This is a genomic window from Leifsonia sp. PS1209 (assembly GCF_012317045.1).
GTDB lineage: Bacteria > Actinomycetota > Actinomycetes > Actinomycetales > Microbacteriaceae > Leifsonia.
Genome location: NZ_CP051154.1, coordinates 677,423 through 735,093, shown reverse-complemented (window position 1 = coordinate 735,093; position 57,671 = coordinate 677,423). Strand labels below are relative to the sequence as shown.

49 protein-coding genes and 1 tRNA gene (2 of these 50 running past the window's edge) are annotated in these 57,671 nt (G+C 69.3%); 25 read left to right on the top strand and 25 right to left on the bottom strand.

Annotation, left to right across the window (positions count from 1 at the left end; genetic code table 11):
• From HF024_RS03625 to HF024_RS03615, 3 genes are all read left to right on the top strand, one after another.
• A protein-coding gene (locus HF024_RS03625; RefSeq protein WP_085371193.1) for an ROK family transcriptional regulator crosses the window boundary here: on the top strand, positions 1–965 show its 3' portion. The gene continues 235 nt to the left of window position 1, outside the view; the window shows 965 of its 1,200 coding nt (coding positions 236–1,200); the start codon falls outside the window, past its left edge; it ends in the stop codon at positions 963–965.
• Positions 966–1,090: 125 nt separating this feature from the next.
• On the top strand, positions 1,091–2,221 hold the full coding sequence (locus HF024_RS03620) for a Gfo/Idh/MocA family oxidoreductase (protein WP_281727830.1): 1,131 nt from the start codon (positions 1,091–1,093) through the stop codon (positions 2,219–2,221).
• The gene (locus tag HF024_RS03615; RefSeq protein ID WP_168688671.1) at positions 2,218–2,967 is read left to right on the top strand and encodes a ThuA domain-containing protein; all 750 of its coding nucleotides are present in this window, start codon (positions 2,218–2,220) and stop codon (positions 2,965–2,967) included. Before HF024_RS03620 ends, HF024_RS03615 begins: the two co-directional genes overlap by 4 nt.
• 61 nt (positions 2,968–3,028) lie before the next feature.
• On the opposite strand, the gene HF024_RS03610 is transcribed toward HF024_RS03615, so the two are convergent.
• Both HF024_RS03610 and HF024_RS03605 read right to left on the bottom strand, forming a co-directional pair.
• Complete coding sequence (locus HF024_RS03610) at positions 3,029–4,048, bottom strand: cell wall-binding repeat-containing protein (protein WP_168688670.1); 1,020 nt, start codon at positions 4,046–4,048, stop codon at positions 3,029–3,031.
• A 40-nt stretch (positions 4,049–4,088) separates the two neighbouring features.
• Positions 4,089–5,999 (bottom strand): cell wall-binding repeat-containing protein, encoded by a 1,911-nt coding sequence (locus tag HF024_RS03605; RefSeq protein WP_168688669.1) that lies wholly within the window; start codon positions 5,997–5,999, stop codon positions 4,089–4,091.
• A 272-nt stretch (positions 6,000–6,271) separates the two neighbouring features.
• Between HF024_RS03605 and HF024_RS03600 the strand changes: the two genes are divergently transcribed.
• Positions 6,272–7,324: a Gfo/Idh/MocA family oxidoreductase gene (locus HF024_RS03600; RefSeq protein WP_168688668.1), complete on the top strand. Its 1,053-nt coding sequence runs from the start codon at positions 6,272–6,274 to the stop codon at positions 7,322–7,324.
• Between the two features lie 142 nt (positions 7,325–7,466).
• Positions 7,467–8,060: a YqaJ viral recombinase family protein gene (locus tag HF024_RS03595; RefSeq protein ID WP_168690753.1), complete on the top strand. Its 594-nt coding sequence runs from the start codon at positions 7,467–7,469 to the stop codon at positions 8,058–8,060.
• A gap of 13 nt (positions 8,061–8,073) precedes the next feature.
• Here the strand turns inward: HF024_RS03595 and HF024_RS03590 are convergent, their stop codons facing one another.
• Entirely contained in the window at positions 8,074–8,766 is a 693-nt protein-coding gene (locus tag HF024_RS03590; RefSeq protein ID WP_168688667.1) for a DUF998 domain-containing protein, read from the bottom strand.
• Between the two features lie 139 nt (positions 8,767–8,905).
• On the opposite strand from HF024_RS03590, the gene HF024_RS03585 reads away from it, so the two are divergent.
• Entirely contained in the window at positions 8,906–9,874 is a 969-nt protein-coding gene (locus tag HF024_RS03585; RefSeq protein WP_168690752.1) for an NADP-dependent oxidoreductase, read from the top strand.
• A 13-nt stretch (positions 9,875–9,887) separates the two neighbouring features.
• Here the strand turns inward: HF024_RS03585 and HF024_RS03580 are convergent, their stop codons facing one another.
• The 7 genes from HF024_RS03580 to HF024_RS03550 form a co-directional block, all read right to left on the bottom strand.
• Positions 9,888–10,433 carry a GNAT family N-acetyltransferase gene (locus HF024_RS03580; RefSeq protein ID WP_168688666.1) on the bottom strand — a complete coding sequence of 182 codons (546 nt, stop codon included), beginning with the start codon at positions 10,431–10,433 and terminating at the stop codon, positions 9,888–9,890.
• A gap of 69 nt (positions 10,434–10,502) precedes the next feature.
• Positions 10,503–12,500 (bottom strand): S53 family peptidase, encoded by a 1,998-nt coding sequence (locus tag HF024_RS03575; RefSeq protein WP_247597288.1) that lies wholly within the window; start codon positions 12,498–12,500, stop codon positions 10,503–10,505.
• A 198-nt stretch (positions 12,501–12,698) separates the two neighbouring features.
• Positions 12,699–13,388 carry a 50S ribosomal protein L1 gene (rplA, locus tag HF024_RS03570; RefSeq protein WP_085371201.1) on the bottom strand — a complete coding sequence of 230 codons (690 nt, stop codon included), beginning with the start codon at positions 13,386–13,388 and terminating at the stop codon, positions 12,699–12,701.
• A 74-nt stretch (positions 13,389–13,462) separates the two neighbouring features.
• On the bottom strand, positions 13,463–13,894 hold the full coding sequence (rplK, locus tag HF024_RS03565; protein WP_055890341.1) for a 50S ribosomal protein L11: 432 nt from the start codon (positions 13,892–13,894) through the stop codon (positions 13,463–13,465).
• Positions 13,895–14,014: 120 nt separating this feature from the next.
• Entirely contained in the window at positions 14,015–14,935 is a 921-nt protein-coding gene (gene nusG, locus HF024_RS03560) for a transcription termination/antitermination protein NusG (RefSeq protein ID WP_085371202.1), read from the bottom strand.
• A gap of 70 nt (positions 14,936–15,005) precedes the next feature.
• Positions 15,006–15,278 (bottom strand): preprotein translocase subunit SecE, encoded by a 273-nt coding sequence (gene secE, locus HF024_RS03555; RefSeq protein WP_085371203.1) that lies wholly within the window; start codon positions 15,276–15,278, stop codon positions 15,006–15,008.
• Between the two features lie 43 nt (positions 15,279–15,321).
• Positions 15,322–15,394: transfer RNA gene (locus tag HF024_RS03550), tRNA-Trp, on the bottom strand.
• A 195-nt stretch (positions 15,395–15,589) separates the two neighbouring features.
• Between HF024_RS03550 and HF024_RS03545 the strand changes: the two genes are divergently transcribed.
• Positions 15,590–16,801 carry a pyridoxal phosphate-dependent aminotransferase gene (locus HF024_RS03545; protein ID WP_168688665.1) on the top strand — a complete coding sequence of 404 codons (1,212 nt, stop codon included), beginning with the start codon at positions 15,590–15,592 and terminating at the stop codon, positions 16,799–16,801.
• Positions 16,802–16,868: 67 nt separating this feature from the next.
• Here HF024_RS03545 and HF024_RS03540 read toward each other — a convergent pair whose 3' ends face one another.
• Complete coding sequence (locus HF024_RS03540; RefSeq protein WP_168688664.1) at positions 16,869–17,558, bottom strand: response regulator transcription factor; 690 nt, start codon at positions 17,556–17,558, stop codon at positions 16,869–16,871.
• Entirely contained in the window at positions 17,555–18,796 is a 1,242-nt protein-coding gene (locus HF024_RS03535) for an ATP-binding protein (protein WP_168688663.1), read from the bottom strand. Before HF024_RS03535 ends, HF024_RS03540 begins: the two co-directional genes overlap by 4 nt.
• A gap of 87 nt (positions 18,797–18,883) precedes the next feature.
• Between HF024_RS03535 and HF024_RS03530 the strand changes: the two genes are divergently transcribed.
• From HF024_RS03530 to HF024_RS03505, 6 genes are all read left to right on the top strand, one after another.
• A complete protein-coding gene (locus HF024_RS03530; protein WP_168688662.1) occupies positions 18,884–20,635 on the top strand; it encodes a PspC domain-containing protein in 1,752 nt (583 codons plus the stop codon).
• Complete coding sequence (locus HF024_RS03525; RefSeq protein ID WP_168688661.1) at positions 20,632–20,976, top strand: hypothetical protein; 345 nt, start codon at positions 20,632–20,634, stop codon at positions 20,974–20,976. The genes HF024_RS03530 and HF024_RS03525 overlap by 4 nt, the downstream gene beginning before the upstream one ends.
• 7 nt (positions 20,977–20,983) lie before the next feature.
• The gene (locus HF024_RS03520) at positions 20,984–21,901 is read left to right on the top strand and encodes an ABC transporter ATP-binding protein (protein ID WP_168688660.1); all 918 of its coding nucleotides are present in this window, start codon (positions 20,984–20,986) and stop codon (positions 21,899–21,901) included.
• Positions 21,898–22,713: an ABC transporter permease gene (locus HF024_RS03515; protein ID WP_168688659.1), complete on the top strand. Its 816-nt coding sequence runs from the start codon at positions 21,898–21,900 to the stop codon at positions 22,711–22,713. Before HF024_RS03520 ends, HF024_RS03515 begins: the two co-directional genes overlap by 4 nt.
• A gap of 94 nt (positions 22,714–22,807) precedes the next feature.
• Positions 22,808–24,910: a RecQ family ATP-dependent DNA helicase gene (locus HF024_RS03510; protein ID WP_168688658.1), complete on the top strand. Its 2,103-nt coding sequence runs from the start codon at positions 22,808–22,810 to the stop codon at positions 24,908–24,910.
• Entirely contained in the window at positions 24,910–25,530 is a 621-nt protein-coding gene (locus HF024_RS03505; RefSeq protein WP_168690750.1) for a YdcF family protein, read from the top strand. The genes HF024_RS03510 and HF024_RS03505 overlap by 1 nt, the downstream gene beginning before the upstream one ends.
• Here HF024_RS03505 and HF024_RS03500 read toward each other — a convergent pair.
• From HF024_RS03500 to HF024_RS03470, 6 genes are all read right to left on the bottom strand, one after another.
• Entirely contained in the window at positions 25,487–26,641 is a 1,155-nt protein-coding gene (locus HF024_RS03500; RefSeq protein WP_168688657.1) for a UDP-N-acetylmuramate dehydrogenase, read from the bottom strand. The genes HF024_RS03505 and HF024_RS03500 overlap by 44 nt on opposite strands.
• Positions 26,641–27,060: a MaoC family dehydratase gene (locus HF024_RS03495; RefSeq protein ID WP_085368625.1), complete on the bottom strand. Its 420-nt coding sequence runs from the start codon at positions 27,058–27,060 to the stop codon at positions 26,641–26,643. Before HF024_RS03495 ends, HF024_RS03500 begins: the two co-directional genes overlap by 1 nt.
• Positions 27,060–27,506, bottom strand: coding sequence for a MaoC family dehydratase N-terminal domain-containing protein (locus HF024_RS03490; RefSeq protein ID WP_085368626.1), 447 nt, complete (start codon positions 27,504–27,506; stop codon positions 27,060–27,062). The genes HF024_RS03495 and HF024_RS03490 overlap by 1 nt, the downstream gene beginning before the upstream one ends.
• Before the next feature lie 346 nt (positions 27,507–27,852).
• Complete coding sequence (locus tag HF024_RS03480; protein WP_168688656.1) at positions 27,853–28,812, bottom strand: acetylxylan esterase; 960 nt, start codon at positions 28,810–28,812, stop codon at positions 27,853–27,855.
• Positions 28,813–28,885: 73 nt separating this feature from the next.
• Complete coding sequence (locus HF024_RS03475; protein ID WP_168688655.1) at positions 28,886–31,465, bottom strand: X2-like carbohydrate binding domain-containing protein; 2,580 nt, start codon at positions 31,463–31,465, stop codon at positions 28,886–28,888.
• A 97-nt stretch (positions 31,466–31,562) separates the two neighbouring features.
• Positions 31,563–33,767 carry an alpha-galactosidase gene (locus tag HF024_RS03470; protein WP_168688654.1) on the bottom strand — a complete coding sequence of 735 codons (2,205 nt, stop codon included), beginning with the start codon at positions 33,765–33,767 and terminating at the stop codon, positions 31,563–31,565.
• Between the two features lie 86 nt (positions 33,768–33,853).
• Between HF024_RS03470 and HF024_RS03465 the strand changes: the two genes are divergently transcribed.
• On the top strand, positions 33,854–36,295 hold the full coding sequence (locus HF024_RS03465; RefSeq protein WP_168688653.1) for a glycoside hydrolase N-terminal domain-containing protein: 2,442 nt from the start codon (positions 33,854–33,856) through the stop codon (positions 36,293–36,295).
• A 2-nt stretch (positions 36,296–36,297) separates the two neighbouring features.
• On the top strand, positions 36,298–37,476 hold the full coding sequence (locus HF024_RS03460) for an ROK family protein (protein WP_210724015.1): 1,179 nt from the start codon (positions 36,298–36,300) through the stop codon (positions 37,474–37,476).
• Between the two features lie 69 nt (positions 37,477–37,545).
• Here HF024_RS03460 and HF024_RS03455 read toward each other — a convergent pair whose 3' ends face one another.
• From HF024_RS03455 to HF024_RS03445, 3 genes are all read right to left on the bottom strand, one after another.
• Positions 37,546–39,228, bottom strand: coding sequence for an extracellular solute-binding protein (locus HF024_RS03455; protein ID WP_168688652.1), 1,683 nt, complete (start codon positions 39,226–39,228; stop codon positions 37,546–37,548).
• A gap of 86 nt (positions 39,229–39,314) precedes the next feature.
• Complete coding sequence (locus HF024_RS03450) at positions 39,315–40,247, bottom strand: carbohydrate ABC transporter permease (protein WP_247597286.1); 933 nt, start codon at positions 40,245–40,247, stop codon at positions 39,315–39,317.
• Positions 40,248–40,258: 11 nt separating this feature from the next.
• On the bottom strand, positions 40,259–41,272 hold the full coding sequence (locus HF024_RS03445) for an ABC transporter permease subunit (protein WP_247597285.1): 1,014 nt from the start codon (positions 41,270–41,272) through the stop codon (positions 40,259–40,261).
• Between the two features lie 290 nt (positions 41,273–41,562).
• Between HF024_RS03445 and HF024_RS03435 the strand changes: the two genes are divergently transcribed.
• The 8 genes from HF024_RS03435 (at position 41,563) to HF024_RS03400 (ending at position 51,824) form a co-directional block, all read left to right on the top strand.
• Positions 41,563–42,762, top strand: a complete 1,200-nt coding sequence (locus tag HF024_RS03435; protein ID WP_247597284.1) for an ROK family protein — start codon at positions 41,563–41,565, stop codon at positions 42,760–42,762.
• Positions 42,763–42,806: 44 nt separating this feature from the next.
• Positions 42,807–43,823, top strand: coding sequence for a LacI family DNA-binding transcriptional regulator (locus HF024_RS03430; protein ID WP_168688650.1), 1,017 nt, complete (start codon positions 42,807–42,809; stop codon positions 43,821–43,823).
• A 215-nt stretch (positions 43,824–44,038) separates the two neighbouring features.
• Entirely contained in the window at positions 44,039–45,067 is a 1,029-nt protein-coding gene (locus tag HF024_RS03425) for a LacI family DNA-binding transcriptional regulator (protein ID WP_348770478.1), read from the top strand.
• Positions 45,068–45,122: 55 nt separating this feature from the next.
• Entirely contained in the window at positions 45,123–46,373 is a 1,251-nt protein-coding gene (locus HF024_RS03420; RefSeq protein WP_085368636.1) for an extracellular solute-binding protein, read from the top strand.
• 31 nt (positions 46,374–46,404) lie between these two features.
• Positions 46,405–47,379 (top strand): sugar ABC transporter permease, encoded by a 975-nt coding sequence (locus HF024_RS03415; protein ID WP_085368637.1) that lies wholly within the window; start codon positions 46,405–46,407, stop codon positions 47,377–47,379.
• Complete coding sequence (locus HF024_RS03410; RefSeq protein WP_085368638.1) at positions 47,376–48,194, top strand: carbohydrate ABC transporter permease; 819 nt, start codon at positions 47,376–47,378, stop codon at positions 48,192–48,194. The genes HF024_RS03415 and HF024_RS03410 overlap by 4 nt, the downstream gene beginning before the upstream one ends.
• A gap of 4 nt (positions 48,195–48,198) precedes the next feature.
• Entirely contained in the window at positions 48,199–49,917 is a 1,719-nt protein-coding gene (locus HF024_RS03405; protein WP_168688649.1) for a glycogen debranching protein, read from the top strand.
• Positions 49,914–51,824, top strand: a complete 1,911-nt coding sequence (locus HF024_RS03400; RefSeq protein ID WP_168688648.1) for a beta-L-arabinofuranosidase domain-containing protein — start codon at positions 49,914–49,916, stop codon at positions 51,822–51,824. The genes HF024_RS03405 and HF024_RS03400 overlap by 4 nt, the downstream gene beginning before the upstream one ends.
• Positions 51,825–51,876: 52 nt before the next feature.
• Here the strand turns inward: HF024_RS03400 and HF024_RS03395 are convergent, their stop codons facing one another.
• The 4 genes from HF024_RS03395 to HF024_RS03380 all read right to left on the bottom strand — a co-directional run bounded on the left by HF024_RS03395 (position 51,877) and on the right by HF024_RS03380 (position 56,245).
• The gene (locus HF024_RS03395) at positions 51,877–53,052 is read right to left on the bottom strand and encodes an alcohol dehydrogenase catalytic domain-containing protein (RefSeq protein WP_168688647.1); all 1,176 of its coding nucleotides are present in this window, start codon (positions 53,050–53,052) and stop codon (positions 51,877–51,879) included.
• A gap of 94 nt (positions 53,053–53,146) precedes the next feature.
• Positions 53,147–54,142, bottom strand: coding sequence for a type I glyceraldehyde-3-phosphate dehydrogenase (gene gap / locus HF024_RS03390; protein ID WP_168688646.1), 996 nt, complete (start codon positions 54,140–54,142; stop codon positions 53,147–53,149).
• Positions 54,143–54,234: 92 nt separating this feature from the next.
• Entirely contained in the window at positions 54,235–55,182 is a 948-nt protein-coding gene (locus tag HF024_RS03385) for a DJ-1/PfpI family protein (protein WP_168688645.1), read from the bottom strand.
• A gap of 64 nt (positions 55,183–55,246) precedes the next feature.
• Entirely contained in the window at positions 55,247–56,245 is a 999-nt protein-coding gene (locus HF024_RS03380) for an alpha/beta hydrolase (RefSeq protein ID WP_168688644.1), read from the bottom strand.
• Between the two features lie 150 nt (positions 56,246–56,395).
• Here HF024_RS03380 and HF024_RS03375 point away from each other — a divergent pair, with 150 nt between their 5' ends.
• Both HF024_RS03375 and HF024_RS03370 read left to right on the top strand, forming a co-directional pair.
• Positions 56,396–56,827: a MarR family transcriptional regulator gene (locus HF024_RS03375; RefSeq protein ID WP_168688643.1), complete on the top strand. Its 432-nt coding sequence runs from the start codon at positions 56,396–56,398 to the stop codon at positions 56,825–56,827.
• 64 nt (positions 56,828–56,891) lie between these two features.
• Positions 56,892–57,671: the 5' portion of an MATE family efflux transporter gene (locus HF024_RS03370; protein ID WP_168688642.1), read on the top strand. 657 nt of this gene lie beyond the right edge of the window; 780 of the gene's 1,437 nt are visible here — the first part of the coding sequence; it begins with the start codon at positions 56,892–56,894; the stop codon falls past the right edge of the window.

Sequence of the window (57,671 nt, the reverse complement as noted above, 5' to 3'; positions counted from 1 at the left end):
AGTCGCGCATCGTCATCGCCATCGACCTCGGCGCCACCCACGGTGTGGTCGCGCTCGCCGACCTGGCAGGCAACATCCTGACCAGGGAGTCGAAGCGCATCCTGATCACCGACGGGCCGGAGCCGATCCTGGACTGGGCGCTCGGCGTCGCCCACGAGCTGTTCGCCGCCTCCGGCCGACCGCTCAGCGACCTCATCGGCATCGGGATCGGCGTCCCCGGCCCCGTCGAGCACTCGACCGGCCAGCCGGTGAACCCGCCCATCATGCCGGGCTGGGACCGCTTCGACATCCCCGGATACGTCGGCCGCACCTTCGACGTGCCGGTGCTCGTCGACAACGACGTGAACCTGCTCGCGCTCGGCGAGCACGCCCTCGTCTGGCCGGAGCAGTCCGACCTCCTCTTCGTCAAGGTGGCGACCGGCATCGGCGCCGGCATTATCAACGGCCGCCGGCTGCAGCGCGGTGCGCAGGGCTCCGCGGGAGACCTCGGCCACGTGCGCGTGCCGTTCGGCGCAGACACCCCCAGCCACGGCGCTCAGGATGCGGACCTCGAGGCCCTCGCATCCGGTCCGGCCATCGCGCGCACACTGACGGCGCTCGGCATCCCGGCGCGCACCAGCGACGACGTCGTCGAGCTCGCCCGCACGGGCAACGTGACGGTGCAGCAGACGATCCGCCAGGCCGGGCGCGACCTCGGCGAGGTCATCGCGACCTCCGTGAACCTCCTCAACCCGTCGCTCGTCATCGTGGGCGGCAGCCTCTCCCGGGTCGGCGAGCAGCTGCTCGCCGGGATCCGCGAGGTCGTCTATCAGCGGTCCACCCCGCTGGCGACGCAATACCTCACCATCACGCAGTCGCGCTCCGGGGAGACCGGCGGCGTGATCGGGGCGGCGATCATGGTCATCCAGCACGCGCTCGATCCCGTCGAGAACTACGACAGGTACGCGAGACCCCTGGGCCACTGAGCCCCGCGGCGTCCGACCGCCACCCGCATCCACCGTACGCATCCACCCCGGCGGGATCGAATCGTTTCGACCCACCCGCCGTCCACCACAAGACCACCCACAACACACGAATCGGAAGGACAGTCGTGAGCACTGCGACGAACACCGGCGCCACCACCGGCGGTACAGGCGCGACCATCAAGGCCGCGGTCATCGGACTCGGCTGGGCCGGCCAGCAGCACATGGAGGCGTACGCCACCCTCCCCGGCGTCGAGCTCGTCGCCATCGCCGGCATGGAGGACGGCCCGCGCGCCGAGCTGGGAGAGAAGTACGGCATCACCCGCCTCTACCGCGACTGGCACGAGCTGGTCGAGGACGGCGGCATCGACGTGGTCAGCGTTGCCGTGCCGACGTTCCTGCACGCGCCCATCGCGGTCGGGGCGCTCGAAGCGGGCATCCACGTTCTCAGCGAGAAGCCGATCGCCAGGACGGCCGACGAGGCGCAGGCGATGGTGGATGCCGCCCACGCCGCGAACCGCGTGCTGGAGGTCGCGTTCAACCACCGCCGCCGCGGCGACATCGAGGCGCTCAAGGCCGCGATCGACGCCGGACAGATCGGCCGCCCGTACCACGCACGCGCGATCTGGCTGCGCAGGGCGGGCATCCCCGCGCTCGGCAGCTGGTTCACCAACCGCGAGATGGCCGGAGGCGGACCGCTGATCGACATCGGCGTGCACGTGCTCGACTACGCGCTGCACCTGTTCGGCGAGCCGCGGGTCACGGCCGTGTCGGCCGTCACCCACTCCGAGCTCGGCACCCGCGGCCGCGGCGGTGCTGCGGGCAACAAGCAGGACGTCGGCTCGGCCTACGAGGTCGAGGACCTGGCCAGCCTGCTGCTGCGCCTCGAAGGCGGCGGTTCGATCGTGCTCGAGACGAGCTGGGCGGCATACCGTCCGGCGGGCGATGAGTTCGGCATCACCCTCTACGGCACGGAGGGCGGCGCCGACTTGCGCGTCGTCGACTACGCGCCGGCGGGCGAGCTGACCATCTTCACCGGCGAGGGAGAGGCGACCTCCGACGTGAGCGTCGCCGCCGACCCGGGCCGCGGCCACCTGGCCGTCGTCGAGACGTTCCTCGAGCACGTCGCGGACACCGCGAACTGGGCCGAGTACGACGGCTCGCGTGCCCTCGACCGCGCCCGCGTCATCGACGCGGCGTACGAGTCGGCCCGCCGCAACGCAGAGGTCGTGCTCGAGCCGGCCACGAAGGGAGCATGACCATGTCGGCACTGCGCGTCACCGTCTGGAACGAGGGGGTCCACGAGGCCACCCAGCCGGACATCGCCGCCATCTACCCCACGGGCATCCACGGCGCCATCGCCGACGGCCTGAGCGACCTGCTCGGCAGCGACGTCAGCGTCCGCACCGCGACGCTCGCCGACGAGGAGCACGGCCTCACCGAGGAGGTGCTGGCCGACACCGACGTGCTGCTCTGGTGGGGCCACATCGCCCACGACCAGGTCTCGGACGAGGTCGTGGAGCGCGTCCGCAGCCACGTCCTCGGCGGCATGGGCCTGATCGTGCTGCACTCCGGCCACTTCTCGAAGATCTTCATCCGGATGCTCGGCACGACGTGTTCGCTCGCCTGGCGCAACCCGGAGGGCGGAGAGCGCGAGCTGGTCTGGAACGTCAACCCGACGCATCCCATCGCCGAGGGCGTCGAGCAGCCGATCGTGATCGAGGCGCAGGAGATGTACGGCGAGTTCTTCGACATCCCCACCCCGGACGACCTGGTGTTCATCAGCTCGTTCACCGGCGGAGAGGTCTTCCGCTCCGGCGTCACCTTCACGCGCGGCCGCGGCAAGATCTTCTACTTCAGCCCCGGCGACCAGGAGTACCCGGTGTACTTCCACCCGCAGGTGCGGAAGGTGCTCGCGAACGGCGTGCGCTGGGCCGCCCCTGTGGCGGGCGCGCGGCGCGCGCCCGAGGTGTCCAACCCGGATGCGGGGGTCTGGCCGCGCTAGGTCGCCGATGTGGGGAGCCCGCGGTCATCGTACGATGACCGCGGGCTCCCTGCGTCCCTTTTCAGGGGGTCGGAGGTCCTGGTACGGGGCAGTAGCCGTTGGGCGTCATCACACTGTCAGCGAGTGATTGAGAGCCGCCGATGATCGTCATCGAGGTCACGCCGAGTTCCCTCGCGCTATGGGTGATCTCGATCGGCTGACAGCGCGGCATGGTGACGTAGAGCGGTTCACCGCTTTTCCCTGCGAGGGCGGCCCCGACGAGAGCGTCCGGGAAGTCCCAGCCGGAGGCGAGGTACGCGTGCGCGGCGTTGCCGAATGTATCGGCGATCGCAGCCGACGTTGTGAACCGGTCCCGCCCTGCAACACGCGAGGAGGCAGGAACGATGGACTTGGCGTGAGCGAGAATGCCGTCTGAGACAGCAGCAGGGCCGCCCGCGATGAGGAGTTTGCCCGGCGCGAGCTTCTTCACCGTCGCGACCGTGGCTGCATCGAGCCGATCCGCCTCTCCGTACACAAGCAGAACAGGGCCGCCCGTTGCGGCCGCAGCTGCTCCCGCAGAGAGCGCATCCGGGTAGTCCTTTCCTGTGGCCAGGTACATCGTCGAGACCGGGCCAGTGAAGGTCGCCTCCGCCAGTTGCCGCGAAGTGTCGTAGCGGTCGGCCCCGGCCACCCGGACCACCCGAGCCGCGAGCGACATCATCTGCTTCTCGACGCTGGGCGCGAGTGCAGCCGGGCCGCCGACGAGAACGATCTTCTCGGGCGCGAGCCGCTTGATCTCGGCCGTCGTAACAGCGGGCACCTGGTCCCACTTCGTCAGCAGCACAGGGCCGCCCTGGGTGGCGGCGACCGGTCCCGCCGACAGTGCGTCCGGGAAGTTCACCCCGCTGGTGAGGTAGACGACCGGCGCCGACTTCGGGTAAGCGCTCGTCGAGACGGCGACGGCAGTGGCGAAACGGTCGTCCCCGGCCAAGCGTTCCTTGACGGTCGGCAGAGCTGGGATCTCCGCGTTCGCGGCAGGTGCCGTGAACGCGAGGACAACAGCCCCCGCGATCATCGCGACGGCGATGGGAGTCTTGCGCATTTATCGTTTCCTTTCCATTGTGTTTCTGGGTCTCGCAGGTTCAGCAGATTCGCCCGGCAGCGACATCGGCGTTGAGCGAAGTGGTGCCGCCGATGAGGGTGAGCTGGTTCGCGCCGAGGCGGTCCATCTGCGTCAGCACCTCACGGTTGATGCAATAGCCCGGCGAGAGGAACACCGGAGCCTGCTTCACCGCGGCAAGCGGCGCGGCCACCAGCCCATCCGGGAAGTTCATCCCGTTCACCACGAACACCTGGGGCGTCGCGGTCGGGAAGTAGTTCTTCGCCACCGCCACCGACGTCAGGAACCGGTCGGCGCCCGCCACCCGCTGCGTGTCAGCAACCGACGCCTTCAGCGTCTTCACCGTGCTGTCCGCCACCACAGCCGTGCCGCCCACGACACGAACAGCGGTCGCCTTCAGCGACTTCGCCAGGGCACCGGTCGCCGCGTCCGCCGCGGTCGGACCAGAACTCACCAAAAGCAACGGTGCGCCCCGTCCCGCAGCGCCTGCCCCGCCGGAGAGCGCGTCCGGGAAGGCGTCTCCGGATGCAACGAACGCCACCGACGCGTTCGCGAATGCATAGGACGCCAGCTTCCGCGACGTCTCGTAGCGGTCGACGCCCGATACCCGGACGACCGTCGCGGCCAGCTTCTTCAGTTCCGTGACCACGCCGTCCTTGATCGAAGCCGTCCCTCCGGCAACGATGATCTTGGACGGCTTGAGGCGACTGATCTCCGTCTTCGTCGGCCCCGTCAACGCGGCCCCCTGCGTCAACAGCAACGGACCACCCAGCTTCGCCGCCACCGGCCCGGCCGCCAGGGCATCCGGGAACGACTCCCCGCTTGCCACCACGACAACCGGAGCCGTCGACGGGAACGCTGTGCGCGACACCGCGGCAGAGGACTCATAACGGTCGCCGCCCTGAATGCGCTTCGACGTCAACGCCCCCTTCGACGTGATGGTCTGACACGAACCAGCGGGCGTGAATGTGTCCCGCGGGAAGTTCAACACCGTCATGCAGACCACATGAGAGCCCGCCGAGACATCGAACGTCACGTCGAAGCCGCGGTATGCGTAGTTCGGCAGCTTGTATGCCGTGTTGACATCCGCGCGGTACACGTTGGTGTCGAACTGCTTGACGGTTGTGCCGTCCACCGAGATCCTGACCGTCGCCGCTCTCCACTGATCGGGATCGAACGCCCATCCCGTCGCACGGATTTTGCCCGCGGCTGGAAACTTCAGCGGCTCCAGGACCCCGATCGGCCGCTCGTCCCGTCCCAGGTGGGCGAGACCCGCACGATCCCCATTCTGGAATGTCGCCGAGTCGTAGTTTGAGGAATGCATCACCTGATTCACGCCCTGGAACGGAGTGTCATAGTGCTTCAGCCCGAGCGCGTGACCGATCTCATGGGCCACCACGTGATGCTTGTCTCCGGGTGAGTAACCGTCGACTTCGGGATACATCCATGACTTCGCTGCGGCCACGAGCGCGTCACCGTCCTTGCCACTCGCCCTGACCTGCGGATAGGCGATGGCGCACCCAGCAAAGCCCGCGCCGCAGGGGCTGGAGGGCAAGGTGAAGAAATGGATCTCGTGCTGAGGTGGTACCTCGCTCGACTCGGGGCTCAGCGAGAACTGCCCGGGGGCAATCGTCAGATCGGCGACCCCTGCTGCCCGCAGCTCGTTGGCGATCGCCTGCAGAACCGGACGATATTGCTCCGCCCGTGACGCCGATGCGATCTTCACGGTGAAGCGGTAGGCATTGTCGGCCACATTGGTCAGGAAGCCGCCATTGCCGGTAGCGCCCTCGTACGGAGAGTCCGGAATTCGTTCTCCTGTGTCGAAGTCGTACATCATGAAGTCGTTGGACGCGCCAGCCGACAGAGGCGCGACCCTCTGGCCGGGAACGTCCATCGGCTCACCCTCGGATGGCGCCTCGGTGGAAATCGGCATGGCCGGCGTCTCCTCAGCCCAGGCGGGTGTCACTCCGACACACACCGACGCCATCAGGGTTGCCGCCGTGGCGGCAGCGCCCGCTCTCCACCACCGTCGTCGTTCGGGCTTTCGCATCCCAATCCTTTCTTGGAACCGGCGCGATCTCCGCGCCCGCTCGGTTGTACGGAAACCCACGCTAACGAGTTTGGAATGTTATGTTCTAGTGCTAATATGTTTTGATAACGACTGGCTGATCAGTGGGCCGCGAGCGCGTGCGGCAGACTGTTCCCATGACCACCCGACTCCGCTCGCTTCCCGACCCGCGCCATCCGGACCCGGCAGACGCACCTCCGCTTCGCTGGGGCGTGCTCGCGCCGGGCGGGATCGCCGCCGACTTCACGGATGCGCTGCACGCGCACACACGGCAGCGCGTGGTGGCGGCAGGGTCGCGGTCGGCGGAGCGCGCCGCCGCGTTCGCCGCCGCCCACGGGGTGGAGCGAGCGTACGGCTCGTACGCCGAGCTGGTCGCAGACCCCGACGTGGATGTGGTCTACGTCGCGTCGCCGCACACCCAGCACGCCGAGCACGCCCTGCTGGCCATCGCGGCGGGCAAGAGCGTCCTGGTGGAGAAGCCGCTCGCGGCCGACGCGGAGGACGCCCGGCGCATCGAGCGGGCGGCGAAGGCGGCGGGCGTGTTCGCGATGGAGGCGATGTGGACGCGCTACCTGCCGCAGACCGACATCATCCGGCAGCTGCTCGACGACGGCTCGCTCGGTGACGTGCGCGTGGTGACCGCCGACTTCGGCGGCAGCGCGCGCTTCGACCCGGCCAGCAGGCTCTTCGACCCCGCCCTCGGCGGCGGCGCGCTCCTCGACCTCGGCGTGTACGTGGTCTCCTGGGCGTCGTTCGCGATCGGCCGCCCGGCCGGGATCATCGCGGCCGGCACGCTCGCGTCCACCGGCGTCGACGAGCAGGCGTCGCTCATCCTGTCGTCGGTGACCGGCGCGCAGGCGCTCCTCAGCACCGGCCTGCGCGCGGCGACCCCGTCGCTCGCGACGATCTGCGGGTCGGAGGCGCGCGTCGAGACCGGCAGCCCGTTCTGGTCGGCGAGCGGCCTGCGCTTCGTGCAGGGCGGCGACGTGCTCAGCTGGGACGACCCCTACGGGCGGCCGGGCAGGCAGGGCATGTCGTACGAGGCCGCTGCGCTCGCCCGCTACGTGACGGAGGGGCTGACCGACTCTCCCCTGCATCCACTGGTCGAGGCGGTACAGACCGTGGAGACCATCGACGAGGCGCGCCGCCAGCTCGGCGTCGCTGGCGTGGGGTCGAGCGCGGGGGCGTGATGCGAGAGAGAATGGACGGGTGCTCGATCCTGTCCTGACCCGTCCAGCCTCTCTCGTCGACCTGCGGCCGGCCGAGGTCGTTCAGGCGGAGGCAGTGCAGGCGGAGCTCGAGTTCCAGCTCGAAGCACCGGATGCCGACCGCGTGTACCGCGGGCACCTCAGCAGGGTCGTCGCCCACTCCAGCGACAGGGTCGCCTGGCTGCGCGCCCGCAGCCGCGGGATCACCGCGACCGACGTGGCGAAGCTGTCCACGCCGCGCTCGGTGCAGTCCGCGGCGTACGACAAGCTGCACGGCACCGGATTCTCGGGCAACATCTACACGCAGCACGGCCGCACCCGCGAGCCCGAGATCGCCGCCTGGGTTGCGGCCACCCACGGCATTCACCCCTCGGATGCTCTCTACCACTCCGAGCGAGAGCCCCGCTTCCTGGCGACACCGGATGGGCTGACCGTGCGGGCCAGCGGCACCATCGAGCTCGCGGAGATCAAGACGACGAACAAGCCGTTCCGCAGCATCCCGCGCAACTACCTGCGGCAGATCTGGTGGCAGCAGTTCGTGCTCGGCGCGGAGCGCACCCTCTTCGTCTGGGAGCAGCACTCCGGGTTCGTCCCGCTGCACGAAGAACCGGAATGCCGGTGGGTGGACCGCGACGACGCCGAGATCAGGAAGCTCGTCGCACTCGCGGGCGACCTCATCGACGCCCTGCGCCGCGCGACCAGCCCGCAGCCGTCCTGAGCTGCCAGCCCGCCTACTCCGCCAGCACCGGAACGCGCACCAGCGTCAGCGAGTAGATCGCCAGCCACGCGATGGCCACCGTCGTCCCGATCAGCTCCAGCCACGCTCCGACATCCGTGGCGACGTGCACGATCGCGAGCAGTCCGCCCACGATGGTGATGCCCGCCACCGCGAAACAGCTCACCAGCGAGAACCGCGCCACCCTGGGCACCGTGGAGGCGAACGCCACCTGCAGCATCGCGTAGCAGGCGGCCCCGAAGCCCAGCACCGCCGTCACCGTGTGCACGAGGTCCTGCACCGTCGACCGCGGATCGGCGAGCGGCACGGGGCACGCAGCCGTGCAGGTGATCTGCGACGCCACGACGAAGCAGATCGCGGCGAACCCGAGCGTCACGGCGGGCGCCCACCGGTTCAGCAGCCGCACCGACGACCGGATGTGCCCGCTCGCCAGTGCGATCGAGAAGCCGCCTGCCGCGATGCACAGCAGCGCGACGGCGAACGGCTGAGCGGTCGGCGCGCCCTGAGCGCCGAGCTCGCTGACGTAGACCGGGTACGGCACGGTGAGCCGCGCCGCCCAGATGATGGTGAGCCCGCCGAGCACCGAGATGGTGCCGAGCGCGAGCAGCACGGGCACCGCTCGCTGCCAGCCGCGCGCGAGCAGCGGTGCCGCGAACGGTTGGCGCACGACACGCAGCAGTCTGCTCACGAGGAGCATCCTAACCAGACGCCGCCTGGAAACGTCCTGGGGGTATCCGAAACGCACTGTTCATACGTGGTGACGCCGCCGAAACACCCGCGAATCATTGACGGGCTTGACTGAAGAGCAGCCGATGAGGGGACGACGAATGCAGAAGACGATGCGGGCCGCACTGCTCGCCAGGCCCGGCGACGCCGACGAGCTGCGGATCGGCGAGACCGCGACGCCCGACAGGGTGAACGCGGAGTTCCTGGTCAAGGTCGTCGCCGCGAGCGTGAACCCGATCGACGCCAAGACCAGGGCCGGGCGCGGCGTGTTCGGCGCCATCCGGGACCTGCCCGCCGTGCTCGGACACGACTTCAGCGGTGTGGTCGTCGAGTCGCCGTATCGCGCACATCCCATCAAGCCCGGCGACGAGGTGTTCGGGATGGTGATGGTCCCCCGGTTCGGTGGGACATACGCGGAGTACGTCTCGGTGCCGAGCCTCAGCGTCGTCCGGAAGCCGTCGACCCTGTCGCACATCGAGGCGGCCGGCGCCCCGCTGGCCGCACTCACGGCGTGGGGCATGGTGGTCGAGGTGGCGAAGGCGCACGAGGGCCAGCGGATGCTCATCCACGCGGGCAGCGGCGGCGTCGGTCACTTCGCCGTGCAGTTCGCCTCGTACTTCGGCGCGCAGGTCACGGCCACCGCATCCGGTGCGAACGTGTCGTGGCTGCGCTCGCTCGGCGCGTCCTCCGTCATCGACTATGAGACCACCCGGTTCGAGGATGTCGCCGGCGAGATGGATGTGGTCATCGACCTGGTCGGGAACGTGCACGACGACACCGGCAGCCGCTCGCTGGCGGTCCTGCGCCGTGGCGGCCTCATCGTCAACGCGCCCACCGGCAGCTGGCCGACCTTCGAAGAGGATGCGGCGGCGGCCGGGGTGAGGGGCACCGACTACAAGGTCGCACCGGACGGCAACACCCTCGCCGTCATCGCCAGGCTGCTCGAATCGGGAAACGTCCGCGTGCACGTCGACAAGATCTTCGCGCTCGACCAGATCGCCGACGCCCACCGAGCGATCGAATCCGGCCACACCCGCGGCAAGATCGTGGTCAAGGTGGCCGAGGGCTGACGAACCCCGCTCGCTAGAGCGGCCGCTCCATCACCCAGTCGTCCTCCAGCCGGTCGCCCACCAGGAACTGCTTGGAGCCGACCCGCTCGAACCCGTGCTTGGCGTAGAACTTCTGCGCTCGCGCGTTCTCCTCGTTGACGCCCAGCCACATCCCGGATGCACCGGCCTGCGCCGCCGCCGCGAGGCTCGCCTCCATGAGCCCACCGGCCACCCCTGCGCCGTGGTGGCCAGGCAGCACGTAGCACTTGCTCAGCTCACTGGACGGCCGGATGCGGATGGCCGCGCTCACGTCGGAGTCCGTCGGCTCCCCCAAGTTCACCATCGTGTATCCGATGGCCTCGACGACGCCGTCCGCGTCCTCCTCCTCGGCCACCAGCAGCACGCGGGCGTCGTCGGCGAGGTACTCCGTGAACTTCTCCTCGGAGAGCATGGTGGCGACGAACGCCGCCTTCGCCTCCTCGGTGGTGTGCGGAGGGCAGGCGAGCGGGAAGGTCACGGCGGCGACGGAGGCGAGGCCCCGCGCATCCCGTGCCTCTGCGGAGCGGATGGTGACGGTCACCCGCCCCACTCTACTGAAACGGCCGGCCACCCCAGAAGGGGCGACCGGCCGTTCCGTGCGGTGCAGGCGCTAGTGGCGCCCCGCCGCGACGAGGGACAGCAGGTTGAACGTCACACCGCCGAGGCCGGTGACGTCGTCGTAGCCCTTCGCGGTCTTCAGCGTGGTGTCCTGATCGAAGGACACCAGGTAGCTGTTGCCGCTGGTGGCGCTGGTGTACGCAACGGCCTGCGTCGGGTTCTGCGGCACGACGTCGCGGAACGCGTTCGGCAGGATGCGCTTGATGCCGTACAGCGTCGGGTTCGCGAACCCGATCGACGTGTGCGTCGCCTGCTGGACGATCGCGATCTGAGCCGCCACGATCGGAGACGCCAGCGAGGTTCCGCCGTATGTCTCGTTCACGTAGTCGCCCGTCTCGAGGGTCGTGTCGTCGATGATCGGACGGATGCCGATCGAGAACCCGGTGTACGGGTCGGCGAGGGCAGCGACATCCGGTGAGACGCGGTGCCCGTTCGCCAGGGCGGCGGGCACGGCGTTCTTCTGGTAGTCGGGCTGCGCGAACACGGCGCTCACGCCACCGCCGGCACCGCCGACGAACCGCGTGCCCGGGAGGGGCTGCGCGTATGCAAGCGAACCGTCCGCGTTCTTGACGATCTGGTCGACGGTGTCACCCCAGCCGGTCTCGTACGCGATCTTGCCGTTCTTGTCGATGCCGAGGCTCGTGCCGCCCACCGACGTCACCCACGGGGAGGATGCGGGGAAGTCGGGCGACGCGTATCCGAGGTTCGCGACCTCGTCGCCGTTGTCACCGCTCGAGAAGTACAGGCCGATGCCCTCGCCCGCCGCCTGCAGCTGCAGGTTGACCTCGCCCTGGATCACGTCGGCGGGGACAGCCTCACCCACGTTGCCGTAGCTGTTGCTCACGATCGTGGCGAGCTTGTTGTCGAGGATCTTCGACATGGCGACGTCGAGGCCACCGCTGCAGTCCGTGCCACCCACGTACAGGATGCGCGCGCCCGGTGCGATGCCGTGGACGGACTCGACGTCGAGCGTCTGCTCGCCCTGCCATCCGCTCGGCTGCTGGCACAGCTCCTGGTCGGTGAACTCGCTCGGCTTCGGCACCAACTGCTGGTAGTTCGAGTTGGTGAGGCCGGGCTCGCCGTACTGCTGCGAGTACGAGTTGACGTCCTTCACGATGGACGGGCTCGCGTACGCGTCGATGATGGCGACGGTCTGTCCCGAGCCGTTCACGCCGCGCTTGCTCAGCGAGTCGAGGCCGTATGCCGAACGGAGCTGCGCCGGCGTGTATCCGCAGTTGTACGTGCCGTACTGCGTCTGGCCGTTGTAGCTCGGCGGAACGGTCACGACGTGCTCACCGGTGTAGTGCGAGCACGGGGTCACCACGACGGGGGCGGCTGCCGCCTTGCGGCTCAGCTGCGGAGTGCCGGATGCGCCGAGGTCGCCCTGCTTGATCGAGTCCGGCTTGGTCAGCGTGCGCGACTGCTCGATGCTGATGCCGGACACCTTGGTGCCGACCGCGGCGGGCAGCGACGGTGCACTGGTCGGCGCGACGAGCTTCTTGCCCGCGTAGTCGAACGAGTGCAGCGACGTGCCGAAGATCGAACCGAGCTGGTCCGGCGTGCCGCGGAAGACCACGTACTGGCGGCTGGCGGGAACGGCCGTGATCGACAGGCCGGCCGTCTTCAGGAAGCTGACGACAGCATCCGTGTCCGCCTGGGTCGGCGAGAACCGGTTGATCCACTGGCTCGGGCTGAGCGCCTTGCGGAAGCCCAGGTTGACCGGATTCGAGACGGCCTTCGCGAGCGCCTCGGCGCCTCGCTGGTCGCGCAGGGGGAGGTAGATCTCGCCCTGCACTGTCTGGTCCGTCGGGGCGGCTCCTGCATCGTTGGCTGCAGTCGCCCAGCTCGGTACGGAGTCGGCGAAAGTGACCCTGTCGGCCGCATTCGCTGCTCCGGTCCCCGCCATCGACAACGCCACCGCGGCGGCCGCGGTGGCGATGATTCCGACGGTCCTTTTGTGGAGGACTCGTCTGGTGGTGCGAGTTGTCATGAAGTTGATCCTTACTCGACAGTGAGCGGCGCGCGGCGCGCGCCAATCGCGAGAGTAGACCCATGAGTTCTACCGCCACAAGAGGGGTAGACAGTTCTGTTGCAAAGTTTTACACGGATGAAAGATGATCACGCGTAAACGACGAAAAGGCCGCCTCCGGAAACCGGAGACGGCCTGATCGAACGATTCGGTCGCTGCCTAGATGGCGTTGACGTCCAGCGGGATGCCCGGGCCGAACGTGGTCGACACAGCGCCCTTCTGAACGTAACGGCCCTTCGAGGAGGACGGCTTGAGACGCATGACCTCTTCGAGAGCGGCCTTGATGTTCTCGTCGAGCTGCTCGGCGGTGAAGGCCGCCTTGCCGACGACGAAGTGCACGTTGGCGTGCTTGTCGACGCGGAACTCGATCTTTCCACCCTTGATGTCGGAGACGGCCTTGGCCACATCCGGCGTCACGGTGCCGGTCTTCGGGTTCGGCATCAGACCACGCGGGCCGAGCACCTTGCCGAGACGGCCGACCTGGCCCATGAGCTCCGGGGTGGAGACAGCCGAGTCGAAGTCGGTGTATCCACCGGCGACCTTCTCGATGAGCTCGGCGCCGCCGACCTCGTCTGCGCCTGCTGCGATGGCGGCCTCAGCGGCCGGGCCCGTCGCGAACACGACGACGCGAGCCGTCTTGCCGGTGCCGTGAGGAAGAATGACGGTACCGCGGACCATCTGGTCCGCCTTGCGGGGGTCGACGCCGAGCTTCAGCGCGACCTCGACGGTCGAGTTGAAGTTGCTGGAACCGGTCTCGCGAGCGAGCGAGACAGCCTCAGTGGGGGTGTAGAACTTTCCGGCCTCGATCTTCTCGGCCGCGGCCCGGTAGGCCTTTGACTTGTGTGCCATGTGGTTTCTCCTGTCGAGAATGTGGTGCGAGCCTGGCCGGCTCTGCCACGGATGTGTCTGTGGAGGACGAGGGCTTACGCCTCGACCGTGATGCCCATCGAACGGGCGGTGCCTGCGATGATCTTCGACGCTGCGTCGATGTCGTTCGCGTTCAGGTCGACCATCTTCTGCTCGGCGATCGCGCGCACCTGCTCCTGGGTCAGCTTGCCGACCTTGGTGGTGTGCGGGACGCCGGAGCCCTTGGGGACGCCTGCGGCCTTCTTGATGAGCTCGGCAGCCGGCGGCGTCTTGAGGACGAACGTGAACGAACGGTCCTCGTAGACGGTGATCTCCACCGGGATGACGTTGCCGCGCTGCGACTCGGTCGCCGCGTTGTACGCCTTGCAGAACTCCATGATGTTGACGCCGTGCTGACCCAGCGCCGGACCGATCGGCGGGGCGGGGTTGGCGGCGCCGGCGTTGATCTGAAGCTTGATCAGACCAGTGACCTTTTTCTTCGGTGCCATGTTTCTTCCTTCTTTGTGTATTCGAGCATCCGGGATCTCATCCCGAACGGCTCTCCCGGTTTCTCGGCCTGTCCGAGATCCGGTGATTGAGAAAACTGAGGGTGGGTCGCTCTTATTCCGTTAGAGCTTGGTGACCTGGTCGAAGCTGAGCTCGACCGGGGTCTCACGCTCGAACAGGGAGACGAGGACAGTGAGCTTGCCGCTCTCCGGCTTGATCTCGCTGATCGAACCCGGCAGGCCCGCGAACGAGCCTTCCTTGATCGTGATGGTCTCGCCGATCTCGAAGTCGACCTCGGCGGGGATGACGCGCTGCGCGGCCTTCTGGCCCTTCGCAGCACCCTTGGCCGGAGCCGCTTCGACCTGCACGAGGCTCTTCAGCATCGAGAAGGCCTCTTCGAAGCGCAGCGGGGTGGGGTTGTGCGCGTTGCCGACGAAGCCGGTGACGCCCGGCGTGTGCCGGACGACGGACCAGCTGTCCTCGTTGAGGTCCATGCGCACGAGCACGTAGCCCGGGATGCGCACGCGGTTGACCATCTTGCGCTGGCCGTTCTTGATCTCGACGACGTCTTCCATCGGAACCTGGACCTCGAAGATGAAGTCCTCCATGTTCATGGAGACCATGCGGTTCTCGATGTTCGACTTCACGCGGCGCTCGAACCCGGCGTACGAGTGGATGACGTACCACTTGCCGATCTTGCTGCGCAGCTCGGCGCGGAACTCCTCGTAGGGGTCGGTCGCTGCCTCGTCCTCGTCTTCGACGGCTTCGAGAGCGGCTTCCGCCTCCTGCTCGTCGTCGACCTCGAGGGCCTCGTCGACGGCGCGGTCGGCCTCGGGGTCGACGGCTTCCGCCATCGCGTCGAGGACGGCGTCCAGGTCGATCTCGGTTCCGTCTTCTGCGACCACGTGCAGAGCTTCGTGCTCTGCGGCGTCGACGGATTCCTCGTCGCGGGCCAGAACGTTGCCGGTCTGCGCCTCATCGTCTTCGGAGGACTGCTCGGCTGCGGTCGCCCAGTCCACGTCGTCGCGATTTGTCTCAGACACTGAATTCATTCCATTTCTGTCGGTAGCCGGTCGATCCGCCCTCTGCTGGGGCCGTGACACGGGCGTTGGGTCAGGACGGGTTTCCGAAGACCCAGACGACGCCGAGCCCGAAGACCCAGTCGAGCAGGGACACGAGCGCCATCATGATCACCACGAAGACGAGAACAACTCCGGTGTAGCTGAACAGTTCTTTGCGCGTCGGGGTGACGACCTTCTTCAGTTCGCCGATGACCTGGCGGATGAACAGAGCGATCCGTGCGAAGGGTCCACGCTTTGCGGCGCGGTCCTTCTTCGCGTTGGCGACGATTTCCTCGCTCGGCTCGTCGATAACTTTTCGGGCCACCTTGTTACACCTTTCGTGGGTCGTCACCTGAAGTGACGACTTGCAGGGCGGACAGGACTCGAACCTGCAACCTGCGGTTTTGGAGACCGCTGCTCTACCAATTGAGCCACCGCCCTATGAAAGCGAAATCGCTGAGCGTTCCCGCGCACACCTTCCCGACCAGGCTAGCCGATCACACTCGGAGATTTCTCTGCGAGCGAGGCAGTTCCGCCGGCGGACCTCAATCGAAAAAGGGCGCAAAAAAGCTTGGCAGATTTCAACTACCGCGACCAAGTGTATGTGACCCGGAGCGGACTGTAAAGTTGGGCCCCGTGACCGCACAGCAGCGCATTTCGACACGCATCGCATCCATCGCCGAGTCAGCCACCCTCAAAGTGGATGCGAAGGCCAAGGCCCTCAAAGCGCAGGGTAGGCCTGTGATCAGCTATGCGGCGGGCGAGCCGGACTTCGTGACCCCGCAGAACATCGTGGACGCCGCCATCTCGGCCGTCGAGGACCCGCGCAACTACCGGTACACCCCGGCCGCCGGGCTCCCCGAGCTGCGCGAGGCGATCGCGGAGAAGACGCGCAGGGACTCCGGGTTGGATGTGCCCGCATCCGGTGTCGTGGTCACCAACGGAGGCAAGCAGGCGGTCTACCAGGCGTTCGCGACCCTGCTCGATCCGGGAGACGAGGTGCTCGTCCCCACCCCGTACTGGACCACGTACCCCGAGGCGATCAAGCTGGCCGGCGGAGTGCAGGTGGACGTGTTCGCCGGGGCGGACCAGGGCTACCTGGTGACGGTCGACCAGCTCGAAGCCGCACGCACCGAGCGCACCAAGGTGCTGCTGTTCGTCTCTCCGTCGAACCCGACCGGCGCGGTGTACCCGCCGGAGCAGGTCGAGGAGATCGGCCGCTGGGCCGACGAGCACGGCCTCTACGTGATCGCAGACGAGATCTACCAGAACCTCACGTACGACGGCGTGAAGGCCGTCTCGATCGTGGACGCCGTCCCCGCTCTGGCCGACCGCACCATCCTGGTCAACGGCGTCGCCAAGACGTACGCGATGACCGGCTGGCGGGTGGGCTGGATGGTCGGCCCCTCCGACATCATCGCCGCGGCGGCCAACCTGCAGTCGCACCTGTCGTCCAACGTGTCCAACATCTCGCAGCGCGCGGCGCTCGAAGCCCTCACCGGAACGCAGGAGCCCGAGGAGCAGATGCGGCTCGCGTTCGACAGGCGTCGGCGCACGATCGTGTCCGAGCTGAACGCCATCGACGGCATCCTCACCCCGACGCCGCAGGGTGCGTTCTACGTCTATCCGGATGTGTCCGGCCTGCTCGGCAGGACCTGGGGCGGCGTGACGCCGACAACGTCGCTGGAGCTGGCCGACCTCATCCTGGACCAGGCGGAGGTCGCGACGGTTCCCGGAGAGGCGTTCGGGCCGTCCGGCTACCTGCGGCTCTCGTACGCGCTCGGCGACGACGAACTACTCGAAGGCGTGCGTCGCCTCCAGCGCCTGTTCGCCGCACCGGATGCGTGAGATGCCGCTAACTGTCGCGGATCCCGGGCGATTCGCAACAGATAGTGGAGTCTCGCGCTAGAGGAGGCTAGAGGAGCTTGCGCTCCAGCGCCCAGGCCGTGAGCTCGTGGCGGGACGACAGCTGCAGCTTGCGCAGCACGGCGGAGACGTGCGTCTCGACGGTTTTGATCGAGATGAACAGGTCGGCCGCGACCTCCTTATAGGAGTAGCCGCGGGCGATCAGCCGCATCACCTCGCGCTCGCGGGCGGAGAGCCTGTCGAGCTCCTCCGTCGACTCCGCCTGCTCCCCCGCCGCCGCGCCGAACGCGTCGAGGACGAAACCGGCCAGTCTGGGAGAGAACACCGCGTCCCCGCCGGCGACGCCGACCACCGCGTCGCTCACCTGGCCGCCCGAGCTTCCCTTGGTGAGATAGCCGCGCGCACCGGCCCTGATGACGCCGACCACGTCCTCCGCGGCGTCGGACACGCTCAGCGCGAGGAACCGGGTGTCCGGGCACTCCGCGATGGTCTTGCGCACCACCTCGGCTCCCCCGCCACCCGCTCCGCCGGGCAGGTGCACGTCGAGGAGGACGACGGCAGGGCGTGTGGCCAGGATCGTGGCGACCGCCGCTTCCACGTCGGCCGCCTCGCCGACCACGGAGAGGCGGTCGTCGAGGTCGGCGCGCAGGCCGGAGCGGAAGATCGAGTGGTCGTCGACGATCACCACGGTGATCGGGTTCGGGGCGGCGGGTGCCGGCTGGTCGGTGTGGTCTGTCATGGTGCCTCGTTCGCGTACTCGATGCTCAGCTGGACTTCGGTGCCGGTTGGCCGGGAGGTGACGGTCGCATGCCCGCCCGCCCTGCGCATCCGGCCGATGATGGACTCGCGGACGCCGAGCCTGCCCTCCGGCAGCGCATCCACGTCGAACCCGGGGCCGCGGTCCCTGATGAACACGTCCACTCCGCCCGCCCGGCTCTCCACGTAGACGGACACGTCGCCGCCCGCGTGCCTGGCCGCGTTGAGCATGGCCTCCCTGGCAGCGGCGGCGAGCTCGTTCGGTGCGTGCTCGACGGGCTCGCCGACGGCGACGACATCGATGTGCACCGGATGGTCGACCTCCAGGGCGGCAGCGGTGGCCCGCAGCTCGGAGGCGAGGTCGCGCACCTGCGCATCCCGGTCGTCCGCGGCGTCCGCATAGAGCCACTCGCGCAGTTCGCGCTCCTGGGCGCGGGCGATCCTGGCGACCTCGCTCGACGCTCCCGCCCTGTTCTGGATGAGCGCGAGAGTCTGCAGCACGGAGTCGTGCAGGTGCGCGGCGATCTCCGCACGCTGCTCCTGCTTGATGCGCGCTGTGCGCTCGGCGATCAGCTCGCGCCACAGCCGCAGCGCCCACGGGCCGACGAGCACGGCGGCGCCCGCGAACGTGGAGGCGATGATCCCGAGCCACAGCCAGCCCGTGCCCGCCTGGTCGACCAGCGAACTCAGCGCGATGGCGATGACCACGAGGAAGGCGCCGGCGGCGATGCGCAGCGTGCGGGAAGTGGCCGGCGTGCGGGCGACGTCGCCGACATCGACCAGCTGATCCCAGGCCACACAGGCGACCGCCAGCAGGATGCTCGCGCCGATCGCCGCGAGCAGGCCGAACGGGGAGGACCCCGCCGCGGCCAGGGCGACGGCCGAGATGCCGGCGACCCCGGACACCCCGAGCAGCAGCCACGCGACGGGGATGCGGCGCACGACGCGTTCCTGCGGGTCGGCCACGGTCGCCGGGCGCAGCGGCGTGAGCGCCCACAGCCACAGATAGAGGAGGACGCCTGCGCCGCCGATCAGCGCGAGGGCGACGAACAGCCAGCGCACCATCGTGACCGACCAGCCGAGGTGATCGGCGAGCGCGACGCTCACCCCGCTCAGCTCGCAGGTCCGCGGGCGCGCCAACGGAACCCGCGGAGGGCGTGCTGGCGCGCTTCGAGGCGCGAACGTGTCGGTCACGGTGAAATCCAAGCAGACTCGGCCCATCCCCGACACCCCGGCCGCGACGAATCAGGGATGACTCAGGGTGATACCCGATACCGGCGAACCCGCCGCCGACGCCAGGATCGAAGCATGTCACAGCATGACTCGACCACACCTCCCCCACCCGGCACGCCCGGTGCGCCCTACGGCGGACCGACCAGCGGCCTCTCCGGGCGCGGGACCACGTTCTTCACCTGGATGCGCGGCCTCGGCATCGTGCGCACAGAAGGCTGGCTCGGCGGCGTCTGCGCCGGTGTCGCCAACCGCATCGGCATCGACCCGCTGATCGTGCGCGGCATCGTCGTCGTCGCCGCGATCCTCGGCGCGCCGATGCTGCTGATCTACGCAGCGGCGTGGGCGCTCCTGCCGGACAGGGAGAACCGCATCCACCTGCAGCGGCTGTTCGACGGCGACTTCCAGCCGGCCATCGTCGGCATCGGGGTGCTCGCGCTGCTTTCCCTGCTGCCATGGGCGCCGGGGATCTGGTGGGCGGACGGCGGGTTCTGGGGGTCGCCGTCGGTCGGCGACGTGATCGGGCGAGTGGTCTGGACGCTGATCGTGCTCGCGCTGATCGCCGGGCTGATCGTCTGGGCCGTGCGCGGCAACTGGGGGCGGAATGCGTGGAGCGCCAACCACGGGACCGGCACGGGGGCCGGGAGTGGTGCAGGCGCGGGGGCGTCATCGTCGGGGGCTGCCGCTGCTGGTGGCGTGGCCGGTGGCGTGGCCGGTGCGGCGGGGGCGCCAGGGCCGGGCGTGTGGACCGCCGATGCTGCTGGCACGGCGACGGGACCGGAGACCTCGGCGGACGCGTCCGGGGCCGCTTCCACCACCACGTCGGCACCGGATGCGGCGGGCGCACCGGATGCGCCGGGTGCACCGGATGCGGCGGACACCGTTCCGCTCGACTCCGCGGCCGACGCCACAGAGGCCGACGCCTCGGCGACCAAGCCGCTGCTCGACGTCACCGCCGAGCCGACCGAGCCGCCTGCACCGACCGTCGGCGCCTCGCAGGAGGACGTGGACGGCTGGCGCACCAGGCACGCCAGCTGGCAGGCCGAGCACGCGCAGTGGAAGGCCAGGCTCGACGAGGACATGCGCGCCGTCAAGCGGCAGCGCGCCGCGGAGATGCGCGCTCAGGCGTCCGTCGCGACCGCGGAGGCGGCCGCGCAGCGCAGGGCGTACCGGGCGGCGAACCCGCGGATCGGTGCCGCGTTCGGCTGGGCGACGATCGGGCTCGCCCTGGTGGCCGCCGCCATCGTGTCCGCCATCTGGGAGCCGACCACCGGCTTGACCGGTTACGGCGTGACCGCCGCTCTCGCCGCTGCCACCCTGGTCTTCGGCGTCGCGACGCTGATCGCCGGGTTGGCCAGGAGGCGCAGCGGGTTCCTGATCTTCCTCGGCATCCTGCTCGCCGTGGTCACACTGGTGACGGCGTGGGTGCCGCGCAGCGGTCAGATCGTCTTCGACGGAGCCTGGCTGAGACCGACGGGGAACGCTCAGTACGCTCAGCCGTTCGGTGACACGACGATCGTCTTCGAGGATGCTCTCGAATCCCACCGCGGGACTCCGGTGGTCGACTTCGCCAAAGGCGGGGGCACCACCACCCTCATCCTCGGTGCGGACACGACGGTCTCCATCGTCGCGACCACCCGCGGCCAGGGGATCTCGGTGGGCGACGCCGACGGAGGCAGCACCGAGCACACCTGCACGACGTCCGACGACGACCGGCTCTGCACCGTGGACCTGATGGTCGAGCCGTCGAAGAAGGCGGACGCGATCGTCCGCGTCCAGCAGTTCGACCAGGTGGTCGTCCAGCAGAACACCGAGGAGGTCGCACGATGAGCGAGACCGGCAACACAGCAGGCACCAACGCCGACAGCACCCCGACGGTCGTGTTCGGCCAGGGGCCGGGGTGGGGCGCGCAGCCGCAGCCCAGCGCATCCCGTGGCCCGGCGCAGATCCGCTGGGGCGGGGTGGTCTGGGGGGTCATACTCATCGCCTTCGCCGGCGGCACCCTCGCCGTGCTCTCCGCCCGCGACCGACTGATCGCCGCGCAGGTGTGGTTCGCGTCCCTCACGCCAGCGAGCGCGTGGGCTCTCGGCCTCGCGGTCGCCGGCGGGATCATCGTGGTGCTCGCCGTTCTCGGCGGAGTGAGGAGCGCTCAGCGCCGCCGCCGGGCATGATGGGTGGATGAGCGCTCGTCCCCTCGGAGGTCCAGCCGTCGTCGTCCGTGACCTGCGGAAGTCGTACGGTCCGTTCGAGGCCGTTCGAGGGGTCAGCTTCGACATCGAGCAGGGCGAGACCTTCGCCCTGCTCGGTCCCAATGGGGCGGGCAAGAGCACCACCATCGAGATCCTCGAGGGCTACCGGGATCGCAGCTCGGGCGAGGTGAGCGTGCTCGGCGTCGACCCACACCGCGGAGGGTCGGAGTGGAAGGCGCGACTCGGGATCGTCCTGCAGTCCGGCGGGGAGGCCGCCGATGTGACGGTGCGCGAGCAGGTGGCGCACTTCTCGCGCTTCTACCCGGCCAGGCGGGATGTTGACGAGCTGATCGCGGCCGTCGGGCTCGCGGAGAAGGCGAAGGTGCGCATCCGGAACCTGTCGGGTGGTCAGCGACGACGACTGGATGTGGCGCTCGGCGTGATCGGGCGGCCGGAGCTGCTGTTCCTGGACGAGCCGACCACCGGGTTCGACCCCGAGGCGCGGCGCGAGTTCTGGCAGCTGATCCGCGACCTCAAACGCGAAGGGACGACGATCCTGCTCACCACCCACTACCTCGACGAGGCCGCGCAGCTGAGCGACAGGGTCGCGGTGATCGCACGCGGCGAACTGATCGACATCGGAGCGGTCGACACCATCGGAGACCGAGCGGCGCGTATCCCGATCGTGCGGTGGCGGGATGCGGACGGGCGGCTGCGCGAAGAGCGCACGGACGCGCCGGCGGCGGTGGTCGCCCGGCTGACCGCCGAGGTGGGCGGCGAGCCGCGGGACCTCGAGGTGATCCGGCCGAGCCTGGAGGACGTGTATCTGGGGTTGGTGCAGGCGGCGGAGTCGTCGGCGTCCAGTGCTGCTGGGTCGGCGTCTGCCGGGTCGGAGTCCGCAGCATGAGGACGCTTCCGCTCGGCGTCGTCCGCATCCGGTACGAGGTGCTCACCTACTTCCGCCAGGCCGACACCATCTTCTTCACCTTCCTCTTCCCCGTTGTCATGCTCGGGATCTTCTCCGTCGCGTTCCAGGGCCTCGGCAAGGTGGGCGCGGCCCCGGACGGCTCTGGCGGCATCAGCCAGGCCGCCTACTACCTGCCCGGCATGATCGCGGCGGGCATCCTGCTGAGCGGCGTGCAGAACCTCGCCGTCGACATCGCCGTGGAGAAGAGCGACGGCACCCTGAAACGCCTCGGCGGCACCCCGCTGCCCGTCGTCTCGTACTTCATCGGGAAGATGGGGCAGGTGATCGTCACGAGCATCCTGCAGATCGCGCTGCTGCTGGTGATGGCGAGGGTGTTGTTCGGCGTCGAACTTCCGACCGAGCCGGAGCTGTGGCTGCGGTTCGCGTGGATCTACGCGCTGGGCATCGTGACGTCGGCCGTGCTCGGGATCGCGCTGTCCGCCGTGCCGCGCACCGGAAAGAGCGCGACGGCCGTGATCATCCCGATCGTGCTCGTGCTGCAGTTCATCTCCGGCGTGTACCTGGCGTTCAACCTGCTGCCGGAGTGGCTGCGCAACATCGCGAGCATCTTCCCGCTGAAGTGGATCGCGCAAGGGATGCGCAGTGTGTTCCTGCCCGCATCGTTCGAGTCGCAGGAGCCGAGCGGCAGCTGGCAGCTGGGGTGGATGGCCGTCGTTCTGCTGGTCTGGCTGGTCGCCGGGCTGCTGGCGTGCCGGCTGACGTTCCGTTGGATCAGGAAGGACGGCGCCTGACGGGCGCGACGCGCGCGTTGTCCACACCCGCGAGTTCTCCACCGATCTTCGCCCCCTGGGCCTCGGCGTCGGTGCTCTCTGGAACGATGAGTCCATGAGCACCACCAGCACCACACGAGACCAGGCCGTCGACACCCTCCGCGCCTTGGTCGGCGATTCACAGGCCGACTTCCACGACGGGCAGTTCGAGGCGATCTCCGCGCTCGTCGACGACCGTCGGCGCGCCCTGGTGGTGCAACGGACGGGCTGGGGCAAGTCGGCGGTGTACTTCGTCGCCACGATGGTGCTGCGCTCCCGGGGCGCCGGCCCCACCATCCTGGTGTCCCCGCTGCTCGCGCTCATGCGCGATCAGGTGGCGGCGGCCGAACGCGCGGGGGTGAGGGCTGTCACCCTCAACTCCGCAAACCGCCACGAGTGGGACGACGTCTCTCAGCGCCTCCGCGACGACACAGTGGATGCGCTGCTCGTCTCCCCCGAGCGGCTCAACAACCCGCAGTTCCGCGACGAGTTCCTGCCAGACCTCATCGCCCGCAGCGGCCTGCTGGTGATCGACGAGGCCCACTGCATCTCCGACTGGGGCCACGACTTCCGGCCGGACTACCGGCGGCTGCGCGACCTCATCGCCACGATGCCGGACGGCGTGCCCGTGCTCGCCACCACGGCCACCGCCAACGAACGCGTGGTGGCCGACGTGGCGGAGCAGATGGGAACGGGCAGTCACGAAGACGTGCTCACCATCCGCGGGCCGCTGGCCAGGCGCTCGCTGCGCCTCGGCGTGCTCACGCTGCCGGATGCCGGCGCCCGGCTCGCCTGGCTGGTCAGCAACCTGGAACGGCTGCCGGGCAGCGGCATCGTCTACGCCCTCACGGTGTCCGCTGCGGAGGACACCGCTCGCCTGCTGCGGCAGGCCGGGCACGAGACATACGCGTACACCGGCCAGACCGATACGGCGGAGCGCGAAGACCTGGAAGGGCGGCTGAAGCGCAACGAGGTGAAGGCGCTGGTCGCCACGAGCGCACTCGGCATGGGGTTCGACAAACCCGACCTCGGCTTCGTCGTGCACCTCGGCGCCCCGTCCTCGCCCGTCGCCTACTACCAGCAGGTCGGCCGCGCCGGGCGTGCCACGGAGAACGCCGACGTGCTGCTCCTGCCCGGGCAGGAGGACAGGGCGATCTGGGACTACTTCGCCACCGCATCCATGCCGTCGGAGGCGAAGGCGGACGCCGTGCTCGGCGCGCTGCACTCCGAGCCGCAGTCGACCCGCGCACTGGAGAGCCAGGTCGACCTCAGGCCGTCCACGCTCGAACTGCTCCTGAAGGTGCTCGACGTGGATGGGGCCGTCAAGCGCGTCGCGAAGGGCTGGATCAGCACGGGCACGCCGTGGACATACGACCGGGAGCGGTACGAGCGGATCGCCGCCGCGCGCACCGCGGAGCAGCAGTCGATGCTCGATTACGAGTCCACCGGCGAGTGCCGCATGATGTTCCTCCAGCGCGCGCTCGACGACCCGGATGCTCAGCCATGCGGTCGCTGCGACAACTGCGCGGGCGCCTGGTATCCGGCCGCGATCAACGACTCGGCGAGCTCGTCGGTGGCGTCCGCTCTCGACAGGGTCGGGGTCGAGATCGAACCGCGCAAGCTGTGGCCGACGGGTGCTGACCGGCTGGGCGTGCCGGTGAAGGGCAAGATCGGACAGGACGAGCAGCTGGAGCCGGGGAGGGCGCTCGCCCGGCTCACCGACCTCGGCTGGGGCGGCCCGTTGCGCGAACTGCTCGGGCCGGGAGCCGTCGACCAGCCGTGCCCTCCCGCGCTGCTGGCCGCGTGCATCCGGGTGCTGGCCGACTGGAACTGGGCGGAGCGCCCGGCCGCGGTGGTGGCGATGCCGTCTCGCCGCCGTCCGCAATTCGTGCAGTCGCTGGCGCGTGGCTTCGCCGACGCCGGGCGGCTCCCGTTCGCCGGCACGCTCGACCTGGTCGACGGCGGTCCGTCCGGCGAGGCCGGAGGAAACAGCGCGTTCCGTCTGTCGTCGGTGTGGAACCGCTTCTCCGCCGACGCGTTGGACCTGCCCCAGGGCGTGCCGGTGCTGCTCGTGGACGACCTGGTCGACAGCCGCTGGACGATCACGGTGGCCGGGCGCACGCTGCGGCAGGCTGGCGCGTCTGCCGTGCTGCCGTTCGCGGCCGCGCTGCGGGCGTGATGCGCGCGGGCCGGGTGGTCGCGGGTGCCCTGGCCGTCGGCGTGGCGGGCGCGGCCGCTGTCCTCGCGTGGGCGGAGCTGCTGCACTGGCGGGCGTCGCGGCGCGGGGTCGACCGTCCGGGCGTTCGGGTTCCGCGGTTGCAGGCGGTCGTCGTCCTCGGCTTCCGGAACCGGGGGCGCCGCGCCAACGCCGTGAATCGCTACCGGGTGCGTGCGGGGTTGCGGTCGCTCGATCCGCGGGCGCAGCGGAGCGTGCTCGTGCTGTGCGGCGGTGCCGTGGGCGGCGAGGTCCCCGAGGCCGTGCTGATGGCGCGTTACGCCCGCGAGAGCCGCCGATACACGGGCGCGATCCTGCTCGACACGGAGAGTACGACCACCTGGGAGAACCTCCGCAACGCCATCCCTCTGATCGAGGACGCGGACTCCATCGCCATCGTGTCCAACTCTCTGCACGCCGAGAAGGGGCGCAACTACCTGCGCGCGCTGCGTCCCGACCTAGGCGCGAGGCTGCGCCGGGCGGAGGACTACCGGTTCGGCGAGATCGCCCTGGTGAAGCCGGTCGCCGCCGTCGCCGGGATCAGAGCGAGACGCCGAGCAGCACGGGCTCCGGATGCAGGATGACGCCGAACTCGGACTGCACGCGGGCCTGGACGTACGACGCCAGCTGGGTCACGTCGGCGGCCGTCGCTCCCCCGCGGTTGGTGATCGCCAGGGTGTGCTTGTCGGAGATAGCCGCCCGGGAGCCGGGGAGCGAGAAGCCGCGGCGGATGCCGGACTGCTCGATCAGCCACGCGGCGCTCAGCTTCACCACGTACGGGCCGCCTGCCAGGCCCGGGATGTCGCCGGGCCACACGCCGCCGCCCTCCTGGTCGGGCGCTGCGAGGCCGAGCACGCGGTCGGGCTCCGGAGGCGTCACCGGCCAGCGCGGTGCCGTGGCCGGAAGCGAGCGGGCGAAGTTCTCGGAGACGATCGGGTTGGTGAAGAACGAGCCGGCGCTGACCGAGTCCTGGTCGCCCGGGTCGAGCACCATGCCCTTGGATGCGCGCAGGGCGAGCACGGCGCGGCGCAGCTCGGCGACCGGCACCCGGGAGCCGAGGGCGACGCCGAGAGTATCCGCCAGCTGCGCGTACGCGATCGGGGCGCTCATCGGCGCTCCGAAGCCGCCGGGCTGGTTGCCGTCCTCCAGCTCGAGGTCCACGGACAGCACCACCCCGCGCATCCCCTGCTTCAGCACGGAGGTGCGGTAGCCGAGGCGCAGGTCGGAGCTGGTCATGGTGCGCAGCTCGCCGGTGCTCGCGTCGAGGAACTCGATGCCGGCGAGCGCAGACTCCAGCTCCTGGCCGTACGCGCCGATGTTCTGCACGGGCGCTGCTCCCGTCGAGCCGGGGATGCCGGAGAGGGCTTCGATGCCCGACCAGCCGTTCCTGACCGTGTGGGCGACCAGCGCATCCCATGGCTCCCCAGCCTGCACCCGCAACCGGATGCGTCCGGCCGGGGCGTCGAGGCGGTCGATGCCGCGGGTGACGACGTGGATGATCGTCCCGTCGAACCCGTCGTCGCTCGCGACCGTGTTGGAGCCGCCGCCGAGGAGCGCCCACTCGTCGCCGTCACGCCACACGTCGAGCGCGGTCGCGACCAGCTCGTCGCGGGTGGACGGTTCGAGCAGGCGTTCCGGCACGCCTCCCACCTGCAGGGTGGTGAGCGTGGAGAGGGCGGGGGTCTGGTCTGACATCAGGCGAACGAGACGCGGACCTGCGCCTTGCCGAGCACGGTGCTGCCGTCGAAGGTCACGGTGAGGTCGATGCGGGCGGCCCGCGACTCCGCATCCAGCTGGCCCACCTTGGCCACGACGGAGACGTCGGCGCCGTCGGCAGGGTCGACGACCACGGGCCGGGTGAACCGCACCTGGTAGTCGGCGACGCTGGCGGGGTCGCCCGCCCAGTCGACGACGGGCTGCACCGCGAGCCCCATGGTGAGCATCCCGTGCGCGATGACGCCAGGAAGGCCCACCGAGGTGGCGATGTCGTCGCGGTAGTGGATGGGGTTGAAGTCGCCGGATGCGCCCGCGTAGCGCACGAGGTTGTCGCGCGTCAGGTGGTAGCTCTGCTCGGCGACGACGTCACCGACGGAGAGGGTGTCGAACTCGGGCATCACTCGTCTCCTCGAACGACCAGGGTGGATACGGCGGTGACGACGTGCTCGCCGGACGCGTCGACGATGACGGACTCCGCCGTGACCATCGAGTGCGCGCCGAGCGACTTGACGCTCGTGACCGTCAGCGTCGCGGTGAGCTCGTCACCGGCGACGACCGCGCGCGTGTAGCTGAACCGCTGGTCGCCGTGGACGACCCTGCTGAAGTCGATGCCGGCATCCGGCTCGGCCAGCAGCTGGGCGAGGGTCTGCTCCTGCACGACCACCGGGAACGTCGGCGGCGCGACCAGGTCGGCGTGACCGGCGGCGCGCGCGGCCTCCACGTCGACGTTGATCGGGTTGGTGGCGAGGACGGCCCGCGCGAACTCGCGGATCTTCTCGCGCCCGACAAGATAAGGACTAGTCGGGGCGAACGTCCGCCCCTGCAACTCTGGGTTCACTGCCACCCGCCTATTCTACGGAAGCGGCGCGCGGCCCCCGCCGCGCAGACAAACGCCCCCCGCCGCGCACGTACCGCCGCGCAGACAAAGAAGAACCCCGGCGGCCGAAGCCGTCGGGGTTCTCGTGCTGGTGCTGCTGCCTACTGGCAGCTGTCGCACTGCAGCAGATCCATGGGGTCGACGGGAACCGAGTAGCCGCCAACACTGTCGCTTTCGTAGTCCATGATGGCCTCCCCTAGAAGTCTCGTTGTGCTCCGCATCTTGCGGTGTTCACCCACTATATAACCCGAATGACACGATTGTCATTCCACTACATGTAGTGTTTTCGAACTTTTTTGGCTCTTCCTTGAATTTACGCGGAACCACCGACATTTCCGTGTCGCAGACCGAGGCCGAACCACTCGCGCAACACGCCGATGGCGCCCTGGCGGTCAGCCACCCCGCCGGCTTCGTGCCCTGCTCCCGGCCACTCGCGGAAGATCACGGGGGCGGCGTACGCGGCCGCCGCCGCGCGGGCGGTCTCCGGCGGGCAGATGTCGTCGGCCAGGCCGTCGCTGATCCAGCCGGGGGCGACGGCGTGTCTGGCGGAGGTGACGCCGTCCACGTAGGCGAGCGTTCGCGCGACCGCGGTGGTGCGGTCGGGATGCGCGGTCAGGTAGTCGCGGAGCTCCAGCCACGGGCCGTTCGCCGCCAGCCGGATGCCGTCCGGCGCGTCGGTCAGGAAGGGAGCCTGGGCGAGTACCGCCACGAGGTCGGGGACGAGCGCGCCGACGCCCAGGGCGATGCCGCCGCCCTGGCTGTTGCCGATCGCCGCGACCCTGGTCGCGTCCACCTCATCGAGGGAGCGCAGCGCATCCACGGCACGCGCCGCGTCGACGAAGACGCCGCGGTAATAGGAGCGCCGCGGGTCGTCGATGCCCTGCAGGAGGTGGCCGGTGCTCCCTCCTTCCTGCCCGTGGGTGCCGACGAGCAGCTGGGCGAACCCGGCGGCCGCCCAGGTGAGGTCGTCGATCGGCGACAGCCGCCCCGCGCCGTAGCCGTTGGCGTGCACCACGGCGGGCACCGCACCGCTGCGGTGGTGCGGGATGCGCAGCCAGCCGTGCACCCGCCTCCCCTCCCACCCGGCGAACGACACGTCGAAGACGTCGATCGCGGACAGGCCGGTGTCGACGCGATCGCGCCGGAGGTCGAGAGGGTGCCTGCGGGCCTCGTCCAGGGCCTCCGCCCAGAAGTCCTCGTAGTCGTCCGGTGTCGGCAGCGGCTCGCGGCCGAGGAGCGCGGGGAGCTCGGTGCCGGGGTGGGTGATCGTCATCGCATCGCTCCTGAGGAATTACGAAACAAAGGGATGGGGTGGGCCGGGCGGCGCGCCCGGCCCGCCCCGCGGATCAGCGAACGGTGTATCGCACGGCGTCGGTGCGCATCAGATCGCCCGACTCCTTGACCAGCATGATGGTGTGCTTACCGTTCCGGAGGCCGGACGTGCTGAACACCTTCTGCTGGGTGCGGCGGGTGTCGCTGTGCGTGTCGACGCGCTTGACCAGCTTGCCGTCGATGTACACGTCGACCATGCCCTGGTCGGGGCCGGTGGGGGCCAGCCAGTCGACGCCCGTGCCCGAGAAGGCGTACGAGACCGAGGCGCCCGTGTCCTTCGTCGAGTGGACATCGTCCAGGTAGTCCCCCCGGAAGCCGACGTTCAGCGTTGCGGCGCCGACCGGCAGCGTCGCGAGGTACGCGGTGCTGAGCGTGACGGTCGAGCCGGACACGGTGTAGTCGGAGCGCTGTGCGAGCGTCTTCCCGTTCGCCGTGATGCCGGTGAACTCGCCGGGGTCGCGAAGCACGGAGAACGAGGCGGCGGCCGGGGCCTTGGTGTCGAACGACACCGATGACGGGTCGATCAGGTTCGGCTGCAGCACGTCGAGCCGGTCGATGAGCATGAACTGGCCGGACTTCATCACCACGCGCAGGGTGTGCTGCCCGTTGGTGAGGTCGGTCGCCGTGAACACCGTCTGCTGCGGCACATGCGGAGCGGACGGGGCGCTGGATGCGCTGATCGTCTTCACCAGCGACCCGTCGATGTACACGTCCGCGTCGCCCTCCGACGAGTCCAGCTCGGTCAGGTAGGAGATGCCGGTGCCTGTGAACGTGTACGAGAACGAGTCAGTGCCCGGATGCTCGGCGTAGTGCACATCGTCCTGGTAGTCGCCGAAGTTGCGGCCGGAGCTGTACCCCCACTGACCCGAATACGCGATGCCGGGGTCGGTGTCGTTGATGCTCGTGGTGCGCGTCGGCCCGGTGGACGTGGACGGCGCAGGGGTGCCCGTGTCCGTCACGTTCACCGTCAGCGCCTGGGTGGTCGAGGCGACCTCCGCCCCGCCGTTGCGGGTCCAGGTTCCGCCGTACTTCATCCCGAGCGCGTCGTCGTTGACCGTCACCGTCGCATCCCTGTCCGGCGTCACCCTGAGCAGCCGCACACCGTGGATGGGGACGTCGGAGGCCACGAACGCGTCTTTCACGCGGCCCAGGTTCTTGTGCGACCACAGGTCACGGACGGTGGCAGGGCCCTTCAGCCCGATGTCGGACCAGTTCGCTGTCACGTCCGACTCGGCACGCCCGAGGTTGAACAGCGCGACCGTGTAGCTGCCATCGGCGTTCAGGGCGTACCAGACGTGCTGCTTCGCGGTCGTGGACACCGGACGGGCGGGGACGCCGGCCTGGTCGACGGCGATGATTTCCTTGTTGGTGAGCAGCTCGAGGCCGAGCGTGTCGAGCTTCGTGAGGTCGTTGCCGGTGTACATCGGCACCGCAGAGATCGCCCACAGCGTGGCCGCCGTGCGCCGCTCATCCGGGGTCAGGCCGTCCATCTTCCCGTTTCCGACGTCGAGGGAGTCGAAGTCGTTCCATCCGCCCGGACCGGCGTGCCTCCACCAGTCAGCGGCCCGGGGGAAGAGCCTGTTGATGTTGTCCCACTGCGTGAGGGCTTCGCCGCCGCAGTAGCACTCGACGTCCCAGTCGACGCGCCAGCCGTTCGCGTACTGCTTCCAGTAGTCGGCGTAGTTGATGTCGAGCGCCCAGGAGAGCTCGAACCAGATGCCGTGCTTCTTGAGGGCAGACGACCACGCGGCGACATCGTCGCGCGCATCCACCGATCCGTCGCTGATGCCCGAACCGGGGGTGACACTGTCGAACTTGACGAGGTTGACGCCGAGGTCGGCCAGTTCGTCCGCGATCGAGTCGACGTACTTCTGCGCGCACGGGTTCGAGAAGTCGATGCGGTAGCCGATCTTCCAGTAGTCGGCCTGCTGCGGAGGCTGCTTCATGATGTCGTGCGTGGTGCAGCCCGGTGCGTTCGCGATCGGGTACGCCTTGTCTGCGACCTCCGACGAGATGCCGGGGATCAGGTAGACGCCGAACTTCTGACCGTTGGCGTGCACGTGGTCGATGACCTTCTTGAGCCCCTGCGGGTACAGGGCGGCACTGGGGGTCGGCCTGCCGTTGGCGTCGACGCCGTCGCTCCAGCCGGCGTCGACGTTGATGCGGTCGTAGCCGGCCTTGCCGAGCTTGGCCTTCATCGCGTCGGACTGGGCGATCAGCTGGTCTGCGGTGATCCACTTCCCGTTCCCGCTGTAGACCTGCATGCTGTAACTGCTCCAGCCCAGATACGGCTTGAGCGCCCACGGGTCGGCGGTGGATGCGGCCGGCGGGATGGGCGACGGCACGGCAGCAGCGGATGCTTTCGGCGTGGCCTTGGGCGTCGCCGTAGCCGTGGGCTGCGGCGTGGCCGTGGCTTGCGGCGTCGCCGTGGCTTGAGGCGTGGCCGTGGCCGTCGCGCTCGGCGTCGGCGTCGGCGTCGTGGTCGGATCCGGCGTCGCGGAAGCCGGGACGGCGGCAGCCGCCACCAGTCCCAGCGCCGCGACCGCGGCGACGAGAGCCGGCAGGCCCCGTCGCATGCGTGTCCTGCGAGTCATGCGTTCTTCCTCTCTGAAGAGCCCCTGACGCGTCGGTGCGGGAGGAGCGGTCGGTGCGGTGGGCCGTCTGGGTGGCGTGCCTGGCCTGCGTCCGGCGTCAGGGGATCCTGACGAGGTCGAAGAACATCGCCTGCTGGGGGTTGAGGGTGGGGAGCGGGACGCCGGCGACGGCGAGCACCGATCCGGGGAGCATGGTGCCCGCCTGGTCGAGAGCGGCGGTGATCCAGGACGGGTCGGCGCTCTGGTGGCGGCTGGCCGGACCGAACTCGTCGCGGATGCGCACGCTGTACCGTGCGTCCGGGTCGAGTCCGGGGAAGCGCACGCGGCCGGACTGCCCGGGGGCCGAGGTGGCGAGCCGCGCCCAGGTGTACACGGCGCGGGAGCCGTCGTCGGCGACGATCCCGGTGAACACCGTCGCGTCGTCGGCGACGTCGGCGTTGACGATCCGGCCCGAATGGATGAGGCCGCGCAGTTCCCGGTAGACGGCGCCCCACTGGGCGATGACCGCCAGTTCCTCGTCGTCCGCCTCCTGCAGATCCCATTCGATGCCGGCATGGGCCGTGAGCGCCACGATCAGCCGGAAGGACAGGTCCGTGCGGCGGGTGGTCGTGTGCGACCTCTCGGCGCCGAGGTGGGAGCCGATGAGCTCCGGCGGCACGAGCATCCTGGTCCAGCGCTCGATCTGCAGCCGCTCGACGGGATCGTTGCAGTCGGACGCCCAGACCCGGTCGGTCCGCTGCAGGATGCCGAGGTCGACGCGCCCGCCGCCTCCCGAGCAGGTCTCGATCTCGAGGTGCGGGTGGCGCGCACGCAGCGTGTCCAGCATCCGGTAGAGGGCGATGGTCTGGTCGTGCACGGCGGGGCGGTCGATGCCCGCGTAGCCGCTCACCGCCTCGGAGAGGTCCCGGTTGTGGTCCCACTTGATGTAGTCGACCGCGTACTCGTCCACGATGGCGCTGATCTGCCCGAGCACGTGCTCGTACGCCTCCGGGCGCGTGAGATCGAGCACGTACTGGTCGCGAGCGGCCGCACCGAGTTCGCGCGGCCCGAGCACCCACTCGGGATGCGCGCGCGCGAGGTCGGAGTCGAGGTTCACCATCTCCGGCTCGAACCAGATCCCGAACTGCATTCCGCGTTCCCTGACGTGCTCCACGAGCGGGCCGAGCCCGTCGGGCCAGACGGTGCGGTCGACCACCCAGTCTCCGAGGCCGGCGTTCGCGTCGCGGCGGTCGTGGAACCAGCCGTCGTCGAGCACGAAGCGTTCGACACCCACTCGGGATGCGCGATCCACCAGGGCGGTGAGCCGCTCCAGGTCGTGGTCGAAGTAGACGGCCTCCCACGAGTTGAGGGTCAGAGGACGCGGCGAGCGCGGGTGCGACGGCCGCGCCCGCAGCCGCCGGTGCAGGCGGTCGGCGATGCCGTCCAGTCCAGCACCGGACCAGACGAACAGCACCGTGGGCGCCACGTACCTGTCGCCGGCGGCGAGCGCGATCTCGCCGGGCCGGAGGCCTTCCCCGACGCCGATGACCGACGAGAAGGCGCCCGCCCCCTCGGTGAGCCGCTCGACGACGTACTCGGCGTCGCCGCTCCAGGCGAGATGCGTGGCCCACGCCTCCCCGCGGCCGAAACCGAGGTCCTCCGTTCCCGCGACGACGAGGAAGGGGGCGTCGTGCCCCGGCTTGCCGCGGCGGGCGCGGCGGACATGGCTGCCGAAGGAGAGCTCGCCGCGCTGCGGCGCCCGCTCGCGGCACCATTTGCCGGTGAAGTCGAGCATCTCGACGGCCCGATCGGGCACGGGGAGCAGGACGCGAAGGGCGTCGAGCGTGTACGGGACGTCGGTGGCCGCCGCGTCCAGCGCGACATCGCGCACGACGGAGACATCGATGGAGAGCACCCCGAAGCGGTCGAGACGGATGGTCATGGTCGACCGCAGCCCGGTGACCGCGTCCTCCAGCTCGATCTCGATGCTGCCGCCGCCGTCGTCACCATCGTGTTCGGAGCGCGCAGCGACGGTGCGCGGTCGCGGCGTGGTGGCGGTCCCCGCGGCGTGGCCCTCCTGCGCGGGCGTGCCCGCCCATCCCTCGAACTCGGTGGGCCAGAGGCTGAACGCCCGGGGGATGTCCGGCGCGTTGTTCAGCACGGCGGGGCCGCCGGTCTCCCGGAGGGCCGCAGCTTCCGCGTCGCTGAGCGGGCCGAGGTCGGCTCCCCAGTGCAGGACGCGCGGCACGCGTCCTGCCGCGTCGATCACGATGGATGTGCCTGCTGCACGCAGGGCAAGAACGGCGCCGTAGCCGTCGAGCATGAGGAGCTCCTAGCGAATGGAGGTTACTTGACAATGTAAATTAACCACGCTTAGTGTTTCGAGTGCAACCCCCGGAAGGACGACCGATGACGATCTCCGACGCGACGCCCGAGCAGACGCTCCGGCTCGCTTGGCACGCCCCCGCGACCCGCTGGGAGGAGGCACTCCCCCTCGGAGACGGCTTCCTCGGCGCGATGGTCTTCGGCGGCGCGGCCGGCCGCTACCAGGTCAACGACGCGACCGTCTGGTCCGGCACCCCCGAGACGTCGACGGACGAACTCCGCCGCGTGGTCGCCCAGGGCGCAGGACCGGAACGTCTGACCGAGGTGCGCGCCGCGCTGGCGGCCGGAAACCTGGACAGGGCGGAGGAGCTGCTGCTCACCTTCGAGGGCCGCTACAGCCAGGAGTTCCTCCCGTTCGTCGACCTCGGCGTCGAGCTCCCCGGCGCGCAGCAGGTCGAGGGCGAGCCCGCCAGGATCCTGGACCTCGACCGGCGGCTCGTCACGGAGACGCTGCAAGTCGGAGGCGCCCGCGTCGAGCGCGTCTCCCGCGTGGATGCCCGGACACTGCTGGTGTCGATCACCGCGACGGAGCCGCTGCCCGAGGTGCGCCTGACGCTCACCACGCCGCTGCGCGAGCTGGGGCGCACGTCCTCCGGCGAGACGCTGAGCATCGACCTCGCAGTGCCCGTCGACGGTGCGCCACTGCACGAGCCGTCCGTCCACCCTCCCCTGCGCTACGCGGAGCAGGGGGACGGAGGCTACGACGGCTTCGCCGCCGCGGCCGTCTCCGTGTGGAGCGACGGCACGACGGAGCACGGAGACTCCGGCCTCGTCGTCCGTGGCGCCCGCACACTGCTGATCGCCCTCTCGTCCTCCACCCGCGCTGAGTCATGGTGGGCCGGCGCGGACGACGAGTGGCGGACCGTCTCCACCGAGACGATCCGGGACCGCGCACGGGACAGGGCCACCGGCGCCATCGCCGGCGGTCGCGCCCCGGCCGCGGATGACGAGCCTCGTCATCCGGCGGCGGCGCGGTTCGCGATCGGCGGACGACGCGAAGGACTCTGGGACGTCGACGCCGACGTCCTGCTGGGCGACGACGGGCTGAGGGCGACCGTCGCGGCCGAGTACGGCCGGTACCTGCTCACGTCGTCGTCGCGCGCGGGCGGACCGGCCGCGAACCTGCAGGGCATCTGGAACGGCGAACTGCGCCCGGCGTGGTCGTCCAACTACACGATCAACATCAACACGCAGATGAACTACTGGGCGGCAGGACCGCTCGCGGTGACGGCCTGCGCCGAACCGCTGATCTCCCTCGTCGAGCGGCTGGCGCTCACCGGGCGCGACGTCGCGCGCGAGCTGTACGGCTGCCGCGGCTGGGTGGCCCACCACAACAGCGACCTCTGGGGCTGGAGCCTCCCCGTCGGGATGGGCCACGGCGCTCCCAGCTGGGCGATCTGGATGATGGGCGGGGTCTGGCTCACCCACTCGCTCTGGGACCTCTACGAGTTCACCGCGGACGACGACCTCCTCCGCGAACGGATCTGGCCGCTCATGCGGGGCGCGACCGAATTCTGCCTCGACTGGCTTCAGGTGGATGCGGACGGCGTCGGGTACCTGGCCCCCTCCACCTCTCCGGAGAACTCCTATCGGGACGCCGACGACGTGCCGCGCGCGCTCGGGCTCACGGCGACGATGGACACGGAACTGATCCGCTCCCTCCTGCAGCGCTCACTGCGCGCGCTGGACACGCTCGGACTGACCGACCGGCTGCGCCCGGAGATCGAGGAGGCTCTCGCGGTCATCCCCGAGCCCGGCATCGGCAGCGACGGACGACTGCTCGAATGGTCGGAGGAGGTCGAGGAGCACGAGCCCGCCCACCGCCACCTGTCCGCGCTCGTCGCCCTCTACCCGCTCGAGCTGATCACCCCCGACGGCACCCCGGCGCTCGCCGACGCAGCGCGACGCTTCCTCGACGCCCGTGGTGACGGCGCGATGGGATGGTCGTGGGCCTGGAAGATCGCGCTCCGCGCTCGCCTGGGCGACGGCGAGACGGCGCACGAACTCCTGCAGCAGGCGCTCACGCGGTACGACGGCGATGCGCTCAGGCACGGGCCGGTCGACGGCTCGGAGTGGGGCGGTCTCCTGCCGAACCTGTTCAGCACGCATCCGCCCTTCCAGATTGACGGCAATCTCGGCTTCCCCGCTGCCATGGCGGAGCTGCTGCTGCAGTCCCACGCGGGCGTCGTGCACCTGCTTCCCGCTCTGCCGGCGGCGTGGCCGGACGGCTGGGCCACCGGCCTGGGCGTCCGCGGCGGGCTCACGGCCGACCTGGAGTGGTCGGACGGTCGCCTGGTGACCGCGGTGCTGCGCAACCCCCGGCCGGAGCCGGTGACGGTGCGCATCCGGTACGGGACCACCGACCGCGACGTTCAGATTCCTGCCCGCGGGGAGCACACCGTTCAGCATCCCGTGGACGAGTTCCCCGTACGCTTGGAGATGGAGACCGGTCGACGACAGAGGTAGGCGTGCACGAATCCACGGACGACGAGACGCGCAGACGCGTCGCGCTGCTCGGTTCGTCGTCGGATGCGGCCACCCGCGTCTTCACCGCCGTCCTCACCCGCTCCCCCATCAGCCGGATCGAGGTCGCCAGGCTCACGGGGCTGTCCCAGGCCGCGGTGACGAAGGCGGTCACGCCTCTCGTGGCCGCCGGGATCGTCAGCGACGCACTCGACCCCCAGCTGACGGGGTTGCCCGGCCGTCCGGTCAGCCCGGTCGCGATCGTGCCGGATGCGGTCGTGACGCTCGGCGTGAAGGTGAACGTCGACGAGCTCATCGGCGTCGCCACCGACCTCACCACCCGGGTCATCGCCTCCGAACGCCTGCCGCTCGCCTCGCACGACCCTGCCGCTGTCGCGGACGCCGTCGCCGACCTGTGCGACCGCCTGCAGGAGAGGCTCGGCGCGCTGGCATCCCGGCTGGCCCGGGTGGGCGTGTCGGTGTCCGGCGATGTCGACAGGACGACCGGTGTGGTGCGCGACTCCACGCTGATGGGCTGGCGGGCCGTCCCGTTCGGCGCGATGCTGCGGGAGCGCCTGCCCGTCGACGTCGTCGTCCAGAACGACGTGAGCGCACTCACCGTCGGGGAGCACTGGTTCGGCGTCGGCCTCGGCACGCGGTCGTTCGCGATCGTCACCATCGGACGGGGCATCGGCAGCGGCCTCCACCTGAACGGCGACGTGGTCGAGGGCGCGTACGGCGTCGCCGGTGAGATCGGGCACCTGCCGCTCACCTCCCCCGACCGCATCTGCGCGTGCGGGCGCCGCGGCTGCGTGGAGGCGGTTGCAGCGACCAGTGCGATCGAGGCCGCCGTCTCGTCCGCGCACGGACGCGCCGTGACCATCCAGGATGCGGTGGCTCTCGCCCGCGCGGGCGATCAGGCGGCGGAGCGGGCCTTCGCCGAGGCGGGAAGCGTCATCGGCGCGGCCATCGCCAGCCTGGTGAACCTGGTCGGCCCCGAACTCGTCATCATCGGCGGGGAGGGAGTGGCCCACTTCGACCTGTTCGAGGCGTCGTTGCGCCAGACCTACGACGAGCACGTCTTCTCCTCGGCGGGTCTCTGCCGCATCGTCGTCCGGCCGCACACCTTCGAGGACTGGGCGAGGGGCGCCGCCGCGACGGCCATCCGGTCCCTGGCAGGCTGACCGGCCGACCGCATCCGGAGACGCCGGCGGGCGGGCACCCGTCGAGGTGCCCGCCCGCCGTCGCGCTGACTACTTCCTGGACTTGTCGTACGCCGTCTGCAGGCTGCTCAGGTAGTCCTTCAGCCCGAGGCCGTCGAAGCCCTTCACGTACGCGTTCCAATCCGTGTCGATGTTCTTCGAGCCCGTGATGAAGGCGAGAGCGTTCTGGGTCACGTAGTTGTCGATGTTGGTCTGCTGTGTCGCGATCTGGGTCGCCTTGGCCGGGTCGGGCCACACCCGCCAGGTGGGGTAGACCTGGCTCGTGTCCTCGTGCCCCTTGTACAGCTGGGTCGCATCGAACAGGCGACGCTCGTAGCCCGAGGTGTCGTAGATGTCCGTCGGCACGGCCTGCGATCCGCGGAACGCCGCGTTCTGGTTGTAGGTCGACAGGGCGCCCCACTGCACGGCGTTCGCCGCATCCTGGGACAGCTGCAGGTTGGTGAACGCCGGCTTCTCCGACGGGTCGAGCGCCTTGTCGCTCGCGGCGGCCTTCGCCCAGCCCTTCCCCTCCGGACCGAAGTTGCCGTCGAGCTGGCCCTTCTCGGTGAACAGGTAGTTCACCAACTTGATGGCGGCGACCTGGTCGTTCTTCGAGGCCTTGTTGGTCAGCAGGAACGTCGCACCGGGCGTGCTACCGAAGGCGTATGTCGCATAGTCTGCGCCATCCGGCCCGGTCAGCGGCGGCACGGCGTCGTACTGCTTGTCCCTGCCGTCCTTCGCGCCCGGGCTCACGAAGATGTAGGGGTGAAGGGCGCTGGCGCTGCCCAGTACGACCGGTCCGGCGTTGTTGCCCTCCTGGGCGAGCGCTGCGGGGTTCTGCGTGAACGCCCCCTTGTCGATGAGACCGGCCTGCCACAGCGACCTGATGTACTTCAGGCCATCGCGCCACCCGTCCTTGTTCGCCTGGATGTCGACCTTGCCCTTGTTGAGCACCGTGGTGGACTGGATTCCCTTGTCCGGGTTCTGCGGGTCGTAGATGAACGCGTTCATGAAGTACGGGATCAGCGTGTCGTGCGAGTCACCGCTGAGCGGGATCTCGTCCTTCGCACCGTTGCCGTTCGGATCGCCGTCCTTGAACGCTTCGAGGACCTTCTTCATCTCCTCCGTGGTCTTCGGCATCGAGAGGTTCAGCTTCTTGAGCCAGTCGGTGTTGATCCAGAGCTTCGACGGGTACTGGATGTGCTGCGTCTCGGCCAGCTGCGGGAGGCCGTAGATCTTGCCGTCGGGAGACGTCGCCATCGCCTTGTAGTCCGCGTTGCTGTCCAGCACCTTCTGGATGTCGGGCGCGTACTGCTTGATGAGGTCGTTGAGCGGCACGGCGACGCCCTGCTGGGCGAGCTTCTCGACGTCGACCTGGTTGAACTGGTCCACCCACGGGATGAGGAGGAAGGCGTCGGGGTAGTCGCCGCTCGCCATCAGGATCTGCCGCTTCTCCGGAGCGACCGACGAGTCCTGTGTGGTGGTCTGCCAGGTGAAGTCGATGTTGAACTTCTTCGCGACCTCCTTGGTGAAGGCGTTCGTGGCGAGATCCTGCCCCGTGCCTTGCTGCGCGAAGACGCTCAGGTGCGCCGTCCCGCCGATCTTGTCGTCGCCGGCGGACGCCGAGCTGGGGGTGCAGCCCGCGAGTGCGAGCAGTGCGACGCCGCTGGCAGCGGCCGTGAGTGCTACCGAGAGTCTGCGCCGGCCGGCGCGACTGCCTGTGGTGGACATCATGGTTCGTTCCTCCTTTGGAACCTGAATTGCGTGACGGGACGTGCGGTGTTGCGGTGGGGAGAGAGCGGGGCGGCGGATCGGCCTGGTCAGCCCTTGACCGAGCCGATGAGCACCCCTTTGTTGAAGTAGCGGGCGACGAACGGGTAGATGATCAGCACCGGAACGCTCGTGATGACGATGAGCGCGTACTTGAGCAGGTTGACCAGATCCTGGTTCTGCGCCTGGGCGGCGAGGTCGTTCGTCCCCCCGTTCGTGGCGTTGAGCACCAGGATGTTGCGCAGCACGAGCTGGAGCGGGAACAGATCGGAGCTCTTGAGGTAGAGCAGGGCGTCGAAGTAGCCGTTCCACTGCCCGATCGCGTACATGAGGGCGATGACCGCGATCAGCGGCTTGGAGAGCGGAAGCACCATCGTCCAGAGGAAGCGCCACTCGCTCGCGCCGTCGAGTTCGGCCGCTTCGACCAGCTCCTCGGGGATCGCCGAGCGGAAGAACGTCCGCGCGATGATCACCTGCCAGACGGCGACGGCCTGCGGGAGCAGCAGCGCCCAGCGGGTGTCGAGCAGCCCGAGGTTCTGCACCACCATGTACGTCGGGATCAGGCCGCCGCTGAACAGCATGGTGAACAGCAGGATGGACATGATCACGTTGCGGCCCATGAAGGTGGGGCGGGAGAGCGGCCAGGCGATGCAAACGGTCAACGTCGTGCTGATCAGGGTGCCGGCGACCATATAGAAGAGGGAGTTCGCGTAGCCCAGCAGCACCTGCGGGTCTGCGAGCACGGTCTGGTAGCCCTTCAGCGTGAAGTCCACCGGCCAGAGGAACACCTGGCCTGCCGTGACCGCGTGCGGCGAGGAAAACGAGCTGGCGAGGATGAACAGCAGCGGGAGCACCACGACCAGGGCCGCCAAGATCAGGCCGAGGTAGATCACCACGAGCAGAGCGCGGTCGGAGGCCGACTCCCTGATGCGGCGCGGCTTCGGGATGCGCGTCGTGCCTGCCGGCTTCCGGCGTTCTGTCACACGGTCGATGGTCACCACAGTCCACTCCCACTCACTCGACGTGCCACCCAGTTGACGACAAGGAGCAGCACGAGGTTGACGACCGAGTTGAAGAGGCCGACGGCGGTCGCCGTACCGAAGTCGGCGTTGAGGATGCCCAGCTTGTACACGTAGGTCGCGATGATCTCGGACTGGCCGAGGTTCAGCGGGTTCTGCAGGAGGAAGGCCTTCTCGAACCCGATCGACATGATGTTGCCGACGCTCAGGATCAGCACGATCATCGCGGTCGGCATGATGCCGGGGATGTCCACGTGCCAGATCTTCCGGAGCCTGGATGCTCCGTCCACTTTGGCCGCCTCGTAGAGCGACGGGTCGATCCCCGACAGGGCCGCCATGTAGATGACCGCGGAGTAGCCGGCCGTCTGCCAGACGTCCGACCACACGTACACGTGCCGGAAGTAGTCGGGGTCGCCGAGGAAGTCGGGCGACGGAATGCCGAAGAATCCGAAGACCTCGCTCAGGATCCCGAGCCTCGGCGCCATGATCAGGATCATCATGGAGACCACGACGACCGTCGAGATGAAGTACGGGGCGTATGTGACCAGCTGCACGGTCTTCTGGAACCAGCGGTGCCGCACCTCGTTGAGCGCGAGCGCCAGGATGATCGGGATGGGGAAGCTCGCCAGCACCGCGTAGCCGGAGAGGGCGAGGGTGTTCGTGAGCAGCGTGGGGAACTGCGGGTTCTGCAGCATGAGCTGGAAGTTCGTCCAGCCGACCCACGGGCTTCCCCAGACCCCGAGCACGGGGCTGTAGTTCTTGAAGGCGATGATCGCGTTGGAGATCGGCACGTACTTGAAGATGATGAAGTACGCGAGGGGAAGCACCGTCAGCAGGTAGAGCTGCCAGTGCCTCCTCAGGGAGATCCGCCAGCGCTGCCCGAGGGTTCTGCGTCGGGATGCGACTTTCCGGGGCGGCGTCGCCGGCGACGGCGGCTTCTGAGCCGTCGAGGCGGGCCGCACACTCGTCGCGGGCGGGGCGGCCGTCACGGGAGGCGCCTCTCCTGCTCGCGATGCCGGCGATGTTCGGCGGCGCACGCCCGGGTGTTTCTCACCTTCGTCATCGAAGACTCCAATAGGTCTGTTGTGCCTGCCGACGGGTCGGCCGGCTCGGATCCGTGTACAGCAAAACCTATTTTTTTGCCGTTGTCAATAATCTATTCCGGATGCTCGCCGCGCGGGCCGGGCACTGGCCGGTTCGGCGCATCCTGGGCGGCATGGATGTTCATCGATTAACACACGGCGGCAACAAAATCGTTCGTGTGCGTTAGCCTCGGTGTGTGCCAGACAACATCGTCATGCCCTCCAGCGTCGGCCGCCGGCCGTCTCTCGGCACGGCGAAGTCCGCCGAGATCTTCACCAGGATCATCACGCACGGGCCGGTCAGCCGGCTCGACATCGGCCGGCTCACCGGGCTCTCGCAAGCCAAGGTGACCAAGACGGTCAGCCCGCTCATCGAGAGCGGCTACGTGACCGTCGGCGAACACGCCGAGCACTCGTTCCCCGGCCGGCCGGTGCGCCCGCTGAGCGTGGTCCCGCGCTCGATGATCGCCATCGGCGTCAAGGTCAACGCCGGGGAGATCTTCGCGGTGACCGTCAACCTCGGCAACGACGTCGTCGGCTCGACGCGCCGACGGCTGAAGAGCCACGATCCGGAGACGGCCATCGCGGCGATCGTGAGCTCGGTGTCGTCCCTCATCCAGCAGCTCGGCAGCGACGCCGAGCATCTCAGCGGGGTCGGCGTCTCGGTCTCCGGCGACATCGACACCGAGACGGGGACGGTCAGGCACTCACCCCTGCTGAACTGGAATCACGTCCCCCTCGGCACCGAGCTCGCGTCCAGGCTCGGGCTCCCCGTCACCGTGGAGAACGACGTGCGTGCCCTCGCGAAGGCGGAGCACTGGTTCGGCGTCGGCAGGGATGCGAACTCGTTCGCGATCGTCACGATCGGCGCCGGCATCGGATGCGGAATCTACGTGAACGGCGACGTCGTGGTCGGCTCGCACGGCGTCGCGGGCGAGATCGGACACCTTCCCCTCGCGTCGTCGGATGCCCTCTGTGTGTGCGGCCGGCGAGGGTGCGTCGAAGCGGTCGCGTCCTCCAACGCCATCCGGGACGCCGTGCGCAGCGCGCGCAACGAGCCGGAGCTGACCCTGGACGACGCGATCCGCCTCGCCCACGAGGGCGACCCCAGCGCGGTGGACGCCTTCGAGCGGGCAGGGACGGCGATCGGCGCCGCCCTCGCGGCCACCGTGAACCTCTTCGGGCCGGAGGTCGTCGTGATCGCCGGAGAAGGGGTCATGGACTACGACCTCTACGAGCGTCGCTTCCGCGAAGAGTTCCTCGCGCACGCATTCGGCGCCGCGGCCAACTGCCGCCTGGTCGTGCAGCGCCACACCTTCACCGACTGGGCGCGCGGGGCAGCCGTCGCCGCCCTACGCGAAGCGATCACGGTCTCCGCCGGGCCCGCTGTCGACTGAGGCGGCCGCTGTGTGAAGATTGAGGTCACACAGTGGGAGGGCGCATGGCGGCGACGATCCGGGATGTGGCGCGCGTGGCAGGCGTCACGCCGAGCACCGTCTCCTACGCGCTGTCCGGCAAGCGCGCCATCTCCGAGGAGACGCGCGAGCGCATCCAGCGGGCGATCGTCGAACTCGACTTCACCCCGAACGCCGGGGCCCGGGCGCTCGCCCTCTCGCAGACGAACGTGCTCGGGATGTTCCTGCAGTTCCAGGAGGACGAGTTCGCCCCGGCGATGCTGCAGTACGTGCTCCCGGTCTCGACCACGGCGCGGACGCACGGCTTCGACCTGCTGATGGTCACCGACCCCGACGTGGATGCGGCGATCAGGCGCACCACGTCGTCGGCGATGGTCGACGGCGTCGTGCTGCTCGACGTCACGTACGACGACCCCCGGCTGGACCCGCTCCGGCAGACCAGGCAGCCGGCCGCCCTGATCGGCTACGCGAAGAACGCGGACGGGTTCGACGCGGTCGACCTCGACTTCGGGGAGGCTGCGCGCAGCGCCGTCGACCATCTCGCCGCCCTCGGGCACCGCGCGATCCTGCTCGTCACGCCGCCCAGGCACGTGTTCGAGCGCGGAGGGTCGTACGCCTGGCGGTTCCGGGATGCGGCGGCCGAACGGGCAGCCCGCCACGGCATCCAGCTGCACGTCCTCGAGGGCGAGTCCAGGCAGCCCGCCCTCAGCGAGGCGATGCACGCGGCGCTGGACACGTACACCGACGCGACGGCCCTCATCGTCCACAACGACGCCACGATCGCGGCGCTCCCGTCGCTGCTGCACGCCCGCGGCCTCACGGTGCCGGACGACCTCTCGGTGGTCGGGATGTTCTCCGCGGAGTTCGGCACGGCCTTCTCGCTGCCGTATACCGCCGTGGACACCCGGCCGGAGGCGCTGGGCGAGTGGGCAGTGACCCGGCTGATCGAGCGCATCGCCGACCCTGAGCGGGCGGAGAAGCCGCAGGTGCGGCTGATCGAGCCGGGATTCGTCGACCGTGGGAGCACGCGCGCGCTGTCCTGACGCGCCTCCCGGGCCTGGGCCGTTGCGAGTCGAACCGGTTCACCAGGCGCGGTGAGCAGCCCGGAATCGGGCCGCTCTGCCCTCGATCCACGCCTCCGAGGGGCGCTGGACACCTCTTTTTCGCAGAATCGAAGCGGTTCGACTTGTGCGCTTCGTCGTTCTGAGTTATCTTCGTCGAAGCGGTTCGACACATCCCGAAACGAACCCACTTCTCGATGAAGCGAAGGAGGCGAACGATGGCTGTCACGATCACCGACGTGGCCAGGGCCGCCGGGGTCTCCACGAGCACCGTCTCCTACGCGCTGTCCGGCAAGCGCTCGATCTCGCCGAAGACCAGGCAGCGCATCGACGACGCCATCAACGCCCTCGGTTTCATCGTCAACGCCGGTGCACGCGCCCTCGCCACCTCTCAGACGATGGTCATCGGCCTGCTCACCCAGTTCCACGCCGACGAGTTCGCCCCGGCGATGCTGGAGTACATCCTCCCCGTCTCCGACACCGCCAGAGAGCTGGGCTACGACATCCTGCTGGTGACCGAGATGGACAGCGTCGCCGCCCTGCGCCGGGTCACCAGCTCCGGGATGGTCGACGGCGTCGTGCTCCTCGACGTCGTCCACGACGACCCGCGGCTCCAGACGCTCCGCGAGGCGAGCCAGCCCGGCGCGCTGGTCGGACTCCCCAAGCGCACCGAAGGGCTCGACGTCTTCGACCTGGACTTCGGCGAGTCGGCCAGGATGCTGGTCGACCACCTGCACGCGCGCGGCCACCGCGAGATCATCGTCGTCTCCCCTCCCACCCACGTCTTCGAGCGCGGCGGCGCATACGGCTGGCGATTCCGGGATGCCGCCCAGGAGCGCGCCGCCCGATACGGGCTGCAGATGCACTCGTACTACGGCGAGGCCAGGCAGCCGGAGATCGGCCGGAGCATCAACGCGATCCTGGATGCGCGCCCCTCAGCCACCGCGATGATCGTCCACAACGACGCCACGATCGCCGCGCTCCCGTCCGTGCTCACCGCGCGCGGCGTCAGCGTCCCGGACGACCTCTCGGTCGTCAGCCTGTACGCACAAGACTTCGGAAGGGCGTTCTCGCTGCCGTACACGGCGGTCGAGAGCTCCCCCGATCAGCTGGGCCGTTCAGCGGTCCGGCAGCTCGTCCGGCGGATCACCTCCCCCGATCTCGCCGGACCGGCGGTGACGAGATTCGTCGCGCCGGAGATCACCGACCGTGGGAGCACCCGATGACGGTCTCGCGCAGCCCGGTCGGCCACCCGCAATGCATGATTCAAGGAGGAATACTGTGATCACCAAGAAGACCAGCCGGCTCGTCGGCGCTGCGGTCGTCGCCGCCGCGATCGTCGCGGGCGTTGCCGCCTGCTCCGGCTCGGGCTCCGGCTCGAGCAGCAGCGCCGGAGGGACGTACACGTTCTGGGACCCGTACCCGCAGTTCGACGCTTCGGCCGACTGGACCAAGCTCGTCGAGCAGTGCGGCACCGACGCCGGAGTGACGATCAAGCGCACCGGATACGACACCAGCGACCTCACCAACAAGGCGCTGCTCGCCGGCCAGCAGGGCAACTCCCCCGACCTGCTGCTCGTCGACAACCCCGTCGTCTCGACCCTGGCCGACGCCGGCATCCTCACCGACACCGGCGAGAACAAGCTGGACACGTCCGACATCCAGAAGAACATCCTTGCCGCGGGCGTCGTGGACGGGAAGACGTACGGCGTGCCGATCGGCGCGAACACCCTCGCCCTCTACTACAACAAGGCGGTGCTGAAGACCGCGGGGGTCGACATCAGCACCGTCAAGGACTGGAACAGCCTCACCGACGCTCTCGCGAAGGTCACGGCCGCCGGCAAGAAGGGCATCACCTTCTCGGCCATCGGCACGGAGGAGGGCAGCTTCCAGTTCCTGCCGTGGTTCTGGGGTTCCGGCGCCGACCTGAAGAAGCTCGACTCCGACAAGGCCGTCCAGGCCCTCACGCTCTGGACGGACTGGGTCAAGAAGGGCTACGCGCCCAACTCGGTCATCAACAACACGCAGACCACCAGCTGGCAGGAGTTCGCCACCGGTGACTTCGCGTTCGGCGAGAACGGCACCTGGCAGCTGGGCAACGTGAAGAAGGCCGGTATCGACTACGGCATCCTCACGGTTCCCGGCATCGACGGAGGCGCGGCGGCCGCACCGACCGGCGGCGAGTTCATGACGCTCCCCGTCCAGAAGGACACCGCCCGCTACGCCACCTCCAAGAAGATCGCGGACTGCCTGACGAGCACGAAGAACTTCGTCAAGACGGACACGACCCTCTCCTACATCGCTCCGACCTCGGCAGCGCAGAAGGAGCAGGTCGCGGCCAACCCGGAACTGCAGCCGTGGGTCGACGCGGTCGCGGCCGCCAAGGGTCGCACCAGCGACAACCTCGGCACCAAGTACCCGAAGATCTCCCAGCAGCTCTGGGGTGCGGTGCAGAACGCGCTGAGCGGCGCCCAGACTCCGGAGGCCGCACTCAAGGCAGCCCAGTCCGCCGCAGCGGCAGCCACCAAGTAATCCGAACCGAAACGCACCTGAGGTACAACCGATGACAACCACCCAGACAGTGCCGCCCGGTTCTGTCGGAGACCACGGTGGGGTGGCGCACGTCGCCACCCCACCCCGGTCTCGACGGCGCTCCCGGCGCTCCACGCAGTGGGCCGCCTGGGCGTTCCTCGCCCCGGTAGTGATCTACCTGGCGGTGTTCTACGCCTACCCCCTCTACCGCAACATCGAGCTCAGCGTCCGCGACTACACCGTCCGGTCCTTCGTCCAGGGCGGCGCTCCGTTCGTCGGGTTCGACAACTACGTCAAGGTGTTCCAGGATCCGACCTTCGGGCCGGCCTTCCTGCACACCGCCCTCTTCACCATCGTCTCGATCGTCTTCCAGTTCACGATCGGGATGGCGCTGGCCGTGTTCTTCTACCAGAACTTCCGGCTGTCGGCCACGCTGCGCGCCCTGTTCCTGGTGCCGTGGCTGCTCCCGCTGATCGTCTCGGCCTCCACCTGGTCCTGGATGCTCAACAGCGACTCCGGGGTGGTGAACGCCACCCTCAACGCCTTCGGGCTCTCCGGGGTCAACTGGCTGACGTCGCCGGACTGGGCACTCACCAGCGTGATCATCGCGAACATCTGGATCGGCATCCCGTTCAACCTGGTGATCATCTACTCGGGCCTGCAGAACATCCCGACCGACCTCTACGAGGCCGCATCCCTCGACGGCGCGAACGGGTGGCAGAAGTTCTGGCGGGTCACCTTCCCGCTGCTGAAGCCGGTCTCGGCCATCACGATCCTGCTCGGCCTGATCTACACCCTCAAGGTGTTCGACATCATCTGGATCATGACCCGCGGTGGGCCGGGCACGTCGTCGACGACGTTCGCGACCTGGTCGTACCAGCTGGGCTTCGCATCCACGCTGCCCGACTTCAGCCCGGCGGCGGCCGTCGGCAACGTCCTGATCGTCATCGCCCTGATCTTCGGGCTCATCTACATCCGCACGCAGCGAAAGCAGGACGCCGCATGAACGGGAAGCGACCGTGGTGGAAGACGATCGTCGGGGTCGTGCTGACCCTGATCATGCTCTTCCCCGTCTACTGGATGATCAACGTCTCGCTCACGCCCACCACCGAGATGCGGAAGAGCCCGCCGAACCTGTTCCCGATCCACGCGACGTTCGAGGGCTACCAGGCGGTGATCAGCCAGCAGCTCCCCTACCTCGGCACGAGCCTGCTCGTCGGCCTCGGCACGGTGATCCTGACCGTAGCCATCTCGGCGCCCGCGGCGTACTCGCTGGCGAAGCTGCGTCCGCGAGGCCGCGGAGTGCTCAACTTCGTGCTGCTGATCGCGCAGATGATCCCCGGCATCATCATGGCGATGGGCTTCTACGCGATCTACCTCAACCTCGGGATCCTCAACACGCTCTGGGGGCTGATCATCGCCGACTCCACGCTCGCGGTGCCGTTCGGCGTGCTGATCTTCACCGCGTTCATGTCCGGCATCCCCGACGAGCTGATGAGCGCCGCCAAGATCGACGGCGCGGGGAGCTGGCGGACGTTCCGCTCCATCGTGCTGCCGGTGAGCCGCAACTCGGTGGTCACGGTGTCGCTGTTCGCGTTCCTGTGGGCGTGGTCGGACTTCATCTTCTCGTCGACGCTCAACAGCGGCGGCACGATGCAGACGATCACGCTCGGCATCTACAAGTACATCGGCAACAACAACCAGGAGTGGAACGCGATCATGGCGACCGCCGTCGTCGCATCCATCCCGGCCGCCGTGCTGCTCGTGATCGCCCAGAAGTACGTCGCCGCCGGCGTGACCGCCGGCGCGGTGAAGGACTGAGGCGATGACGCCCCTCGACATCGACGAGGTCCCCTTCTCGACGCGCGGCGCGTGGATCGACCTCTCCCGCATCGTCGGCCTGCACGAGCGAGCCGAGGACGTGCACCTGGTGACGCACCAGACCGGGATGCACCCCATCCTGCGGCTGCTGCCCGAGGCGGGCGGCGCCCTGGTGTCTCCGCGTCTGGTCCTGGCGCCGGAGGTCCTCTCCTGGGTCGCGGAGGGCGGCCGCGTCGATGCCGTCTTCGACGGGCGCAGCACCATCCGCTTCCGGGGCACCGGTCTCGGGATGCGGTTCGTCGCGTCCGGCGAGCTGACCCCGTTCACCGGCGCCTACCTCTTCCGCGATCCGCTGGACGGCGCCGTGGTGCTCACCAGCTACGAGTCCGGACGGCGGTACCGGTTCACGGTGCTCTCCGGCGAGGCGACGGTGGTCGGCGCCGGAACGGTGGGTTCGGCAGAGCGGTCGGTCACGCTCGATTCCGGCGTGGCATGGGAGCTGGCGGTCGAGGAGCTGGACACGGCGGCTGCCGCCTACGACGGCGCAACCGACTTCGACGAGATCGTCGCCAGGCAGGCCCGTGAGTTCGAGGACTACGCGAGCCGTTTGGCCGGGGACGCCGGGAGCGCCCGCGGCGAACTCGACGCCGCCGTCCGCAAGGCCGCGTACGTGATGTGGTCCGCCACCGTCGCGCCATCCGGGTTCGTCGGGCGGGAAGCCGTCCTGATGTCCAAGCACTGGATGGACAAGGTCTGGAGCTGGGACCACTGCTTCAACGCCATCGCGCTCGCGGAGGCCGACCCGGATGCTGCGCTCGCCCAGTTCCTCCTCCCCTTCGACCACCAGGAGGCGTCCGGCGCGTTGCCGGACTCGCTGACCCACTCGGAGGTGCTCTACAACTTCGTCAAGCCGCCGATCCACGGCTGGGCGTTCGCCCAGCTGCGCGCGCGGTCGTCCCGGCCGTTCACCGCGGCGGAACTGCACGAGGTGTACCGGCGGCTGGCCGCCTGGACGCGCTTCTGGCTGGACTTCCGCCGCACGCCCGCGCATCCGCTGCCCTACTACCAGCACGGCAACGACAGCGGCTGGGACAACTCCACGACGTTCGACCGGTCGCGGGTGATCGTCTCGCCCGACCTCTCCGCCTTCCTGCTCCTGCAGCTGCACGAGCTCCAGGAGCTTGCGGCGATGCTGGGGCTGAGCGCACCCGAGTGGAAGGCGGAGGCGGCGACGATCGAGGCCGCCCTGTTCGACCGGCTCTGGACCGGAGACGGCTTCCTCGCCCTGGATGCGCTGAGCGGCGAACCGGCATCGGCGACCAGCCTGCTCAACGCACTCCCCATCGTGCTCGGCGAACGCCTTCCCGCGGAGGTCGCCTCCACCCTGGCCCGGACGATCGCGGCGCACCTCACCGAGTGGGGCCCGGCCACCGAACCCGTCACGTCGCCGCTCTACGAGAGCGACGGATATTGGCGAGGTCCGATCTGGGCACCGTCCACCTTCCTCATCGAGGACGGTCTGCGGCGCGCGGGCCACACCGACCTCGCCGACCAGGTGAGCCTCCGGTTCCGCGCGGCCTGCGAACGGTCGGGCTTCGCCGAGAACTTCGACGCCGTGACCGGCGCCGGTCTGCGCGACCGCGCATACACCTGGACGGCCAGCTGCTTCCTCACCCTCACGCTCGACGCGGCCCGCCGCACCCACTCTCTAGGAGAACGATGACCGACACTCTCGACGCGACCAGGACCGGCGGTCCGGTCAGCCCGTCCCGGTCGGCTCTCCGGCCGCTCGGTCAGGACGAGGTGCGCTTCGTCGGCGGATTCTGGGCGGAGAAGCAGGAGCTGAACGCCTCGGCCGTCATCGACCACTGCCTCACCTGGATGGAGCGCATCGGCTGGATCGGGAACTTCGACAGGGCGGCGGACGGTACCGTCGCCGAGCACCACGACGGCATCGAGTTCGTGGACTCCGAGGTCTACAAGCTGCTCGAGGCGATGGCGTGGGAGCTCGGCCGCACCCAGGATGCCGCACTGGCGGAGACGTACCGCTCGCTGGTGGAACGCGTCGCGGCGGCGCAGGAGCCCGACGGCTACCTCCACACCTCGTTCGGCAGGGAGGGGCAGCGCCCGCGGTTCTCCGATCTGGAGTGGGGGCACGAGCTGTACTGCTTCGGCCACCTGTTCCAGGCGGCGGTCGCCCGCGTGCGCACCGGGCACGACGACCTGATCGTGGACGTCGCCCGCCGCCTCGCCGACCACGTCTACCGCGAGTTCGGGCCGGACGGCCGGGATGCGATCTGCGGGCATCCGGAGATCGAGCCCGCCCTCGCCGAACTCGGCAGGGCGCTCTCCGAACCGCGGTATCTCGACCTCGCCCGCAGCTTCATCGAGCGCAGGGGCCGTAGGCGTCTGAAGACCACGCTCTTCCAGTCGAGCGAATACTTCCTCGACGACGTTCCGGTACGGGACGCCGACACCCTGCGCGGCCACGCTGTGCGCGCGGAGTACCTCGCGGCCGGGGCGGTGGATGTGGCGGTCGAGTTCGGCGACGACGCGCTGCTCGCCGCCGTGGAGCGGCAGTGGGCGCACACGGTGGCGACCAGGACCTACCTCACCGGCGGCGTCGGCTCGCACCACCAGAACGAGGAGTTCGGTAGCGACTTCGAGCTGCCGCCGGATCGGGCGTACGCGGAGACCTGTGCCGCGATCGGGTCGGTCATGCTCAGCTGGCGGCTGCTCCTGCAGAGCGGGGACGCGGCGTATGCGGACGTCATCGAGCGAACCCTGCTCAACGCTGTGCTGGTCTCCCCACGGGAGGACGGACGGGCGTTCTACTACGCGAACACGCTGCATCAGCGCGAGCTCGGGTCCGTTCCTGCGGAGGACCAGCTCAGCGAGCGCGCGGAGGCGAGCCTGCGCGCGCCGTGGTTCGAGGTCTCGTGCTGCCCGACGAACGTTGCGCGCACGCTGGCGAGCGTCGCGTCCTACGTGGCGACGGCGTCGCCGGACGGCGTGCAGCTCCACCAGTTCGGCGACATCGACATCGAGACGTCCGTCGCCGGGTCGCCCGTGCGCATCCAGGTGCGCGCACCCGGCTACCCGTTCGACGGCCGGGTCTCCGTGACCGTGGACGCTGCCGAGGAGATCGAGCTGAGCGTGCGCATCCCGTCGTGGGCGTCCGGCGCAGACGTCTCGCTGGGAGGCGAGCCGGTGCTGCCGAAGGACGGCTACGTGCGGGTGCGCCGGGTCTTCGATCCGGCAGAGCCGCTGCTCCTCGACCTGCCCATGACACCGCGCCTCACCTACCCTGACCCGCGGATCGACGCGCTGCGCGGCACGGCGGCCGTCGAGCGCGGCCCGCTCGTGCTCTGCGTCGAGTCGACCGACCTCCCGGACGGCGACCACGTGGATGCGGTGCGCCTCCGCTCCGACACCGCGCCCACCGCGACGCCCGACGGGGCGGCGGCTCCCGTCGACCTCGTCTCCTCCGCCTTTGGCGGCTGGCCGTACGGGACCGCGCCGCACGCGGACCCGCGCACGGCAGCCGTGGTCGAACTGCGCCCCTACTTCCAATGGGCCAACCGTGGCCCGAGCACCATGCGGGTGTTCATCCCCCTCGCGGGCGCCTAGCTCCTGGCCGCCACCGAAGTCATCGGCGGTGGCGGCCAGGTTCCTCTTCGCCTCAGGGCGTGAGCACCACCTTGATGCAGCCGTCCTCCTTGTCGCGGAACAGGTCGTACATCCTCGGCGCCTCCTCCAGGCCGACGCGGTGGGTGACGAGGTCTTCCGTGCCGAGCGGGTCTGCGGGGTCTTCGACCAGGGGGAGGATGTCGTCGCGCCAGGTGTGCACGTTGCACTGGCCCATCCGGATGGCGACCTGCTTGTCGAACAGGTTCATGAACGGCACAGGGTCTGCGACACCCGCGTAGACGCCGCTGAGGGAGACCGTGCCCCCGCGGCGCACCGCGTCGAAGGCGAGCATCATCGCGGAGAGCCGGTCGACGCCGACGGTCGTCATCAGCTTCTTGGCCACCGGGTCTGGCAGCAGGCCGACGGCGGACTGGGCGACACCGGCCACCGTGTTGCCGTGCGCCTCCATCCCGACCGCGTCGACCACGGCGTCCGGCCCGCGGCCGTCCGTCGCCTCGCGGAGCCAGGCCGCCGCGTCGTCGCTGAGGTCGAAGGTGTCGATGCCGTGGCGTTCGGCCATCTCCCTGCGCTCCGGCACAGGGTCGACGGCGACCACCTGGTAGCCGAGGTGCTTGCCGATGCGGCTGGCGAACTGGCCGACGGGGCCGAGCCCGATCACGCCAAGCGTCCCGCCCTCCGGAACGTTCGCGTACTGCACCCCCTGCCAGGCCGTCGGCAGGATGTCGCTGAGGAAGAGGTAGCGGTCGTCCGGCAGTTCGCTGCCGACGCGGAGGGCGTTGAAGTCGGCCATCGGCACGCGCAGGCGCTCCGCCTGGCCGCCGGGGACGGACCCGTACAGCTCGGTGTAGCCGTAGAGGGACGCCCCGGTGCCGTGTTCGCGGTTCTGGGTGGTCTCGCACTGCGTCGTCAGCCCGAGCCTGCACATGTAGCAGTCGCCGCACGCGATCACGAACGGGATGACGACACGGTCACCGACGCTGAGCGACCGGACGGCAGAGCCCACCTCCTCCACGATGCCCATCGGCTCGTGACCGAGCACATCCCCTTTTGAGAGGAACGGGCCGAGCACGTCGTACAGGTGCAGGTCGGAGCCGCAGATGGCCGTCGAGGTGATGCGGATGACGACGTCGGTGGGCTGCTCGATCCGCGGGTCGGGCACGTCGACCACGTCGACGCGCTTGTTCGCTTGCCAGGTGAGTGCTTTCATACCTGCGTTCTACGCGCGGGAACGGCCGGGCACCACCGGTTGCGGGCTCGGCCGTTCCGTGCGCGACGGGATGCGGCGACTCAGGATGCGGCGCTCACGCTGCGAGCAGCTCCAGCGTGTCCACCACCCGGTTCGAGAAGCCCCACTCGTTGTCGTACCAGGCGACCACCTTCACGTGCTTGCCGCTCACCCTGGTGAGCGCGGAGTCGAAGATCGAGGAGGCGGGCTGGCCCGTGATGTCGGAGGAGACCAGCGGCTCGTCCGCGTACTCAAGCACGCCGTTCAGCGGTCCGGCGGCCGCGTCGCGGTAGGCGGCGAGCACCTCGTCGAGCGTCACCTCGCGCGAGACGGTGGTGTTCAGTTCCACGATCGAGCCGACGGGGACGGGCACGCGGATGGAGTCCCCGGAGAGCTTGCCGTCGAGGTTCGGAAGCACCAGGCCGATCGCCTTCGCCGCGCCCGTGGTGGTCGGCACGATGTTCACGCCGGCCGCGCGCGCCCTGCGGAGGTCGCGGTGCGGCCCGTCCTGCAGGTTCTGCTCCTGGGTGTACGCGTGGACCGTGGTCATGAAGCCGTGTTCGATGCCGGCCAGGTCGTCCAGGACGGAGGCGAGCGGCGCGAGGGCGTTGGTCGTGCAGGAGGCGTTGGAGACGATGACGTGCTTCTCCGGGTCGTACGCGTCGGTGTTGACGCCGTAGGCGAGGGTGACGTCCGCGCCGTCGGAGGGTGCGCTGACCAGGACGCGCTTGGCACCGGCGCGCAGGTGGGCGCGCGCGGACTCCGCAGACGTGAAGCGCCCGGTCGATTCGAGCACGAGCTCCACGCCCAGCTCCGCCCAGGGAAGGTCGGCAGGCTCGCGCTCGGCCAGCACCCGGATGCGGCGGCCGTCGACCACGAGGTCCGTCCCATCCACCTCGACGCTGCGGCCCAGACGGCCGAGCGTGCTGTCGTACTTCAGCAGGTGGGCGAGCGTCTCCGGAGCGGTCAGATCGTTGACGGCGACGACCTCCAGGTCGCTGCCGCGCTCCAGCAGTGCGCGGAGGGTGTTGCGTCCGATGCGGCCGAAGCCGTTGATGGCGATGCGGGTCATGGGGAGGGGTTCCTTTCGTTCCGTCTTCCATGCTCGATCGCCGCGACGGGATGCGACAGTGGCTCGAAAGACAGCGTGCGCAAGGATCTCGCCTAGGCCGAGAACGTGTGCCGGTACTCCGTCGGCGACGTGCCCAGGATGCGCTGGAAGTGCAGCCGCAGGTTCGCTCCGCTGCCGAGGCCGACGCTGTCGGCGATCTGCTCGACGCCGAGGTCGCTGCGTTCGAGCAGCTCGCGGGCCAGGTCGACGCGCGCCCGGAGCACCCACTGCATCGGGGTGTACCCGGTGTCCTCCACGAAGCGGCGGGAGAACGTGCGCGGGGACACGCGGGCGTTGCGGGCGAGCGCATCCAGTGTCAGCGGCTCGGCCAGGTGCTCCAGCGCCCACGCCCTGGTCGTCGCGAACAGGTCGCCGAGCGGCTCGGGAACACTGCGCGGCACGTACTGCGCCTGCCCGCCGCTGCGATACGGGGCGGCGACCAGCCGGCGCGCGACGTGGTTGGACAGGCCGACGCCGTGGTCGCGCCGCACCAGGTGCAGGCTCAGGTCGATCCCGGAGGCGGCACCCGCCGAGGTGAGCACGTCGCCCTCGTCGACGAACAGCACGTTCTCGTCCACCTGCACGAGCGGGTACCTGGCGGCGAGCGCCCTCGTGTAGTGCCAGTGCGTGGTGGCGCGCTTGCCGTCGAGGAGTCCGGCTGCGGCGAGCGCGAACGCTCCCGTCGAGATCGCGGCGAGGCGCGCCCCGCGCTCGTTGGCGGCCCGGAGCGCCGCCACGACCGCTGCGGACGGCTCCGTGGTCGCCGGCTCCCGGTATCCCGGGACGAACACCGTGTCCGCCTCCGCGAGGGCATCGAGGCCGTCTGCAACATGGTACGAGAGGCCGTCCCCGCCGGTCACGAGACCCGGCGCCGCCCCGCAGACGCGCACCTCGTACGGCATGCTCGGCCGGTGCGAGAACACCTGGGCCGGGATACCGACGTCGAGGGGTTTCGCGCCGTCGAGGACGAGGACGGCGACGCGGTGGTTGCGGGACGGCATGGCGACCTCCTGGCGATGTGGATGGCTATCGCAAGCATCCTGCCACGAGGTCGCCGGATGCGCGTCAGCCGGCCGTGAGGAAGGCGTTCATCGCCGATGCGATCTCCGCCGACTTCGTGTGGTGCAGGTAGTGGTCGGCGTCGAGCGGGATGAGTTCGCTGCGCTCGACACTGGCCACCTGCTCCGTGTGCAGCGTCATCCAGCCCTCGACGTCGATGTTGTCCGACTGCACGAACAGCAGGAGTGGGAGGTCTTTCGGGAAGGCCAGCTTCTGTGCGTCGTGGAAGTTGGAGCCGAACCGCTCCATCTCGTCGGCGTACGTGTCGGTGAACCCGTTGCGGAGGGAGATGATCTTCGACTGGTACTTCTGCGCGTCGGTGTACGGGAGCCCGGTGTACGGGTCGTCGCCCAGCGCGGTCAGGACCCGGACGAGGCCGAGGGTCTTGAGGGTGCGGAGTCCCGCGACGTTGAGCTCCTCGTCGATGCCCGGCTGGGTGGGAACGCTGGTGTCGATGCCGACGAAGGCGGTCACCTCGTCGCGATAGGTGTTCACATACTGGAGTCCGTAGATCCCGGCGATGGAGTGGCCGCCCAGGACGTACCGGTCGATGTGCAGCGCCTGCAGGGCACTGTGCACCTCCCTGGCGATGTTCGCGTTGGTGCGCGGCCGGTCGGTCTCGTCGCTCAGGCCGTATCCGAACGGCTCGACGACGACCGTGCGGTAGTTCGCCTTCAGTTTGTCGACGAGGGGTGCGAAGTCGATGACGGGCGAGCCGGTGCCGAAGCCGGGCAGCAGCACGATGGTCTGGGCGCCCGCTCCCTGGATGTCGACGTTGATCTTCTTTCCGTCGACGTCGACCAGCCGGCCGTACTTCCTGATCTCGTTCGCCTCGGAGGCGGTGGCGATGGCGTTGATCGTCGTGGTGGTCGCGAGGGCGATCACCACCACGGAAACGATGCTGACGATCGTCACGATGGTGACGCGAAGGAACTTCCGTCCCCGCTTCCTCGGCGGGGGATTCTGGGCGGCGGACTCGGTGGTCGGACGGGTGTTGTCGCTCATGCTTCGACGCTACGGGCCGGGCGTCTCCTGCTAATCGGGCGGCGGTGCCAGCGCCGCGGAGGCGGTGTGGGACCGGGGCATCATCTTGATCGCGACGGGCTGCTCATCCGTTGCTTGACAGTTTGATTTCTAACTATTAGGTTTCTAACTATGTCATCCCGATCGGAACAGCTGACCGCCCTCATCCGCACGCTCTCGTTCGCCCAGCGAGCGACGGCGGACGCCTGGGTGCGCACCAGCGGCCTGAGCAGGTCGCAGGCGTTCACGCTCGGATACATCGAAGAGCATCAGGAGAACGGCGTGATCGCCCGGGAACTCTCCGAGATGTCCGGCACCACCCCGGCCAGTGTCGCCAGCCTCCTGCAGGGACTGGAAGAACGCGGCTACATCACGCGCACGCCGTCCCCGGACGACTCGCGGGTGAAGCTCATCAGCGTCACCCCGGAGGGCGCAGAGGTCGTCGCTGGATTCCAGAACGACCTCGCCGCCGAGCAGGAACGCACCTTCTCCGTTCTCGACACCGAGGAACAGGACCGCCTCATCGCGCTCCTCCGACGCGTCACGGACACGCTCGACTCGTAGCGCGCACCCTCCCCCACCCTCACACCCACCGAAAAAAGCCGTTACCCGGAACGGAGGTTCCGTCATGTCCTCGAACCGTACCTACCTCGCCTCTGCGCCCATCTGGCGCTCCCTGGTGCACCTCTGCGTGCCCATGGTCGCCGGTTTCTCCGTCGGCGTCGTCTACAACATCATCAACGCCGGCTTCATCGGCGCACTGCACTCCACACCGCTGCTCGCCGCCCTCACCTTCTCCCTCCCGGTGTTCGCCCTCGTGATGGCGATCGGCGGCGTCTTCGGCGTCGGCGGAGGCACCTTCGTCTCGCGGCTGCTCGGGATGCAGGACGACCCGGATGCGGATCAGGCCTCCGCCGCCGGTGCGGCCACCAGGATCAAGCAGGTGTCGTCGTTCACCCTGTGGGGTGCGCTGGCGGCCGGCGTCGTCATCGGCGTGCTCGGCGTGATCTTCGCCGTGCCGCTCGCCACGGCGGTCGGCGCCAGCGGGGCATCCCTCGAACCGACGGCCCTCTACATCGGGGCGATGTTCGGCTTCGCGCCGGTGCTGGTCGCCGCGTTCGCGCTCGAACAGCTGGTGCGTGCGGAGGGCGCGGCCGTCGCCTCGATGACCGGGCTCATCGCATCCACTGTCGCCAACCTGGTGCTGGACGTGCTGTTCATCCTCGTGCTCGGCTGGGGCGTGCTCGGCGCAGGCATCGCGCTCGGGCTGTCCAACGTCGTGACCGTCGGCTACTACATCTGGTGGCTGACGAAGAAGAGCAGCGCGGTCTCGCTGGCCCCTCGCCACTTCCGGGCGGACCCGGAGATGCTGAAGACCGTGTTCGGCGTCGGAGCCTCCGAGTTGCTG

Bases quoted from the DNA above. Each gene is read 5' to 3' on its own strand.
- HF024_RS03455 (WP_168688652.1), bottom strand. From the start codon at position 39,228: ATGATGTCCACCACAGGCAGTCGCGCCGGCCGGCGCAGACTCTCGGTA.
- HF024_RS03510 (WP_168688658.1), top strand. From the start codon at position 22,808: ATGAGCACCACCAGCACCACACGAGACCAGGCCGTCGACACCCTCCGC.
- rplK (WP_055890341.1), bottom strand. From the start codon at position 13,894: ATGGCACCGAAGAAAAAGGTCACTGGTCTGATCAAGCTTCAGATCAAC.
- HF024_RS03465 (WP_168688653.1), top strand. From the start codon at position 33,854: ATGACGATCTCCGACGCGACGCCCGAGCAGACGCTCCGGCTCGCTTGG.
- HF024_RS03525 (WP_168688661.1), top strand. From the start codon at position 20,632: ATGAGCGAGACCGGCAACACAGCAGGCACCAACGCCGACAGCACCCCG.
- rplA (WP_085371201.1), bottom strand. From the start codon at position 13,388: ATGGCACACAAGTCAAAGGCCTACCGGGCCGCGGCCGAGAAGATCGAG.
- HF024_RS03540 (WP_168688664.1), bottom strand. From the start codon at position 17,558: ATGACAGACCACACCGACCAGCCGGCACCCGCCGCCCCGAACCCGATC.
- HF024_RS03585 (WP_168690752.1), top strand. From the start codon at position 8,906: ATGCAGAAGACGATGCGGGCCGCACTGCTCGCCAGGCCCGGCGACGCC.
- HF024_RS03385 (WP_168688645.1), bottom strand. From the start codon at position 55,182: ATGCCGTCCCGCAACCACCGCGTCGCCGTCCTCGTCCTCGACGGCGCG.
- HF024_RS03495 (WP_085368625.1), bottom strand. From the start codon at position 27,060: ATGCCCGAGTTCGACACCCTCTCCGTCGGTGACGTCGTCGCCGAGCAG.
- HF024_RS03610 (WP_168688670.1), bottom strand. From the start codon at position 4,048: ATGCGCAAGACTCCCATCGCCGTCGCGATGATCGCGGGGGCTGTTGTC.
- HF024_RS03400 (WP_168688648.1), top strand. From the start codon at position 49,914: ATGACCGACACTCTCGACGCGACCAGGACCGGCGGTCCGGTCAGCCCG.
- HF024_RS03505 (WP_168690750.1), top strand. From the start codon at position 24,910: ATGCGCGCGGGCCGGGTGGTCGCGGGTGCCCTGGCCGTCGGCGTGGCG.
- HF024_RS03530 (WP_168688662.1), top strand. From the start codon at position 18,884: ATGTCACAGCATGACTCGACCACACCTCCCCCACCCGGCACGCCCGGT.
- HF024_RS03535 (WP_168688663.1), bottom strand. From the start codon at position 18,796: ATGGGCCGAGTCTGCTTGGATTTCACCGTGACCGACACGTTCGCGCCT.
- gap (WP_168688646.1), bottom strand. From the start codon at position 54,142: ATGACCCGCATCGCCATCAACGGCTTCGGCCGCATCGGACGCAACACC.
- HF024_RS03615 (WP_168688671.1), top strand. From the start codon at position 2,218: ATGACCATGTCGGCACTGCGCGTCACCGTCTGGAACGAGGGGGTCCAC.
- HF024_RS03380 (WP_168688644.1), bottom strand. From the start codon at position 56,245: ATGAGCGACAACACCCGTCCGACCACCGAGTCCGCCGCCCAGAATCCC.
- HF024_RS03430 (WP_168688650.1), top strand. From the start codon at position 42,807: ATGGCGGCGACGATCCGGGATGTGGCGCGCGTGGCAGGCGTCACGCCG.
- HF024_RS03520 (WP_168688660.1), top strand. From the start codon at position 20,984: ATGAGCGCTCGTCCCCTCGGAGGTCCAGCCGTCGTCGTCCGTGACCTG.
- HF024_RS03415 (WP_085368637.1), top strand. From the start codon at position 46,405: ATGACAACCACCCAGACAGTGCCGCCCGGTTCTGTCGGAGACCACGGT.
- HF024_RS03600 (WP_168688668.1), top strand. From the start codon at position 6,272: ATGACCACCCGACTCCGCTCGCTTCCCGACCCGCGCCATCCGGACCCG.
- HF024_RS03405 (WP_168688649.1), top strand. From the start codon at position 48,199: ATGACGCCCCTCGACATCGACGAGGTCCCCTTCTCGACGCGCGGCGCG.
- HF024_RS03500 (WP_168688657.1), bottom strand. From the start codon at position 26,641: ATGTCAGACCAGACCCCCGCCCTCTCCACGCTCACCACCCTGCAGGTG.
- HF024_RS03395 (WP_168688647.1), bottom strand. From the start codon at position 53,052: ATGAAAGCACTCACCTGGCAAGCGAACAAGCGCGTCGACGTGGTCGAC.
- HF024_RS03515 (WP_168688659.1), top strand. From the start codon at position 21,898: ATGAGGACGCTTCCGCTCGGCGTCGTCCGCATCCGGTACGAGGTGCTC.
- HF024_RS03470 (WP_168688654.1), bottom strand. From the start codon at position 33,767: ATGCTCGACGGCTACGGCGCCGTTCTTGCCCTGCGTGCAGCAGGCACA.
- HF024_RS03410 (WP_085368638.1), top strand. From the start codon at position 47,376: ATGAACGGGAAGCGACCGTGGTGGAAGACGATCGTCGGGGTCGTGCTG.
- HF024_RS03425 (WP_348770478.1), top strand. From the start codon at position 44,039: ATGAAGCGAAGGAGGCGAACGATGGCTGTCACGATCACCGACGTGGCC.
- HF024_RS03605 (WP_168688669.1), bottom strand. From the start codon at position 5,999: ATGCCGATTTCCACCGAGGCGCCATCCGAGGGTGAGCCGATGGACGTT.
- HF024_RS03475 (WP_168688655.1), bottom strand. From the start codon at position 31,465: ATGACTCGCAGGACACGCATGCGACGGGGCCTGCCGGCTCTCGTCGCC.
- HF024_RS03480 (WP_168688656.1), bottom strand. From the start codon at position 28,812: ATGACGATCACCCACCCCGGCACCGAGCTCCCCGCGCTCCTCGGCCGC.
- HF024_RS03375 (WP_168688643.1), top strand. From the start codon at position 56,396: ATGTCATCCCGATCGGAACAGCTGACCGCCCTCATCCGCACGCTCTCG.
- HF024_RS03575 (WP_247597288.1), bottom strand. From the start codon at position 12,500: ATGACAACTCGCACCACCAGACGAGTCCTCCACAAAAGGACCGTCGGA.